Below are 57405 nucleotides of genomic sequence, written 5' to 3'. Positions count from 1 at the left end.
GCGCCCGCGGGAGAGGGCAGCACCTCCCAGCGGAAGCCCTTCGGCGCCTGCTGCACGATCTGCTGGCGGTAGGAGAAGCCCAGCGGGACCATCGCGTACCGGCCGCCGAAGAAGCCGGGCAGGGTGTCCGAGCCGCCGCTGCCCAGCGTCGAGGCGGGGGCGCTGTGGTCGACGGCGACCTGGTCGTGGACCGTGCTCGGTACGACCGCGTCGCCGGAGGCGAAGCGCACGGTCACCCTGCCGTCCGCGTCCCGGTGGAAGAGCCGGCCGCCCGTCGACAGGGAGAGGTTCAGCGTGGCGGAGACGGGTTCCTTCAGCGGCCAGGCCACGCCGTATGTGCCGGGCCCGCTGAGCTTTCTGGCCACCTCCCGGAACTCCGTCCAGCTCCAGGGGCGTTCGGGGGTCGGTATGCGCACCTTCGCCGAGCGCAGTCGGGCGGCGTTGGCGATCAGCACCCGGGGTTCCTGGAGGAAGGGCACGCCGTAGACGCCGTGTCCGAAGGTGGTCGTGCCCCAACTCGCCTTCGGGATGTCGGCCTTGAGGCGGGCCGGCAGCAGATCGGTCAGGTCGGCGAGGTAGCCGCCGTAGGCGAAGTCGGCCAGGTCGTCGGAGGAGTCGTGGATGATGTCCGGTGCCTCGCCGCCCTCGAAGGAGGTGAGCAGCTGGTCGTGGACGCTGTCCCAGCTTCCTTGAATGTATTCGACCTTGACGCCGGGATGTGTCGCGTTCCACTCCTTCACCAGGGCCCTGTTGGCGGTGACGGACTCCTGCTGCCAGGCGAGGGACTGGAAGCGCAGGGTGATCGGGCCGCCGTCGCGGTGGGCCGGTGACGAGCAGCCCGCGAGCAGCAGCAGGACGCCGAGGAGTGCGACGGTCACGCGGGTCATGCGGGTCCTCATCAGCTCTTCACCGCCCCGGTGAGCAGGCCGGCCGTGATCCGCCGCTGGACCAGGGCGAAGACGGCCAGCGAGGGAAGCGTGGCGAGGAAGGCGGCGGCGGCCAGCGGGCCCAGGTCGGCCACGCCCTCCGCTCCGATGAAATGGGTGAGGACGACGGGCAGGGTCTGCTTCCCGGGGCTCTTGAGCAGCACCAGCGCGAAGAAGAACTCGTTCCACGCGGTGACGAACGCGAACAGCCCCGTCGCCGCGATGCCGGGCGCGAGCAGCGGGGCCGTCACCGACACGAGGGTGCGCAGCCGCCCGGCGCCGTCGACGGCCGCCGCCTCCTCCAGTTCGGCGGGCACCGCCCGCACATGACCGACGAGCATCCACAGCGCGAACGGCAGCGCCCACACGACGTACACCACCACCAGCCCGGCCAGGGAGTCGACGAGGCGCAGGTTCCTCAGCACCAGGAAGAGCGGGATGATCACCAGCACGAAGGGGAACGCCTGACTGATCACCACCCATCCCGTGGCGGCCCGGGCGATCCGGGTGCCGCGGTGCCGGGCCATGACGTACGCCATCGGCGTCGCGAGCAGCACGGCGACGACGGCGGTCGCGAGCGCCACCAGCAGGGAGTTGAACGCGGCGTGCGCGAGGGGCTGTTCCCGGAAGGCCTGCCGGACGCCCGCGAGCGTGGGATGGCGCGGGATCCACGTCGGGTGCAGACTGCCCAGCTCGCGGGGGGACTTCAGGGCGGTGGACAGCAGCCACAGGAGCGGGAAGGCCAAAAAGAGCAGGTAGCAGAGCAGGGCGGTGTACTGACCGGCGCGTGCCGTGCGGCGGGTCCTCATGCCTGGGCACCTCCGCGCAGCCGGCCGGCCAGGAACACCGCGAGCAGGATCGACACGACGGCGACGAGCACGCAGCCCATGGCCGCCGCGTAGCCGAACTGGCCGTACCGGAAGGCCTCTTCGTAGGCGAACAACGAGGGCAGCCGGGTCTTGCCGCCGGGGCCGCCGCTGGTGAGGACGTAGACCAGGGCGAAGGAGTTGAGGTTCCAGATGAGGTTGAGCGCGGTGATGGCGAGGGCCACCGGTCTGAGGGCGGGCCAGGTGACCGCGCGGAAGCGGCGCCAGGCACCGGCGCCGTCGACGGCGGCGGCCTCGTGGAGTTCGCGCGGAACGTTCTGCAGTCCGGCGAGCAGGGCGACCGTGGTCTGCGGCAGACCGGCCCAGACGCCGACGACGATCACCGCGGGCAGGGCGGTGGCCAGGCCGCCGAGCCAGTCGTGGCCGTCGCCGAGGCCGAGGTCGCGCAGGGTCTCGTTGAGGATGCCGGCGTCCGGGTTGTAGACGAGCCGCCACATGATGCCGACGACGACCTCGGGCATCGCCCACGGCACGATGGCGAGCGCGCGGGCCAGCCACCGCAGCCGTAAGTCCTCCCTGAGCAGCAGGGCGAGGCCGAGCGCCAGCAGGAACTGGGGCACGGTGACGCCGGCCGCCCAGACCAGGCCGATGCGGAACGACTCCCAGAAGAGCGTGTCGTGCAGCAGGTCCTGGAAGTTGAGGGCGCCGATCCACCGGGTGGCCCGGGTGCGGCCGGACTGGGCGTCGGTGAACGCGAGCACGACGCCGTAGAGCAGCGGCGCCACGCTGAACAGGAGGATCGGGATCAGGGCGGGCAGGACGAGGAACCAGGTGCCCTGCCCTGCTGCACGGCGACCGCCCGGCCGTCGCACGTCGGCCACGGATGTCACGGAACCAGCCCCTTTGCCTGCTCCGGTTGGCGTGTTCATGGTCGTGAAGGCCCGATACCTCGTCAAGGGACCGTGCACACCGGTCGACCTGGACGAATGCGAGACTGGCCGGGTACTGCACACGCACCACGGCGGGACGGCACGGAGGCGGCACGATGGACGAGGCACGGGCACGGGACGTACTGGCCACGGCGGGAGTGCTGCCGGGGACGGCCCGGGACGCAGCTCTCCTCGCCCTCGGTGAGAATGCGGTGTTCGCCGCCGGTGACCTGGTGGTGAAGGTGGGCCGCGACGCCGGGCTGCTGCCGCGGGCCGGGCGGGAGCTGGACATCGCCCGCTGGCTGGCCGAGGCGGGCGTGCCTGCCGTGCGGGCGGCGGAGCCGGAGCCGCGGCTGGTCGAGGGTCATCCGGTGACCGTGTGGCACCGGCTCCCCGAGTCCGTGCGCCCTGCGGAGCCGGGGGATCTGGCGCGGCTGTTGCGGATCGTGCACGCACTTCCCTCTCCTCCTTTCGCGTTGCCGCCCCGCGAGCTGCTGGGCGGCGTGGAGCGGTGGCTGCGGCTGGCGGGCGAGGCGATCGACGCCGAGGACGCGGCGTACCTGCGTGCACGCCGGGACGGTTTCGCGGCGGCCGCGGCCGCGCTGACGCCCCGTCTGACGCCGGGGCCGATCCATGGCGACGCGCTGCCGCGCAATGTGCACGTCGGGCCGGACGGGCCGGTCCTGGTGGATCTGGAGACCTTCTCGTCGGATCTGCGCGAGCACGATCTGGTGGTCATGGCGCTCTCCCTCGACCGGTACGGGCTGCCCGCCGAGGCGTACGCGTCGTTCGTCGAGGGGTACGGGTGGGATGTGCGGGAGTGGGAGGGCTGTGCGGTGCTGCGCGGCGCCCGGGAGACCGCCAGCTGCGCCTGGGTGGCCCAGCATGCGCCGAGCAACCCGAAGGCGCGGGAGGAGTTCCGGCGGCGGGTGAGGTCGTTGCGGGACGGGGACGAGACGGTGCGGTGGTATCCGTTCTGAGGGTCCCGGTCCTCTCCGGCGCGACTACACCCGCTGGCTCTCGGTCAGCTCCCGCAACGGCCAGGCTCCGTCCACCACAGCGCCGGCGTCCCCCTTGCGGCGCAGGAACGCCTGGAAGTCCGCCGCCCACTCGGCGTACCACTCGATCTGCCGCCGGTGGAGTTCGGCCGGGCTCAGGGCGGCGATCTTCGGGTGGCGGTCGGCTATGGCGGACGCGAGCCGCGCTGCGGCGAGGGCGTCGGCCGGGGCCGTGTGGGCCGCGTCGAGGGATATGCCGTACTCGGCGCAGACCGCTTCCAGGTTCCGCTTGCCGCGGCGGTAACGGTCGACCCAGCGGTCGATGGTGTAGGGGTCGACGACCGGGGCGGGGGCGGGGCCGCCCAGGCGGTCGGAGAGGGACGGCAGGGCGTGGCGGCGCAGTTCCGCGGAGAGCAGGGTGAGGTCGAACGCGGCGTTGTAGGCGACGACCGGGACGCCCGTCTTCCAGTACCCCACCAGGACGTCGGCGATGGAGTCGGCCACCCGGTCGGCCGGGTGGCCCTCGGCCGCCGCCCGCTCGTTGCTGATGCCGTGCACCGCCACCGCGTCGGCCGGGATCTCCACGCCCGGGTCGGCCAGCCATTCCCGGCGCCCCATGGGCTCACCGGCCCTGACCTCGATCACCGCGCCGGTGACGATGCGCGCCTCACGCGGATCGGTCCCGGTCGTCTCCAGGTCGAAGCCGATCAGCAGCTCCTGGTGCCAGCCCATGGGCGGCCCCCCTTCTTGGTGGTGCTTTCCCCCAGTGGCCTCCACCATCGCACGCGGCACTGACAATCCGAGGATCGCGCGTTCCGCTTGCCGTCACCGACGCTTCAGGACACTGGACGCGAATCCGCCCAAGCCAGCTCGAACTCCTCGCGATATGTCGGGAAAAGACCGGCTTCGCCCACGTCGTCCGACTTGACCAGCTTGCTGCCGTTGCGGAGCACCAGTACCGGCGACTCCATCCCGCGTGCGCCGCGCAGATAGGACTGCACCACGGCGATGCCGTCGGCGCCGTCGCCGTCCACCAGGTAGGCGGTGAAGCGCGGTGTCTCGTCGTAGACCTGGATCTCGAAGGCGCCCGGGTCGCGCAGCCGGGAGCGGACCCGGCGCATGTGCAGGATGTTCATCTCGACGGACCGGCTCAGTTCGCCCCGTTTCATCCCGAGTTCGCGCTCGCGGCGCTTGACCGAGCTGGAGGCCGGGTTGAGGAAGAGCAGCCGTACCCGGCAGCCGGACTCGGCGAGCCGGAGCAGACGGCGGCCGGAGAAGTTCTGCACCAGCAGGTTGAGGCCGATGCCGATGGCGTCGAGGCGGCGGGCGCCGCCGAACAGGTCCTCGGCCGGGAACTGCCGCATCAGCCGCACCCGGTCCGCGTGGACGGCCACCACGTCCGCGTACCGGTCGCCGACCAGGTCCTCGACCGCGTCCACCGGCAGCCGGCGTGCGGAGGGCACGTCACCGCCGGCACCGAGCATCTCCAGCAGCCGGGCCGAGGCGCGCTCGGCCTGGTGCAGGACCGCCTCGGACAGCGCCCGGTTGCGGGAGACGACGTTGCGGGTGACCTCCAGCTCGTCCAGGGCGAGTTCGAGGTCGCGGCGCTCGTCGAAGTACGGCTCGAAGCACGGCCAGTGCTGCACCATCAGCTCGCGCAGCTGCGGCAGGGTGAGGAAGCTGAGCACGTTGTCGTCGGCCGGGTCGAGCAGGTAGCCCTTGCGGCGGCTGACCTCCCGCACGGCGACCGCGCGCTGCACCCACTCCTGTCCGGCCGGGCCGGCCGCGGCGACCACCCAGTCGTCCCCGTGCACGGGTTCGTAGATGGGCCGCAGCACGGCGGCGACGACCGCGCGCAGGCGTTGTTCGACGAGGTTCAGCCAGATGTAGGCCCGGCCGGCCCGCTGGGCGCGGGTGCGCACCTCGCGCCAGGCGTCGGCGTCCCAGTCCAGCTCCGGCCCGATGGATCCCGCGTCCATCGGGCGGGCCAGTGACACCGCGCCGGGCGGGACGTCTGTGGAGCTCCCCTCGTGACCCTCGTCACCAGGGGGCAGCTCCAGCCCTCCCGAGCCCACCCGTGCACCGCCTTCCGCTCCCCCGGGCCTTTCCCGTCTCAACGATCAAGGAAGGGTACTCCGCGAGGGGTCGGGGGTGCAGCCGGATGGACAGGTCGGTTTCTCTTCCGTCTGCGTCAACTAGGCTAGCCCCAATGGCCGTTCTGCCCCGCCAGATCACGCGGAGTGAGCGGATTCATAGCCGTGACGTCCCGCGGGGCGATGCTGAAGCCCTGCCAGTGCACCGGCATGGGTTGCTGGTCCTCGTCGCGCGCGATGTGGTGGAAGCCGACGTTCATCCAGATCACCGGGTGGGTCAGGGGCTGTCCGCCGATCCACTTGTCGACCGCTGCGGGGTGTCCGCGGCCGCAGACCGCCGGGTTGTCGCTGGCGAACAGTTCGCACGGGTTGTACTCGGTGACGTACAGGTCGTGCTTCGTGAAGCCGCGGCCGGGGTACTTGGTGGTGGGTCCGGGGACGATCTCGTACGAACGGGCGTGCCCGTCCTTGTTCCTGCCGGTCGCGCTGACCACCCGCCACCAGCGGTAGTCCTTCAGGTCTCCGGCGAGCTCCCCGGTGACCTCCGTACGGGTGGTCTTCGTGGTCGGGCCGTGCTCTGCGCCGGTGCGGGGGCTGACGGCCGAGTCGTACTGTTCGACCTTCGTCTTCGACGAGCCGTCGAGGCCGAAGTCCAGCCGCCAGAAGACGTTGTGGCTGTGGCTGGTGGCATAGGCCTTGGCGCCCTTGCCGATGGGCCAGCCGCGTCCGTCACCGGCGTCGTAGTCCTCCCAGGACAGACTGCCGGTCGCACCGACGTTCATGGCGATCGTGCCGTCGTCCTGGAAGCGCCATTCGGTGATGTACTCGTACCAGCCGACCTGGTTGACGGTGTAGACCAGGAAGTCCTTGCCCTGGGCCTGGTACACCCTGTCCGTGCCGGTGTCGTGCAGGCGGTAGGCGTGACCGCGGGAACGGGTGGTCGCGCACAGGCCCCTGACGTCCGGGTGGTCCGGGTCGATCGCGTCGGGGACCTTGACGGTCTTGAGGGTGCCGCCGGGGCACTCGGCGGGCGACAGGTTCATCAGCGCCTGGGCGAAGTCCTCGTCCGTCAGGTCGCTGTACTCGTGCTGTCCGTCGTCGTAGGGGACGTGGATCTGGCCGAGCCTGGCGCTGTTCAGGACCCTGATCGGCTTCGGCTCGCCCTTGGGCTGGTAGCTGATCTTCTCCAGGACGAGGCCGGCCTTGCTGTCGTAGTGCCAGCACATGCGCCAGGTCGTGCCGGTGGAGAGCCTCTGTTCGAGGCGGTAGGCGGTGCTGCAGTCCGCGGCGGGCGCGGCGGCGCTCGTCCCCGGCCGGGCCGCGGCCGGTCCGGCGGCGGTCGTGGCGCCGGCGGTCAGCGCGGTCGCGGCCAGTCCGGCGGCCGCGACCCTGCGCGCACGGCGGAATCGGTACTCGGGCATGCCGAAGGGCTCCCTTTCACGAGGTGGAGGCTCAGGCGGGTACAGGCCTGAGGAAACGTTTGGTCAGCCGTGGTCGAGCGCGGTGACCTTGCGCGCGCTCAGGTCGATCACCATGGCCCTGGTGTCGATCCAGGGTCCGTTCCTGACCTTGGTGAACAGCCGGACGCAGCGGTGTACGCCGCACTGGCCGAGGGCCGCGGGCCGGCCGCCCGGAACCGCCCGGTAGATGCCGCCGCTGAGCAGCAGCTGGTCCGGGGAGGTGAGTTGCCTGCCGGTGGCGTCCTGGTAGTCGGCCTTCAGGCCCGCGCCGAGCGGGGCGGCGATCAGCAGCCGGGCCGCCTCGGCGTTCTCGGCCCGGCTCGGCGGCGGCTGGACGCCGCGCTGGGTGCCGGTCCGCTCCACCGTGCCGGTGTCCAGGTCGACGGTCCTGGTGACGAGGGTGTCGTCGCGGTAGTCGTAGAAGGTGAGGTCGGCCCGGCGCGGCGCGCCGGGGTGGTCCGCCTCGCCGGCCTCGGGTTCGGCGAGGTCGGCGCTCAGACGCTGCGGTCCGCGGCCCCCCGCGGCGTTCTCGCCCGTGCGCTGCAGCTGCCCGGTCAGGGCGATCCGCTCGGCCCGCCGGATCTCGTCGTCGGTCAGCGGATCGCGGCCGGTGCCGCTGCCGCCCTCGGCCGGCGCCTGTTCCACGACGGCGGGCCGGATCCCGTCCGGGCCCTGACCGGCCCGCGTACCGCCGCCGCGCGCGCCTCCCGGCGCGTCCGCCCCCGCCGTGCCCGGCAGGCCGATCGCGACCGCCGCGGCGGTCCCCGCCGCCGCGAGGGCCACTCCTGCCACTAACGTCCCCAGATGGCGGTGCACTGTCTCACGCACATGGCCCCCTGCTCCCCGTCGTCCCACGGGGGTACGTGTTGCCCCACTGGTTCGGCACACGGCGGGTACGAGCGCCGTCGCGTGCGCTGGTCGGTGGGTAAGAGGGACGCAAGACGCGGGAGGTTCCGTCACTTTCGGCAGGACTCGGGGGCCAACGCGGCCCCAGGGCGGCGGCACACCTGGGAGAGTCGTATCCATGCAGGTCTGGCCTGGAGAGGCGTATCCGCTCGGCGCCACCTATGACGGCGCCGGAACCAACTTCGCGGTCTTCACGGAGGCCGCGGACCGAGTAGAGCTGTGTCTGCTGCACGACGACGGCTCGGAGACGGCGGTGGAACTGCGCGAGAGCGACGCGTTCGTGCGGCACGCGTACGTGCCGGGCGTGATGCCGGGACAGCGGTACGGGTTCCGCGTGCACGGCCCGTACGACCCCGGGCGCGGGCTGCGCTGCAACTCCGCGAAGCTGCTGCTCGACCCGTACGCGAAGGCGGTCAGCGGCACCATCCGCTGGGGCGAGGAGGTGTACGGCTACCACTTCGGCGCGCCCGAGCAGCGCAACGACCTGGACTCGGCGCCGCACACCATGGCCTCGGTGGTGATCAACCCGTACTTCGACTGGGGCGACGACCGGCCGCCGCGCACCGAGTACCACCACACGGTGATCTACGAGGCCCATGTGAAGGGCCTGACCATGCGTCACCCGGGGCTCCCGGAGGAACTGCGGGGCACGTACGCGGCGCTCGCGCACCCGGCGGTCATCGACCACCTGACCAAGCTGGGGGTGACGGCGCTCGAACTGATGCCCGTGCACCAGTTCGTGAACGACCACCGGCTGGTCGACCTGGGCCTGAGCAACTACTGGGGCTACAACACCATCGGCTTCTTCGCCCCGCACAACGCGTACGCCTCCTGGGGCGACCGCGGCCAGCAGGTCCTGGAGTTCAAGTCGGCGGTCCGGGCGCTGCACGAGGCCGGGATCGAGGTTATCCTCGACGTGGTCTACAACCACACCGCCGAGGGCAACCATCTGGGCCCGACGCTGTCCTTCAAGGGCCTCGACAACCCGTCGTACTACCGGCTGACGGACGACCGCCGCTACTACATGGACACCACGGGCACCGGGAACTCGCTGCTCATGCGCTCCCCGCACGTTCTCCAGCTGATCATGGACTCGCTGCGGTACTGGGTCACCGAGATGCGTGTCGACGGCTTCCGCTTCGATCTCGCGGCGACCCTGGCCCGGCAGTTCCACGAGGTGGACCGGCTGTCGTCGTTCTTCGACCTGGTGCAGCAGGACCCGGTGGTCTCCCAGGTGAAGCTGATCGCCGAGCCGTGGGACGTGGGCGAGGGGGGCTACCAGGTGGGCAACTTCCCGCCGCTGTGGACCGAGTGGAACGGCAAGTACCGGGACACGGTACGGGACCTGTGGCGGGGCGAGCCGAGGGCGCTCGCGGAGTTCGCCTCGCGGCTGACCGGCTCCTCGGACCTCTACCAGGACGACGGCCGCCGCCCGCTGGCCTCGATCAACTTCGTCACCTGCCACGACGGCTTCACGCTGCACGACCTCGTCGCGTACAACGACAAGCACAACGCGGCCAACGGCGAGGACAACCGGGACGGCGAGAGCCACAACCGCTCCTGGAACTGCGGGGTGGAGGGCGAGACGGACGACCCGGAGGTGCTCCGGCTGCGCGCCCGGCAGATGCGGAACTTCCTCGCGACGCTGATGCTGTCCCAGGGCGTGCCGATGATCAGCCACGGCGACGAGTTCGCCCGCACCCAGCGCGGCAACAACAACGCCTACTGCCAGGACAACGAGATCTCCTGGGTGCAGTGGCCGGAGTCCCCGGAGAGCGACCTGCTGGAGTTCGTCCGTGCCATGGTGTGGCTGCGCCGGGACCACCCGGTCCTGCGCCGGCGCCGCTTCTTCCACGGCCGTCCGGTGGAGGGCACCCATGACGAGCTGTCCGACATCGCCTGGTTCACCCCGGAGGGCTCCGAGATGACCCAGCGGGACTGGGACTCGGCGCGGGTGTCCGCGCTGACGGTCTTCCTGAACGGCAACGCGATCTCCGAGCCGGGTCCGCGCGGGGAGCGCATCACCGACGACTCGTTCCTGCTGATGTTCAACGCCTCTCCGGCGCCGCTCGACTTCCTGGTGCCGGTCGACCACGGCCGGCAGTGGCAGGTGGTCGTCGACACCGCCCAGCCGGACGGGGTGCCGCCGGGATCCGGTACGAAGGTCGGGGCGGGCGACCGGATCACGTTGCCCGACCGCAGCCTGACGGTGCTGCAGCGGCCGGCGTAGCCGATGACACGAAAGGCGGCGAGCTGGGTACGGAGGTTTCCATGACTTCTGCGCGCCCCGGACCGGAGGTGCCCACGGCCACCTACCGGCTGCAACTCCAGCCCGCGTTCCCGTTCGCCGCCGCTGCCGCGGCCGTACCGTACCTGGCGTCGCTCGGCGTCTCGCACCTGCACCTGTCCCCCGTCCTGGAGGCCGTGCCCGGCTCCCCGCACGGCTATGACGTGGTGGACCACGCGCGCGTGCGCGAGGAACTGGGCGGCGAGGAGGGCCTGCGGTCGCTGTCGCGGACCGCGCGGGAGCACGGACTCGGCCTGGTGGTGGACATCGTGCCGAACCACATGGCCATGGCCCCCCGCCACAACCACGCCCTGTGGGAGGTGCTGCGCGAGGGCCCCGGTTCGCCGTACGGGCGCTGGTTCGACATCGACTGGGAGGCGCAGGGCGGGCGGGTGCTGCTGCCGGTGCTCGGCGGTCCGGTCGGCTCCCAGCTGCAGCACCTCGTGGTCGACGGCGATGTGCTGCGCTACCACGAGCACGCCTTCCCGCTGCGGGCGGGCACCGCGGAGCTGCCGCTGCCGGAGCTGCTGGACGCCCAGTGGTACCGCCCGGTGTGGTGGCGGCTGGCCCGTACCGAGCTGAACTACCGGCGGTTCTTCAGCATCTCGGAGCTGATCGGGCTGCGGGTGGAGGATCCGGAGGTGTTCGACGCCACCCACGCCAAGATCCTGCAGCTGCTCGACGAGGGCGTGATCGACGGGCTGCGCGTCGACCATCCCGACGGGCTCGCCGACCCCGACGGCTATCTCGCGCGGCTGCACGAGGCGACCGGCGGGCGCTGGACGGTGGTGGAGAAGATCCTCGCCGACGGCGAGCGGCTGCCGTCCGCCTGGCCCGTCGCGGGCACCACCGGCTACGACGCCCTGCGCCAGGTCGACGGCCTGTTCACCGACCAGACGGGGGCGTACGAACTGCTGGGCCGCTACCGCGCGTTCGCGGCCCCGCAGACGGACCGGGGCGGCAACTGGGAGGCGACGGTACGGCGGGCCGCCTACAAGGTGCTCACGCACGAGCTGGCCGCCGAGACCGACCGGCTCACCCGGGTCGCCACCCGGCTGTGCGCCACCTCGCCGGACCTGGACCTGCGCGACCGGGCGCCCTGGGCGCTGCGCACGGCCGTGGAGGAGCTGCTCGTCCGCATGCGGGTGTACCGGCCGTACGCCTCCGAGGACGCCTCCGCCGTCGTCACCGAGGAGGCCGCGGAGGAGGCCCGGCTCGCGTTCGTGGTGCCCGAGGAGGCGGAGGCCGTCGGGATCGTGCGCCGGCTGCTGGTGGAGCCGCCCGGTGACCCGTTCGCGCCGGACCACGCCGACCGGGTGGAGTTCCGCACCCGGTTCGCGCAGACCGCCTCCGCTCTGCGCGCCAAGTCGGTCGAGGACACGGCGTTCTACCGCTATGTGCCGCTGCTGTCGGCGACCGAGGTGGGCGGCGATCCGGGCCGGCCGGGGGTGTCCCCGGAGGACTTCCACGCGTACTGCGCGCGCGTGCAGCGCGACTGGCCGGTCACCGGCACGGTGGTCTCCACGCACGACACCAAGCGCAGCGCCGACGTGCGGGCCGCGCTGGCCGTGCTCACCGAGTGCCCCGGCCGGTGGGCGGAGCTGCTGGCCGAGGTGAACCGTCTCCCGGAGGGCGTGGGCGTGCCGGACGGGCAGCTGGCCTGGGCGGCCTGGCAGACGGTGTTCGGGCTGGGGGCCGCCGAGGAGGAGCGGGTGCAGCGGGCACTGCTGAAGCACGTGCGCGAGGCGGGCATGTACACCAGCTGGACGGAGCAGGAGCCGCCGTACGAGGAGGCGGTGGCCGCGTTCGTCGCCGCCGGGCCGTGCGGGGCGCCCGGCGAGCGCGTGGCCGCGTTCCGCAAGGCGCTGGACCCGCACGTCCGGGCCAATGTGCTCGGCACCGCGCTGGTCCATCTGACGATGCCGGGGGTGCCGGACGTGTACCAGGGCACGGAGGGCGAGTACCGGGCGCTGGTGGACCCGGACAACCGGCGTCCGGTGCCGTTCCCGGCCGAGACGCCCGGTGAGAAGGACGCGCTGACGGCGGCGGCCCTGCGGCTGCGCGCGCGGCGTCCGGACGCCTTCGGCCGGGCCGCGTCGTACGAACCGCTGACCGCCGAGGGCCCGGCGGCCGAGCACTGTGTGGCGTTCGCACGCTCCGGCGAGGCGGTCACGGCGGTGACCCGGCTGTCGCTGCGGCTCGCGGAGACCGGCGGCTGGCGGGACACCCGGCTGACGCTGCCTCCGGGCCGGTGGGCCGACGTGCTGACCGAGGGACGGGAGTTCACGGGGCACGCGCGCGTGGCGGACCTCTTCGCCCGGCTGCCGGTGGTGCTGCTGGAGCGGGTCGCGGAGCAGTGAGACGGCTCAGCGGACCGGCACCGCGGCCGGCCGGCAGTCCTCGTACGACCGTGGCGGCAGGTCACCGAGAGCGGACCAGGTGGTGCACAGGAGGTCCACGAAGGCCTCGGCGGCCCCGGCGGGCGGCACGCGCGCGTAGACCGCCAGGGGGCGCTTCCAGGCCGGGTCGGGGCTGAGGACCGTGCAGTCCTCACCGACGGCACCGCGCACGATGTGGGCGGGTGCGACGCACACCCCGACGCCGGCCGCGGCCATGCGCACGGCTGTCGAGGTGTGCTCGGTCCACACGGCGGTCAGCGGCGTGAACCCGGCCCGCGCGCACGCCCAGTCGAGGAAGCGTGCGCCGTGCACGACGGGCTCCATGGCGCAGCGGATCCAGGCGCGGCCGGCGAGTTCCGGCAACGTCACCGTCGTACGGCCCGCGAGCCGGTCGTCGAACGGGACCACCAGGACGAGTTCCTCCTCGCCGACCGGTACGACGGTGCCGGGCGGGTCGGCGGGCTCCGGCCCGAACGCGAGGTCGGCGGTGCCCCGCTGCACGGCCTCTTCGAGCGCCTCGGTGGTGGCGTACTCGTGCAGGCGCAGCAGGACCCGGGGGCGGGCCGTGCGCCAGCGGGCGAAGACGTCGGGCAGGACACCCACGGCGAGGGAGTGCAAGGTGGCGATGTGCAGTTCGCCGCCCTCGGCGCCGGCGGTGGCACGCGCCGCCCGGCGGGCCTGTGCGGCGCTGCGGACGGCGAGTTCGGCGTGCGGCAGGAACGCGCGCCCCATGGGGGTGAGGCGCACGCCGCGGGCCATGCGCTCCAGCAGGGCGCCCCCGACCGATTTCTCCAGGGCCTTGATCTGGTGCGAGAGCGCGGGCTGCGTGACGTGCAGGGTCTCCGCCGCACGGGTGAAGGACGCCTCCTGGACGACCGTCACGAAGTACTCCATCTGCCGCAGGCTCAACTCCCCCGCCTCCCATGAACATCCTGCATGACATCCACAACAACATTGCCTTGGACTCATGACAAGGGGCGGACGGAGAGTGGATGCCATGACCATCAACACACCGGATGTCATCGTCATCGGCGGCGGCACGGGCGGCTACGGCACCGCCCTGCGCGCCGCCGCCCTCGGACTGGACGTCGTCCTCGTCGAACGCGACAAGGTCGGCGGGACCTGTCTGCACCGGGGCTGCATACCGAGCAAGGCGATGCTGCACGCCGCCGAACTGGTCGACGGCATCGCCGAGGCGCGCGAGCGGTGGGGTGTGAAGGCCACGCTGGACTCGGTCGACTGGGCGGCGCTGGTAGCCACACGGGACGACATCGTGGCGCGCAACCACAAGGGGGTCGAGGCGCATCTGGCACACGCCGGTGTGCGGGTGGTGCGGGGCAGCGCGCGGCTGACGGGGCCGCGCACGGTGCGCGTGGAGGGCGTGCACGACGGAGGCGCGCCCGGCGCGCAGCAGCAATCCGCGCCCGGCGTGCACGATGTCACCGCGCGCCGCGGGATCGTCCTCGCCACCGGCTCGCGCCCGCGCCTGCTCCCGGGGCTCGTGCCCGACGGGCGGCGCGTGGTGACCAGCGACGACGCGCTGTTCGCGCCGGGGCTGCCGGCGTCCGTCCTGGTGCTGGGCGGGGGCGCGATCGGTGTGGAGTACGCCTCCTTCCACCGGTCCATGGGCGCTCAGGTCACTCTGGTGGAGGCCGCGGAGCGGATCGTGCCGCTGGAGGACGCCGATGTGAGCCGGCATCTGACGCGCGGCCTGAAGAAGCGCGGGATCGATGTGCGGGCGGGCGCCCGGCTGCTGGACGCGGAGGTGCTGGACAACGGCGTACGCGCGCGGGTGCGCACCGCCCGCGGCGAGGTGCAGACGGTGGAGGCGGAGCGGCTGCTGGTGGCCGTCGGCCGGGCGCCGGTCACCGAGGGCCTGGGCCTGGACGCGGCCGGCCTGACGACGGACGAGCGGGGGTTCGTCGTACCGGCGGACTGGAACCGGCTGGAGACGGCCGTACCCGGCATCCATGTCGTCGGGGACCTGCTCCCGCCGCCCTCTCCGGGCCTCGCCCACGCCTCGTTCGCGGAGGCCCTGCTCGTCGCCGAGACGCTGGCGGGGCTGCCGTCGGCCCCGGTGGACTACGCGGCCGTGCCCCGGGTGACGTACTCCTCGCCGCAGACGGCCTCGGTGGGGCTGACCGAGACCGAGGCACACGCGCGTGGGCGCGAGGTGGAGGTCAACACCATGCCGCTGACGGCCGTCGCCAAGGGCATGGTGCACGGCCAGGGCGGCATGGTGAAGGTCGTCGCCGAGGCCGGCGGCGGGCAGGTGCTCGGGGTGCACCTGGTCGGCCCGAACGTCTCGGAGATGATCGCCGAGAGCCAGCTGATCGTCGGCTGGGACGCCGAGCCCTCGGACGTGGCCCGGCACGTGCACGCGCACCCGACGCTGTCGGAGGCGGTGGGCGAGGTGTTCCTGACCCTCGCGGGACGCGGCCTGCACCAGCAGTGAGCGCGCGGCACGCACCGCCCGCGCCGCGCCCCCGCGCCCGAGTCCGGGCGCCCCCGGTAGCCTCCCCCGCAGCATTCTTGACAGTTCACCCGTCACGTGCGGGACTTGGAGGGCGAAGCCGGGCGGAACAAGTCGGGGGTGAGTCTTCTGCCGGAGCTGCGCTATCCCAGCGTTCCCGAACTGACCGCCTCCGCACAGGCGTTGGCCGCTCGGGAACCCGGGCTGTGCTCGCTCAGGCAGGTGGGCGTCTCGCGCGCGGGAAGACCCCTGCACCTGCTGTCGGTGGGGCATGCCCGGCGGGCGGTGCTGGTGGTCGCCGGCGCCCATGCCAACGAGCCGACCGGGGGCTCCACCCTGCGGGTGCTTGCCGAACGAGTGCTGGCCGAGCGGGAGCTGCGGGCGGACACGTCCTGGCACTTCCTGCTGTGCGCGGATCCGGACGGTGCGAGCCTGCATGTGACACCGGCGCCGCGCAGCCTGCTCGACTACCACCTCGGCTTCTACCGGCCCACGGGCGCCGAGCAGCCGGAGTGGTCGCCGTCCGTGCTGCCGCCGGACCGGCTGCCGCCCGAGACCCGGGCGCTGACCGGGGTGATCGACGACCTGCGGCCCTACCTGCAGGTGACCCTGCACGGCACCGACCTGGGCGGCAGCTGGGTGCAGCTGACCAGGGACGTGCCGGGGCTCGCCGAGCCGTTCGCCAAGTCGGCGGCGCAACTGCACATCCCGGTGGAGACGGGCGCCTCGGACGCCGCCGGATGGCCGGCCTCCGGCCCCGGGGTGCACGTCATGCCCGGCCCGGACACGGGCGCCGCCTACCCGAGCATGCCGGACGACGCACGGCACAGCACCTGGTACCACGTGCACCGCTACGGCGGTCTGACGGCCGTGGTGGAGGTGCCGATGTGGGCCAGCGACCTGGTGGACGATCCGGCGCCGCACCCGGCTCCGGCGGCGGCGATGCGGCGCCTGGCGCGGCGGCTGCTGCGGGACTCGCTGGAAGTGGAGCGGATCCTCGTCGAGGCGCTGCCCCGCCTCGACGGCGCCGACGGTCCGCTGCTGCGGGCGGCGCGCTGGGCGCTGGAGCTGATCCCGGGCCTGGCCGAGGACTGGATCCACACCCCGCCGGCCGGTACGACGATGGCGTACGTCGGCAGCGTGGACGCCTTCGGGCGGCGGCTGCCGCTGCGCGCGGCGGCGATGCTGCTGAGGGTGCTGCGGGAGACGGACGACCGGGCGGCGCCGCGGCTGGAACAGCTCGTCACCGCCTGGTGCGATGCCTTCGCGGCGCGTTTCCGGGCCCGCTGGGTGCCGTTGGAGCACCAGGTGGAGCACCAGTCCCGGACGGTGCTCGTGGCGGCACAGCAGGCCCGTGAGCGGGTGCTGTGAGGCCGCCCGCACCGCCCCGCGCCGCCCGTGTCACGCCTCCCGCCGGCCCGGCTCAGTGCTCCACGGCGAACACCGCTCCCGTCCGTGCCTCCATGACGCACTTGCTGGAGTAGGTCTCCTGGTAGTCGACCGGACGTCCGTTCCACTCCCCGTGCGCGTGCACGGTCACGGGAGCGTAGATCATCGGGCAGACGACCTTCTTCTTCGGGATGCGGGCGATGTCCCCCTCGGCGGCAGCGAGTTCGGCACAGGCCTCGGCCGCGCGCGCGTACCCCAGGGGCAGCGGGTCGCACAGCAGCAGGGTGCCGTGCTTGTCGCCGGACTGGACGGTCTCACCGGGGGTGACGGTGAGATAGAGCCAGTTGTCGGTCAGGGGGAACGTGCCGCGGGGTGCCGCCTGGGCCGGGGCCGCGGCGAGCAGGCCGGCGGCCGCCAGCAGGGCGCCGGCAGCCGCTGTGACTCTGGTGATGTACGTCATGCCCCTTGCATCGGCACGCCGGCGCTCGTTCCGCAGCCCGGCTCACCCGATTGGGAGGGCACGCGCGCGTGAGCGTGCGCCGGTTCGCGCACGGCGGGCCGTCGCCGCTCAGCTCGTGGCGAGCCGGAACGCCGTCCGGCCGAAGGCGACCTGGTCGCCCGCGCGGACGACGACCGAGCCGATCAGCCGGCGGCCGTTGACGGTGGTGCCGTTGGTGGAGCCGAGGTCCCTGAGGACCCACAGGCCCGCCTGATGGCTGAGTTCGGCGTGCACACGGGAGACGGTCTCGTGGTTCAGGCGCAGGCCGCACGCGGGATCGCGGCCGATGCGCAGCGGGTGGGCGTGCGCGGGGTGCGGCAGCAGCAGCTTGGGCAGCCGCTCTGCCTGCCAGGCGCGGCGCAGCCGTACGGTGAACCCGGAGACGGCCTCGACGGTGCCGAGGACCGCGCGGGAGAAACGGTTCTCGCGGGGCAGATCGGCGACCAGGGCGGCCAGTTCGTCGGCATGGCGGGCGGCCAGCGCCAGCTCCATGCGGCGTACGAACGTGTCGTGCGAGAGCCGGCCCAGGGCGACGCCGTCACGCAGCACCCGCAGCGCCTTGTCGCGCTCCTCGTCGGAGGGCCGCGCGGGATAGGTGGAGAACTCGAAGGACGACGTCACGCAGGTGATTGTCGGGCAGTGGTCCCCGGGTGTCCAGGAAACGGGGAATCGGCGCCGGTCTGCGCGTACTTCCACGACACCCACCGGGAAGGGGCGAATTCGAGAGCGGATTGATCGTCCGGGCGGGCACGATGGGGACCCGGGACATCACGGTGAGCAGGCGAGACATCACAGACGAAGGGGAACCGTCCGTGCAGTTCGAGGTGTGGGCACCGCAGGCAGGCCGAGTGACGCTCCATTGCGAGGGGGGTACGCGCGCGTTGACGCGCGATCCCGGCCGCGCGGGCTGGTGGACGGGGGAGGCGGAGGCCGGTGACGGGACCCGGTACGGCTTCGCGCTGGACGACGGACCCGTGCGGCCCGATCCGCGCTCGCGCCGCCAGCCGGACGGCCCGGACGGGCTGAGCGCGGTCGTGGACCACGGGCGCCACGCGTGGCGTGCGCGGTGGGCGGGGCGCGGGCTTCCGGGTGCCGTGCTGTACGAGCTGCACGTGGGCACGTACACCCCCGAGGGCACGCTCGACGCGGCGGCTGCCCGGCTGGAGCATCTGGTGGAACTGGGCGTGACCCATGTCGAGTTGATGCCGTTGTGTCCGTTCCCCGGGCGCCACGGGTGGGGTTACGAGGGGGTGTCGCTGTGGGCGGTGCACGAGCCGTACGGCGGTCCCGAGGCGCTGAAACGCTTCGTTGACCGGGCGCACGAACTCGGACTCGGTGTCGTCCTGGACGTCGTGCACAACCACTTGGGCCCGTCGGGCAACCATCTGCCCGCTTTCGGGCCGTACTTCACGGACACGCACCACACGCCGTGGGGCTCGGCGGTGAACCTGGACGCGCCGGGTTCGGACGAGGTGCGCGCGTTCCTCGTCGGCAGCGCGCTGGCGTGGCTGCGGGACTACCGGATCGACGGGCTGCGGCTGGACGCGGTGCACGCGTTGTACGACACGCGCGCGTGCCACTTCCTGGAGGAGCTGTCGGCGGCCGTGGACGGCCTCGCCGAGGAGCTGGGCCGGCCGCTGTTCCTGATCGCCGAGTCGGACCTGAACGACCCGCGGTACATCACCCCGCGCGCGGAGCACGGCCTCGGGCTGCACGCACAGTGGAACGACGACTTCCACCACGCCCTGCACACCGCGCTGACCGGCGAGTCCCAGGGCTACTACGCCGACTTCGCCCGGGCCCCGTTCGCCGCGCTCGCCAAGACGCTCACCGGCGGCTACTTCCACGACGGCACGTACTCGTCGTTCCGGGGCCGGCACCACGGCCGCCCGCTGGACCGTGCGCGGGTGGCCGGGCACCGGCTGCTCGGCTACAGCCAGACCCACGACCAGGTCGGCAACCGCGCCCAGGGCGACCGCCTCTCCGCCCGCCTCTCCCCCGGGCTGCTGGCCTGCGCGGCGACGCTGACGCTGACCTCGCCGTTCACGCCGATGCTGTTCATGGGCGAGGAGTGGGCGGCGGGCACGCCCTGGCAGTTCTTCACCGACCACACCGATCCGGAGCTGGCCGAGGCGGTACGGCGGGGCCGGCGGCGGGAGTTCGCGGCACACGGCTGGGCCGAGGAGGACGTACCGGACCCGCAGGACCCGGCGACCCGGGAGCGGTCCTGCCTCGACTGGTCGGAGCCGGAGCGCGAGCCCCACGCGCGCGTGCTCGCCTGGTACCGGCAGCTGATCGCGCTGCGCCGCGACCAGCCCGACCTCACCGACCCCGACCTGGCCGACACGAAGGCGGCGTACGACGAGCAGGCCCGCTGGCTGGCCTTCCGGCGTGGTGACGTCCGCGTGGCGGTGAACCTCGGCGAGGAACCGGCGGCCATCCCCCTGGGCACCCGCCCGGCGGTGGTCCTGGCGGCCTGGGAGCCGGTGCGGCTGCCGGGACCGGACGGGCTGCTCCACCTCCCCGGGGAGTCGTGCGTGGTCCTGTCGCAGCCGTAGGGAGCCCGCCCACCGCACGGCCACGCGGCGGAGCCGCATGTCGATACGGTCCCGCGCCCCTTCGGGGCGCGCTACGGCTCCGGCTCGTCCTCCTTGAAGTCCGACAACCGCTCCAGGAGGATCGGCTCCCAGGCCCGCCGCAGCTGGGTGCGGAGCAGGGGGAGGGAGCCCACCGCACGGCCTTCCAGGTGGGCGGCGAGTCGCATGACCGTGTCGCAGCGGGCGAGCCACAGGCCGCGCAGACAGGGGCGGGCGCCGTAGCCGGCCAGGGTGGCGGCGCGGACGGCCGCCGGGGAGCCGACGGCGACGGCGAGCCCGGCGATGTCCTCGGCCGGGTCGCCCCAGGCCGCCTGGGTCCAGTCCAGGATGCCGCGGACCCGCCCGTCGGCGCTGACCACCACGTGCTCGCCGGTCAGACCGTGGTGGGTGAGGACGGCGGTGGCTGGCTGCGCGGCGAGCTGGGCCGCGCCGGGCGGGGTCAGCTGGTGCAGCCGGGCGGCGTCGAACTCGTCGGCCGCGGCGAGCCTCTCGGCGGCGTGTACGGCCATGCGGCGCAGCGCCTCCAGGGAGCGCGGGGCGCTGCGCGACACGCCGAGCGTCTCGGCCTGCCGTACGGGCACCGCGCGCAGCCCTGCGAGCAGCCCGGCGAGGTCGGCCTCGCCGACGGCGGAGACGTCGTGCTCGTCGGCCGTGCCACCGGGCACCTTGGTGTCCAGGGTGTAGGCGAGGCCGGGCGCCCAGTCGCCGTGCGCGACGCTGGTGGGGACGGCGACGGGCACGTGCGGGCGGACCAGGTCGCGCAGGCGCAGTTCCCGGCGGCGGGCGGCCGAGGACTCGCGGTCGGGCGCGAGCCGCAGCACATGGCGGGTGCCGACCCACCACGTGTACGCGCGGCCCTCCGTCACGGGCCGCACATCGGGTCCCCCGGTGCCGTCGCCGCCCTCCTTGAGCAGCGAACGGACCAGTCTGCGGACGGTGTCCGCGGTGGGTGTCGGTGCCTGGGTCATGGGTCGCGCGTCGCCGTTCCTGGATGTCGTCGAGGGTGAGTCTCCTGGGTCGCTCCGTGGTCCCTCAGTCCACTATGACCATGTCACGCGTGGTGTTGTTGAGGCGGCGCCCGCCGTCCTCGGTCACCGTGACGATGTCCTCGATGCGCACCCCGAAACGGCCGGGGAGGTAGATGCCGGGCTCCACGGAGAAGCACATGCCGGGCACGAGGGGCTGTTCCTCACCCTCGATCATGTACGGCGGTTCGTGCGTGGTCACGCCGATGCCGTGTCCGGTGCGGTGGACGAAGTACGCGCCGTACCCGGCGTCGGTGATCACCGCGCGGGCGGCCCGGTCGACCTCCTGGCAGGCCACACCGGGCCGTACGGCCTGGTAGCCCGCCTCCTGGGCCTCGCGCACGATGTCGTGCACCCGGCGCTCCTCCTCGGTGGGCTCGCCGACGTGGACCGTGCGGGTGGTGTCGGAGCCGTAGCCGTCCTTCAGGCCGCCGAAGTCCAGCACGACCATGTCGCCGTGCCGGACGACGCGGTCGCCGACCTCGTGGTGCGGGTTGGCGCCGTTGGGGCCCGAGCCGACGATGGTGAAGTCGACCTGTTCGTGCCCGAAGCGGCGCAGCAGGCCGGCGAGGTCGCGGCCGACCTCGGACTCTCGGCGGCCGGCGAAGGGAACTTTGCGGATCTCCTCGAACGTTGCGTCGGCAGCCGCTCCGGCGGCGGCGAGGAGGTCCAGTTCCGCGGCGTCCTTGACGGCGCGCAGCATGGGGAGGGCGTCGGTGAGAGAGGCGTAGGAGGTGTCGGGCAGGGCCCGCTGCAGGCCCAGCAGGTGCATGGCCCAGGTGTTGTCGCTGATGCCGAACCGGCCGTGGCCGTCGAGGAGCGCCGCGGTGACGGCGTAGGGATCCTTGCCGTCGGTCCAGTCGCGCAGGGTGAGCGCGGACGCGCCGACCGCGTGCTCGGCGTCCGGGGCCTCCAGGGTCGGCACGACGAGCACGGGATCCCGGCCGGGGGCGAGGACCAGCACGGTGAGCCGTTCGGTGACGGCGGTGGGTGTGTAGCCGGTGAGCCAGACCATGTCCGGCCCCGGTGCGACGAGCAGCCCCGCGAGGCCGGCGTCGGCCGCGGAGCGCGCGGCGCGCTCCATGCGGGCCCCGTAGTCGGCGGCGGTGAAGGGCGCGGGCGTACTACCGGTCATCCGGGCCTCCGGGCGCGGGTGGGAAAACGGGCGAGGGCGTCTCGGGCAGCATCCTGCCCGGCCGGACAGGGTCACGCGAGCCGATCGCCGGTGTTCCACGCGGGCCACGCTGGGAGTGGCAGGGACTCGGCATGGGGCCATCATGGCGCGGGGTGCGGATGGTGACCAGCGAGATTCCCGGGGTGAGCGAGAGGGCGTGAGGTGGGGGCCGACGTCGGCCCCGCTCAGATCGCCAGCCCCGGCAGGACCGTCAACTGCTGGTAGCCCCCTCCGGCGTGACGCACGGTGAGGAGCACCGGTTTGCCGGGCCGGGCACGGGCGACGGCCCGGGCGAGGTCGGCGGCGGTGTCCACGCGGGCGGAGCCGAACTGCAGCAGGACGTCCCCGCGGATCAGGCCGGCCGCATAGCCGGGGCCGGGCACGTGCACACCCACGACCAGGGCGCCCGCCTTCTCCGCGTCGACGGCCTCGACGCCCAGGGTCGCCCTGGGTGCGGCGGCCGGAGCGGGGGTCGGGGTGGTGGCGGGGGTGGGCCGGGCCGACGGCTTGGCCGGCGGGGTCTGGCGCTGCAGCTCCGCGAGCCTGCTCAGGCCGATCACGGTGGCCCCGACCGTGCCGATGCCGACGCCGGACAGCACCAGCAGGGTGCCGGTGCACAGGCCGAACAGCACGGTCCGCAGCCGCCGTCCGCGCCGGCGGGCGGCGTGCGGGCGGTGGGCCGGGGCGGGGGTGCCGCCCCGCCGCGGATCCTGACCGGGCATCGGCTTGGGACGCAACGCAGTGTGTTCCATGATTCGCTCGCCTCCGGCTGGTGCTCTACCCGGGGCGGCGGGCCGCGACGAGACACGAACGAGTGAGACTGGCCGGAGGGTGGCGGAGGGTAGCCATTACCCCTGGGACCCCGCAGTCCTCACACCGCGCCCACCGGCTTCCGCACCACCACCCCGCCGCCGCTCCCCGGGGACTTCCGCCGTGGACGGCCCCGGACCGCCGGACGACGACCCCGTGGACCCCGCGCCGCAGCCACTCGGCTCGTCGCGCCCCCGGGCCGCCCCGACGGCCACCGGATCCTTGTCCCAGGGGCCGTCGGCGACCGTGGCCGCCGGTGCCGGGGCGCCGTGGATCAGCCCGGGTGGCCCTCGCCGTGGCCGCCGTGGGCGCCGCCGTGGTCGAACGTCATCGCCTCGGGCGGCATCACGACGAAGGGCCGCATCATGCCCATGTCCTCGTGCTCCAGCAGATGGCAGTGGTACATGAACCGGCCGTACGCCCCGTCGAAGCGGCCCATGACCCGCAGCATCTGGCTCCCGGGCACCCGGAAGACGTCCTTGTGGCCCCGTTCGTTGGGTGCGAGCGGGATCGACCGGCCGGTGTCGTACCGCAGCGGGGTGCGGGTGCCGCCGACGGCCGGGTCGAAGCCCGAGACGTCGTACGCGTCGCGGCCGAGCAGCTGGAAGTCGGCCAGATGGATGTGCATCGGGTGGACGATGGGCGCGAGGTTGAGGAAGCTCCACTGCTCGTAGCCGCCCTCGGCGATGGTGAAGCCGAGGGCGTCGTTGAACGTCCGGGAGGTGCGCCGGTACGTCTTCGTGGTGCCGTCGGGCCCGGTGACCTGGACGATGCCGTCGGCCGGGAGCGTGAGGCCGCTCGGGTCCTCGGCCTCGGTCATCTCCCAGATCTCCGGGTGGCCGCCGGCGCCCTTGGTGGCGGGCGGGGTGAGCAGGACCAGCCGGTGGCCGTGCGGGAGGTCGTGGGTGAGGCGGCGGAAGGAGCCGGAGAGCACCTCGGGCAGTTCGAAGGTGTCCTCCTCGCACGTCTCGCGGACGCGGAACTCCAGCACCGCCGGGTAGCGCACGTCACCGGCCGGGTCGGGCACGCCCGCCGGCTGGTTGCGGCCCTTGTTCACCAGCCGCAGGGTCCGGCCCGCCAGCGCGCGGAAGTCGACCAGCAGGTCGAAGCGCTCGGCCGGCGCGGCGGTCAGCGTGGGCAGGTCCCCGTCGAAGTCGATCGGCACGGGGCGCGGCAGCAGTCCGCCGTCGCTGCCTGTCTGGTGCACGACCCCCGGCACCGGATCGCCGTCCTCGTCGGTCAGGACGAGTTCGAAGATGCGCGCGTTCGACGCGTTGACCAGCCGGAAGCGGTACCACGCCGCGTCCACCTCGGTGTACGGCCAGATGCGGCCGTTGACCGTGGTGTACGGGCCGGTGAAGGGTATGGAGACGGGCTTCCCGGTCTCCGGGTTGCTCTGCTGGACGACCACCGTCTTGTGCAGCAGCCGGCCGTTGAGGCGGCCGTCCTCGTCGGTGTCGAGATTGCGGTCGGCGATCAGCAGCGGGATCTCCCGCTCCCCGGACGGCAGGTGAAGGGCGTCCTCCTCGTCGTCACGGACGAGGTAGGTGCCGTACAGGCCCGTCATCACGTTCCACCGGGTGATGTTCATGGCGTGGTCGTGGTACCACCACTGCACCGCCTGGTGGTCGTTCGGATACTCGGACAGCTGGGCGTCGCCGTATCCGACGGCGTTGTCCGCCCAGCCGTCGTTGCCGCCGCCGGTCCGGGCGCCGTGCAGATGGGTCACCGTCCAGGCGGGCAGGGCGGCGACGTCCTTGTTCGGCTCGACGCCCTCGCGGCCCGGCTCGGTGGAGGCGGGCGGGGTGCCGGGCGCGCGGGCGGGCACCTCGACGGAGGTGACCGGATACTCGCCGTCCTTCGGGACCCGGTTGGTCCAGGCGATGCGGACGCGCTGTCCGCGCCGCACCTCGATGGTCGGGCCGGGCACCTGTCCGCCGTACCCCCACATCAGGGTCGGCGGCAGTTGCGGGTGGAGGCGCACCCAGGTCGGGCGCACCGCGATCTCGGTCTCGCGCAGGACGTCGCCCGTGGCGGGCCGCAGGACGGGCGGGACGGTCAACGGCGCCAGGTAGGGCACCAGTTCGTCCGCCGCCGGCGCCTGCTTCCCCGCCGTCTCCTCGGTGAGCCTGTCGACGGTCTCGGTCAAGGTCGAACACCCCCGTGTGTTCGTGGTCTGTTGTTCCCCTTACTTCACAAGACTCCCGAGGTCTCACCGAAGTTCCCAGAATGCCCGCTTCCGTACGCGAAGATTCCGCGACCGTCAGCGGAGCGCCAGGGCCGGACCGGGCGACAGGGCGGGTACGGCGGGTGCGCGGTCGGGCAGGAAGCCGTGCGACCGGCGGCCCAGCCACTCGGCCTTGTAGCGGTCGGCCTCGCGGTGCCAGTTGAGGATCCCGGCCAGCCAGTTCTGCAGATCGAGCACATAGCCGTCCATGGCGGCACGCGCCTGCTCAGGCAGTGCGAAGTCGTCGTACAGCACGGGCAGTTCGTGCGCGATGACATGTTCGAACTGCTGCATGCGCTGGGTCGTCAGGTCGTGTACGACACCGAGCGCCGTCGGATAGTCGACACCGAAGAAGTTCTGCACCACCAGGACGGCGTTGTGGATCTCGCCCTCGTACTCGATCTCCTTCTGGTACGAGAAGATGTCGTTGAGCAGACAGGCGTAGTCGGTGGCGGCGTTCTCCAGCGCGCGCACCGGACCACTGCGGTACACCTCCGGCGGGACGGCGGGGCCGTGGCCCATCCGGCACAGGCTCAGGGTGAGGTCGGAGCCGAAGGTGGCGCGCCGCATCTCCAGGTAGTCGACCGGGTCGGGGATGCGGTTCTGGAGCTGGTTGGACAGCTCCCACACCCAGCTCTCGGTCATCATGTCCACGGAGGCCTTCAGGGTGCGCCGCTCGTCGGCGGTCATACCGGCCGTCGTACGCGCCCACAGGTCGGTGAGCCCCCGCTCCATCGCGTCGGCCGGGACGAGGGCCGGCTCGCCCTCGACGGGCATGCACTGCGACAGCCGGGCCGTGGCCAGGCGGGCACCGGCCAGGTCCCGGCGGCGGCCGTACACCAGTGGGTAGTAGTCGTCGCCGTACGTCCCCCAGGCGAGCCACTGGGCGCTGAGGTCGAGGGCCTCGGGGGTGGCGTCCGGGTCGAGGCCGGCGGAGCACAGCGCGAGGTCCGAGGCGGCGAGTCTGTCCTCGTCCCAGACGCCTTCCTCCAGGATGCCCATGCGGTGCGACCAGGCGACGAGATGGCGGCGGGCGGCGTCGAGGTGGGGGCTCAGCTCCAGCCGGTAGGGCATGTGGAACTCGGGCAGCAGGGAGGGGCCGACCTTCTGGTAGGGCACGTGGGTGTAGGCGCGCAGGCGTTCCCGGGCGGCCGTGGCGAGGAGCGCGCCGACGTCGGCGGCCGAGGTGCCCGGGCCGCTCGGGAGCTGCCAGGGCGAGCCGGGGCGCGCGCCCTTGTTCATGTAGCGGCTGGAGCGCATGTGCCATTCGTGCCCGCCGGACTGCCAGTCCTGGAGTCCCTTGGTGTAGGCGGCGATCGCGGCGGCCTCCGCGGGCGTGAGGCCCTTCTCCAGGGCGACGGCGGGGACTTCGGTGAGCGCGGTGTGCTCGAACTGGTGCAGGCGCGAGGTGAGGATGTCGTTGACGGTCTCGGCGGCCTGCTGGGTCGTACAGCCGAAGAAGGTCTCCAGGACCAGCACGCCGTTGCTGTTCTCGCCCTCGTCCTCGACCTCGCGCTGGTAGGAGAAGAGGTCGTTGCGCAGGTGGACGGCGTCGGCGAACGTCTCCATGAGGACCCGCAGCGGCCGGGTCCCGGCGACGGCGGCCGGCACCTCCGCGGTCGCGTACTCCACGAGCCCGGCCGACCAGGGGGCGCCGCCCACCTTGCGGCGCATCTCGATGTACTCGACGGGGTTGGCGATCCGCCCCTCGTTGATGTTCGACAGCTCCCACATCGACTCGTTGAGCAGGTGCTCGGTGGCCGTGGAGAAGCGGCGGCGCCAGTCCACGGACATGGTCGGCACCGTGCGTGCCCACAGGTCCTTCAGGCCCGCCTCGACGGGATTCCCCGGCTCGGGCACGGGAGTCGACAGGTCGAGCGGCATGAACAGCGGCAGGCGGTCCAGATGGGCCTTCCCGGCGGCGCGGTCCTGGGTGCGCTTGTACATGTCGAGGAAGTGGTCGTCGAAGAAGAACACCCACACGTACCAGTCGGTGATCAGCGAGAGGGCCGGTCCGTCGCAGTCCGGGTGGGTGTAGGCGCACAGGAGTCCGTAGTCGTGCGCCTCCAGGTCGGCCTGCTCCCAGATCCCGGAGCCTTCCAGCATGCCCATCTCGCGCGCCCACCCGGTGCAGTGGGCGCGCGCCTCGTCGAGGTGCGGGTTGAGCCGCGCGGGATACGGCATGTAGAAGTGCGGGAGTTCGAACGGCTGCGTCATGGCCGGGGCCCTACCCGTGGCCCCCCACACGCATCCGGCGCACGGCACATGATCACACCATCGCGTGAACCGCCCGCGAAACGCCCCCTGTCCGGCCCCCTTGCCGTGTTCCCGCGCTCGGGCCACGGTGGGCGCATGACCTCCTTCGTGTTGCCCCACGAGGTGCACGGCGACGGCGCCCACAAGGTGTTCGCCGTGCACGGCTGGTTCGCCGACCGGTCCGCCTACGCGGCCGTCCTGCCGGACCTGGACCGCACGGCCTTCACCTATGTGCCGGTCGACCTGCGCGGCTACGGCGAGGCCCGGGACGCCGGGGGTTCGTACACGACAGCCGAGGCGGCAGCCGACCTGGTGGCGCTGGGCGACCGGCTGGGCTGGGAACGGTTCTCGGTGGTCGGGCACTCCATGGGCGGGGCGGTGGCCCAGCGGATGCTCGGGCTGGCCCCGCACCGGCTGCGCCGGATCGTCGGCGTCTCCCCGGTGCCCGCCTCGGGCCTGCCGCTGGCCGGCGAGCAGGCCGCGCTGTTCACGGACGCCGCGCACCGGCCGGAGAACCGGCGCGCGATCATCGACGTCACCACCGGGGGCCGGCGCCCCGCCGCCTGGCTGGACCGGATGGTCGCCCGTTCGCTGGAGCGCAGCGACGCGCAGGCGTTCCGGGCCTGGCTGGACTCGTGGGCGGGCGACGACTTCCACACCGACGTCCGGGGCAGCGAGGTCCCCGCCCTGGCCGTCGTCGGCGCACTCGACCCGGCCCTGTCGCCCGAGGTCATGCGGCAGACCTGGATGACCTGGTATCCACGCGCCGAACTCGTGACACTGCCGTCCGCCGGGCACTACGCGATGGACGAGTGCCCACTGGAACTCGTCCGCACAGTGGAGGACTTCCTGCGCGCGGACGGCGACGGGGCGGTGGGGGGCGAGGGCCGCGCGGACGGCGAGGGACGGGGGATCGGCGAGGGGGGCCAGGTTGGGGAAGGGCACGGGGTCGGGGAGGGTCGCGCGGTCAGCAAGGGCCGTGCGGTCGGCTGGGGCCGTGCGGTCGGCGAAGGACACGCGGACACCGAAGATCAGCGGACCGGGGCAAGCCGCGCCGTCGGCACAGGGCGCGCGGATGGCCAAGGGCGTCAGGCCCCCGATGCGCGCGCGGGTGCCGGAGGTCACCGGGGTGGTGAGGGCCGGGTCGTCGGTGAAGGGACGGTGGGGGTCGAGCAAGGCGGCAGTCGGGGGCGGGCGGCCGGGGGCGCGGTTGCGGGTAGTGAGGGCGGGGCGGCGTGAGGGAGAGTGAGGTGCCGCCGGTGCCCGATGTGTTCGATCCGCGCCGGTACGCCGCCGGTGTGCCCCATGACGACTACCGCGTGCTGCGCGACCACCATCCGGTCGCCTGGCAGCAGGAGCCGCAGGTGCTGGGCTGGCCGGCCGGGCCGGGGTTCTGGGCGGTGACCCGGCACACGGACGTCGTCCGGGTGCTGAGGGACGCCACGACGTACTCCTCCCACCTCGGCGCGACCCAGATCCGCGACCCGGACCCGGAGGACCTGCCGTTCATCCGTCACATGATGCTCAATCAGGATCCGCCGGAGCACGGACGGTTGCGTCGACTGGTGAGCCGGGCGTTCACACCGGGCCGGGTCGAGCGGTTCGCGGCGCTGGCCCGGGAGCGGGCGCGGATCCTGCTCGCCGGGGCGGTACAGCAGGCGCGGGACGGCGACGGCACAGTCGATCTGGTGGCCTCCGTCACCGACGAGTACGCCCTCCTCAACCTGGCGGACCTGCTGGGCGTCCCGGAGAGCGACCGGCGGCTGCTGCTGCACTGGACGCAGCGGGTCATCGGCTACCAGGACCCGGGCGAGGCCGGTCCCCCCGTACTGGACGAGAGGGGCGAGCCGGTCAACCCCCGCTCCCCGGCCATGCTGAAGGACATGTTCGGCTATGCGCGTCACCTGGCCGCACACAAGCGGCGCCACCCGGCGGACGACGTCATGACCACCCTCGCGGCCGACGCCGAACTCACCGACCCCGAACTGGAGATGTTCTTCTTCCTGCTCACCGTCGCCGGCAACGACACGGTGCGCAGCGCGGCCCCCGGCGGACTGCTGGCACTGGCGGAACACCCCGAGGCGTACCGGGCTCTGCGCAGGGGGAAGGTCCCACTTCCCACCGCCGTCGAGGAGTTGTTGCGCTGGCACCCGCCCGTACTGACCTTCCGCCGGACCGCCGTCCGGGACACCGAGCTGGCGGGGCGACGGATCCGGGCCGGTGACAAGGTCGTGGTCTTCCACGCCTCGGCCAACCGGGACGAGCGGGTCTTCACCGATCCCGCCCGGCTCGACCTGACCCGCTCACCCAACCCGCACGTGTCCTTCGGCGACGGCCCGCATGTGTGCCTGGGCGCCCATTTCGCACGGCTCCAGCTACGGCTGCTCTACGACGAGGTGCTGGGCGCACTTCCCGAGCCGCGGCTCGCCGGACCGGCCGAGCGGCTCGTGTCCAACTTCATCAACGGCGTCAAGTCACTCCGGGTCCACGCCGCTTGACCGTCGGGAACGCCCGTCACCCGGCGTCGGTCTGGATCAGCGCATGCGTACCGCTGGTGCGCCAGCGCCGGCCCTCGGTCGCCACCAGCGCGGCCTCGGTCGCCGCGGACAGGCCGGTGATCACATCGGACTTCAGGGTGCGCAGCGCGGCGACCGGGCCGGGGAAGTAGGCGGTGGTCTCCCGGAAGGGCGTGGTCGGCGGCCACAGTCGGTCGCCCACCAGACGCCGGTAGTTGAGGTCGCCCTTGAAGACGGTCAGCGTGGCCGCGGCGAACTCGGCGCGCAGGTCGTCCGGCATCTCCGCATACGGCAGCGGAGCGCACGAGAACGGGTGGGCGCGCACGGTGAGGCGGCCGTCGGCCATCGCCGACCAGAGCACGCGCGCGTACTCGACGGCCGCGCCGGAGGCGGTGCGCAGCCGGTGCAGCGCGTCGACGACGTCGGCGGTCGTGGCGTCGGAGACGTAGTACGGGTACGGCTTGACGTGCAGCACCGCCCGCGCCGCCCGGCCCTCGGCCAGGAGGTGGGCGATCAGCAGCAGGTCCGGGACGAGTTCGCGGCCCGCGTTGTCGGCGACCAGGACGAGCGTGGCCGCGCCTCCGGGTGGCAGCAGCGACCACAGGGCGGCGCTGTCGTCGGCGACCAGTGCGGGGACCGAATCCCTGATCACGGTGCCCTCGGCACCCTGGCCACCCTCGGCCCCCTCGTCGCCCTCGACGGAGAGCCGGAAGCCGAGGTCGGCGCGGTTGCCCCACAGCGAGCCGTGCAGCAGGGCGCGCGCCCGCTCCTCCTCGGGCAGACCGGGCAGGACGTCCAGCGCGGCCAGTTCCTCGTCGGTCTCCGGTGCGTCGAGTTCGGCGCGTTTGAACGGGCGGAAGGGGTCGATGCCCTGCCAGGCGCCGGGGCCGACCCAGCCGACGGCGTCGAGCAGCCGGCGGTAGAAGTAGCTCTCGGACCACAGCCACGGCACGTCGTACCAGGAGCGTCCGGCGCACCCGGACAGGCCCCACTCCTGCCACCGGTCCAGGTCCGGGGCATCGGCGGGCAGCGGCTCGACCGTGCCCTGTGTGCAGCTCTTCAGCAGCTCGTCCAGCGCCCGCTGCTGCCGGGGGCCGTACGGAAAGGCGTCCCGTACCCGGCGGATGATCGCGGGGTGGCGTTCGGCCAGCACGCTGTGCGGGAACGAGCCGGGTTCATTGCCGAGGATCACGGGTGCGAACGGGGTGTCGGGCATGTCCGTCACCGTAGCGCGGGCGTCAGGCGGTTCTGGTCTCCCGCTCCAGCTGCGTGGCGAGGGTGACGTAGCGGGGGCGGCGGTGCACCGGGACCAGGCCCCGGATCAGGAGGTGCCACATCTCTGCGACCCGGCGCGGAAGCCGTCCGGCCGGTTCGAGCGAGCGGCCGGCCACCCGGGTGCCGACGAAGAAGGAGACGAGGGAGTGCGCGACGACGCCGATGTCGAGGTCGCTGTGCACATCGGCCTCTCTGACGGCCGCGGTGAACTTCCGGGTCGCGAAGTCCAGCCACTCGGTGAACGGGTGCCGCAGCGGCGGCCGTACGGCGACGCCGGCGGTGGCGAGGCGCAGCGCGGCGCGCGGCACCGGGTCCTCCACAGCGAGCCGGGCGACCCCGAAGGTGATGCGCATCAGGGCCTCCAGCGAGGAGTAGCCGCGGCTTTCGACCTCGGCGACGAGCTTCCGGGCGGCCCGGGCGTTGAGTTCGAGTATGGCGTGGGCGAGGTCCTCCTTGGCGGCGAAGTGGAAGTACAGGGCGCCCTTGGTGACCTTCGCGTGTGCGACGATGTCGCTCAGGCTGGTGGCCTCGTAGCCCTGCCGGTCGAACAGATCGGCGGCGGCCGTGATGATCGTGGCCCGGGTCTGCTCGGCGCGTAACTGCCTCGCCATCCTGGAACCCCTCCTCGCGACTCGAACGAACGGGACATGCGGTTTGTTTTTAACCCCTTGCACACGATAACTCACCCATGAGCAGCGAGAGTCCGGGCCGGCAGGGCCGAGGGCGCGACACGTGTCACCGACGCGTCCGGCTGCGGGCGGTTCCCCGGCGGTCCGTGAACGGACGAGACCAGAACGGCGCCCCCCTTCGTTGCCCGACCGCCCTCGGCGGCCGTGGGGCGGCGAGTGCCGGATCCCATGATCGCCACGATACGAGGCCGACGGCCGGCTCCTCAACGGGGTCTGGAAGCAGGCGTGAAACATCCCAACCGGTCGGTGCTTTCGCGCCCCTGACTGCCCGATGCGCCGGTCCGGCGCGCCGGTTCACGTGATGTCGGATCCTGTACACCGTCCGGGGCAGAACACAACACCGCGCCGGACACCTCCTGCTCGTGTCCGGCGCGGTGTTCACAGAGAAGGGGACCGCGGGTGCGGGCGCGAAGGGCTGAGACGCCGCCGCACTACCCGCTGTTGTGGCTCAGTTGACGTAGACCCGGGCACCGCCGTCCGTCACGGGGGCGTACTCGGCGGTGAAGTAACCGTTTGCGAAACACAGCGACGAACCGGAGGACTTGGTGAACTTCTGGTTGGTGAAGCTGATGCTGCTGTCGGTGTTGCCGGTCTTCCCGGTCAGGCTGGGCGCCTGGTAGACGCATGTGATGGTGCCCAGCAGGGTGCGCAGCTTGACCGTGGTCTGGATGGTGGACCCGCTCGCGGGCGACACGGTGAGGGTGCCGTCGGAGGCGACGGTCGCCGTGTAGGGCAGGTGGTCGACGGTGATGCCGCTGACGCCGGTGACGCCGGTGACGTTGCTGGTGCAGGAGGCGGGGTCGAAGGTGTGCCCGGTGACGGACTCGGTGGCCGTGCCGGGGGCGGTCGGGTTGCCGGTGACCGTGGCGGTGAACTGGGAGGACGTGCATGTGACGCCGCTGGTGCCGGTCGCGCTGGAGTAGAGCGTCGCGGAAGTGCCGGAGGCCAGGGGGGCGGTGAGGGTGTCGCCGGTCGCCACGGCGGAGCCGCCCGCACCGCCGGTGGTGAGAACGGCGCTGCCGTCGGCGGAGGCGGGGGCGGCCACCGCGAGGGCGAGTGCGGTGGCGGTGCCGGCGAGGGCGAGGAGGGGTCGGGTACGCATGCGGGTGCCTCTTTCCTGGGTGGGGTCCGGGTGAGGTGGGTTGGGGGGTGGCGGGTGACGCCGCTTTCACGGGCGCGGTGAAGGGGGCGCGGGTGGTGTGCGCGGTGCCGCCGGCGCAGGGCCGTAGCGCCTTCTCCGTACGCGACGGACCGGCGACGGCGGCAGCCCGGGCACCGGCCGCGGGCCCCGGACACCGGCCGAAGGCCCGGGGGAAGGCCTTCGGCCGGTCCGGCGCCGACCAGCCGGCGACAGCCGGGAACGGGCGGGCACGACCAGGGGGGTTGACCGTGCGCCGCCGCACCGATGTAAACGGTTTCCCCGGACTGAGGTGAGCGGCCGGCTGAGACGGCCGGGGACGCGGCCGGTGCCGCCCGGCGGATCCGGCGCCACGGATCCGTGAAACAGGGGAAGTTGTAGACCTGATGAGCTGTCAACGTCAAGGCGTCCAGGGGTAGTTGTGATGTGCGGTCGCGCCTCGCGCACATCCGACACCCTTTTTTCACAACTCCCTTGACCCTTCAAAGTAACCGGCGGTAACTTCCTCGCAGGCTACTGCCGCGTAACGAGAAAGCCCTTGCCCCGTCGGGATGCGAGGAGGCGTACGCGGCAGTCGCTGTCCGCGCCAGGACACCGCGCCGCTGAAGCCCAACCCGCATTGATCCATGCCCATGGGAGCAGACATGGCCTCGTCCCCGGACGTCCCGTCCGCCGGAAACACCCCCGAGAACCCGGGAAGCGGTTCACCGTCCGCAGAGCAGCAGGCCACGGCCGCCGGGGTCACCGAGAGACGGGGGCGGGTCCGGGCCCGCCGGGCCGCTGTGATGGCGGTGCCCGCCACGCTCGTCGCCGCCGGTCTGGCGGTGCTCACCGCACAGGGGGCGCTGGGCGTGCAGTTCGCGATCTCCGGCATGCCGTTCACGGTCACCGCGACGGAACTCAACGGAACCGGTTTCGAGCAGTTCGGCGGCCTGGACACCATGGCGGACGGCAGCCCGAACGCCGGGGACAGCGGCGGTCAGGTACTGGTGGTGACCTCCGCGATCAAGAAGGCCACGCTCACCAAACTGTGCCAGAGCGTCGACCTCGGCGGCACCAATCTGCTGATCACGGCGGGAAGCGGTGCGCACAAGGTGACCGCGAGCGACCTCACCACCGATTCCACGAAGCTGTCCGGCAACGCGGCATTCAAGAACATCGAGATCGGCAACGACGCCAGCACATTGAACAAGGCGAACGCGAAGGGGCCGATCGGCGTCTTCAGCCAGCAGGCCGACACCGTGCACATCGGCAATCTGCGGCAGACCAACTACGCGACGACCGCTGGCGTGTTCAGGCTTCCCGGCCTCAAGCTGCGTTTCAGCAGCTCGGGTTGCTGACCGCGGTGACCGGCCGTCCACGTCGGGGCGCGCGAGCCGCCTTCCGTGGCTGGCGGGCCCGTCGGCCGTTCTGGGGCGGGCTGCTGCTCGCCCTGGCCGGCGGGGAGATCCTGCTCACCGAGAAGGCCTCGCTGAAGGTCGTGACGCACATCGGCATGCAGGGGCTGGCCGGCTACCTGCTGCCGACACTGCTGGGGCTGCTGGGCCTGCTGGTCCTCTTCAACCCCGCGCAGCGGCTGTTCTACTCCCTCACCGGCGTCCTGGTCTCGCTCGGCACCTGGGTCACCTCCAACCTCGGCGGCTTCTTCGTCGGCCTCCTGCTGGGCATCACCGGCAGCTGCCTCACCTTCGGCTGGCTCCCCGACCAGGAGCCGCGCGCCGGCCGCCGCACCCGCCGGAAGCAGTCGAGGGAGGCAACGGGCGGAGGGGTGGAGGGCACGGCCGCCTGACAGTGCGGCGGCGTACGGTGCACGCAGTGTCCGGCCGACACGGCGAGAGGCACACCGAGGGCTACCCGCGCCGGCCGCCCCGCGCACACGCCGCAGGCCCCACCAGGGCTGGTGGATCCTCGCCGCGGCGAGAGCCGGAGCGTACCGGGAACTTCCCGGCCGTCCCATGAGTTTCTACGGTGTTGTAGAAGTTTCCGCCGGTGTGCCCCGGGAGCACCCGGCTGATGACATGAGGAGTGCGCATGGCCCTGTGGGACCGCGTCAAGGAGTCCGCGTCGCAGATGCAGACGCAGTTGGTGGCGAAGAAGAACGACCTGAAGAGCGGCGCGTTCCGCGACGCGAGCATGGCGATGTGCGCGCTCGTGGCCGCCGCCGACGGGACCGTGGACCCCTCGGAGCGGCAGCGGGTGGCCCAGCTCATCGCGACGAACGAGGTGCTGCAGAACTTCCCGGCGGACGACCTCAGGCGCCGCTTCGAGGAGAACCTGAACAAACTGACGACCGACTTCGACTTCGGCAAGGTGAGCGTGCTGCAGGAGATCGCCAAGGCGAAGAAGAAGCCGGCCGAGGCGCGGGCCGTGGTCCAGATCGGCATCGTGATCGGCGGCGCGGACGGCGACTTCGACAAGACGGAGCAGGCCGTGGTGCGCGAGGCGTGCTACACGCTGGACCTGCCGCCGCACGAGTTCGACCTCTGAACCGTACGGGCGTTGTTGCGGGCAGGATGGGGGCATGCTCGACGATCTCGACCGTGCCCTCATCCACGCCCTGCACCTGGACGGCCGGGCGCCGTTCAGCAGGATCGCCGAGGTGCTCGGTGTCTCGGCGCAGACCGTGGCCCGCCGCTACCGCCGGCTGCGCACGGAGGCCGGGCTGCGCGTGGTCGGCCTCGCCGATCCGGGCCGTGCGGGCCGCACCCAGTGGCTGGTCCGGCTGACGGCGACGGCACGCTCGGCGCAGGACATCGCCGGGGCGCTGGTGCGGCGGCCGGACACCTCCTGGGTGAAGCTGACGTCGGGGGGCACGGAGATCACGGCGGTGATCCACGCCCCGGCCGAGGACGCCTCCCCCGGCTCCCTCCTGCTCCACGACGTCCCGCGCACCGGGGGCATCACCGCCGTCTCGGCGCACTGTCTGCTGCACACCTACGTGGGCGGCCCCGCCAACTGGCGGCGCAGCGCCCAGGCCCTGGACGAGCAGCAGCGGGCCGCACTGGAGTACCGGGAGAACGCGGAGGGCGTACGGCAACCGCGCCCGGAGGACGGCGAGTTGCTGGCCGCGCTGGAGCGGGACGGGCGGGCCGGACAGGGGGAGCTGGCCCGGGTGACCGGCTGGTCGCCCGCGACGGTGTCCCGGCGGCTGGCCGAACTGCGCGCGGCGGGCGCGCTGTTCTTCGACGTGGAGGTGGATGCCGGGCTCTTCGGCGTCCGGACCCGGGCCCTGCTGTGGCTGTCGGTGCGGCCGGCGGACCAGGAGAAGGTCGCGTTCGCCCTGGCCGGCCATGACGAGCTGGCCTTCGTCGCCGCGACCACCGGCCGCACCAACCTGGTCGCCCAGGCCCTGTGCCGCGACCCGGCCGACCTGCACCGATATCTCACGGGGCGGCTCGGTGCACTGCGGGAGATCGACGCGCTGGAGACCAGCCCGGTGCTGCGTACGCTCAAGGCGGCGAGTCCGGTACTGACGGATTCGGCTCGCCCGCGACTCCGGGGGACGGTGCCTACCCACCGGGCCGGTTGAGACCGTATGCGGCCGCGGGTGCGTGGGCGGCTGGTCGCGCGGTTCCCCGCGCCCCCTCAGGGAGCTGCGGTCAGCCGCGTCCGCGTCGCGCCGCAGCTGCGGGCCCCTCCCCCGCACCGACCCTTCCGCTCGCCGCCCAGGCCACGGCCAGCAGCACCACCGCCGCCCAGCAAGCCGCCTGCGCCGCACCAAGGCCCTTCCCCGCCAGGTACACACTCCCCAGCACCGCCACCCCCAGTGTCGCCCCGAGTTGCTGCACCGCGTTGAGCAGCCCGGCCGCCGAGCCGACCTCGTGCGGGCGCAGGGGACGCAGGGCGAGGGTGAAGAAGGCGGGCGTGAACAGGCCGGCGCCGAGGCCGACGAGGGCGAGGGCGGGCAGCAGCGCGGCCGGGTAGTGCCCCGGCGTGGTCGTCCGGTACGCGGCCACGGCGGCGAGCAGTCCGGCCAGCAGCGCCCCGAGCCCGTACGGCATGACCCGGCGGCCGTACCGCCGTACCAGCCGCGAGCCGGCCCACCAGGAGGCGAGGGCGAGCCCCGCGGACCACGGCAGCAGGCTCAGTCCGGACGCCAGAACGCCTGTGCCCGCGTCCAGTTGGAGCTGGAGGACGACCACGACGGTCAGCCCGTTGGTCACCGCGAAGAAGGCGGTGGAGGTGACGAGAGCGGCCGGGAAGCCGCGGTGGGTGAACAGGCTGGGCTCCACCAGGGGCCGGGCCGTGCGCCGCTGGTGGCGGGCGAAGCCGGTGAGCACGAGCACTCCGCCGCCGAGCAAAAGCCAGTCGACGACGGCGAGTTGACGGAGGTCGCCGCCGATCAGCGGGTACACCAGGAGTCCGGTGCCGAGCGCCGCCAGGGCGGTGCCGGGCCAGTCGAGGGCCGGGCGGTGCGGGGCGCGGTTCTCCGGCAGGTTCCGGGCGAGGGCGAGGACCACGGCGGCCACCGGCACGTTCACCAGGAACGCGGACCGCCAGGACGAGCCGAACAGATCGGCATGCGTCAGCACACCGCCGACGACGGGTCCGCAGACGGCGGCGAGGCCCATCACCGGTCCGATGCTGCCCAGCGCCTTCGCCGTCTCCTCCCCCGAGAACATCGCCTTGATCAGCCCGATGGTCTGCGGGATGATCAGCGCCGCCGCGGCACCCTGTACGGCCCGGAAGGCGATGAGCAGCCCCGGTGACGGCGCCAGGGCGCAGGCGACGGACGCCGCCGTGAACACCGTGACGCCGAGGACGAACATCCGGCGCCGGCCCGCGATGTCCCCGAGCCGCCCGCCGGTGATCAGCAGCACGGCGAACGGCAGGGTGTAGGCGGCGCCGAACCACTGCACGTCCGAGACCGGCCCGCCCAGGTCGGCGTGGACGGCCGGTGCGGCCACCTGTACGACGGTCGCGTCCAGCAGGTTCATCGCCTCGCCGAGCAGCAGGGCGGCCAGGCCGGGCCAGCGCCCGCGCCGGGGAGTGGCGGCAGCCACGCGTTCCGTGATCATGGGATTCCTCTCACGCTTGCCGAGGGGACCGGCGACCGGCCCCGGGCCAGCGTGAGAGATCAGGGGAGGCGGGCTCCAGCAGGAGCGGTGTGCTTGCGGATTTCTTCCATCAGCACCACCGCTCCTGAAGGAATCCCACAGGCGGACACAGTCCGGGCGTCAGGCGAGGCCGGCGGACCGCAGCCAGGCCTTGGCCACGTCCAACGCGTCCTTGTGCTGGGCCTGGACCTGGGTGTCGAGCTCCAGCAGAGTCGCCGTGTCGAGCTTGGCCGAGACCGCGTTGAGCGCGTCGACGCCCTTCTTCGGCAGGGCGCCCCGGCGGACGAGCGGCTGCACGTTCTCGAAGCCGAAGAGGTTCTTCGGGTCCTGCAGGACGACGAACTTCTCCTTGGAGATGGTCGGGTCGGTGGTGAAGATGTCCGCGGCCTGCACGGCGTCCTTCTTCAGCGCCGCCTGGGTGAGCGGGCCGCCCGCGTCCAGCGCCCGGAACGACTTGAAGTCCAGTCCGTAGACGGACTTCAGGCCCACGAGGCCCTGGTGCCGGGCCTGGAACTCCGGTGAGGCGCCCATGACCAGGTCCTTGGCGATGTCCTTCAGGTCGGCGATGGACGACTTGCCGGTGAGGTGGTACTTCTTCGCGGTGGCCGCGTTGACCGTGACCGAGTCCTTGGACTGCGCCGCCGAGGGCTTCAGCAGGGTCAGCCCGGAACCCAGCTTGGCCTCGATGGCCGCGGTGGTGGCCTCGGCCGTCTTCGGCGCCGCCTTCGCGTCGAGGTAGGCCAGCAGGGCGCCGTTGTACTCGGGCAGTACCGAGAGGGAGCCGTTCTTGATCAGCCCGTAGGTGGTCTCGCGGCTGCCGATGTTCGGCTTGTAGGCCACCTTGATGCCCTTGGCCTTGAGGGCCTCGCCGTAGATGTCGGCGAGCAGGGTGCTCTCGGGGAAGTTGTTGGAGCCGACGACGACGGTGCCGTCGCTCGGCTTGCCGTCGTCGGTCAGGGGGTTGGAGTCGTGGCCCTTGGAGGAACAGCCCGCCAGCAGAGCCGTCGCCGCCGCGAGGGCGACCACCGCCGCGCCTCGGTTCCTCCGGATGGACCTGCTGATGCGGTTGGTGGAAGTCACTCACCGATCCAATCCAGCCGCGTCTCGATCAGTCAAGCGTCGCAGATCACCGATCGGCTTCGATCTGCGGCCAGTTGTGCGCGCGGACCAGCCGGCTGCCGTCAGCCGCTCCGGCGCACCCCCGGTGACACGGTGAGCCGCGCTGCCGCCCAGAACACCACCAGGGTGGCCAGGGCGAGTCCGGCGACCAGCGTGGCGCCGCCGACGACCTTCTCGTAGTTCCTCTGGTAGAGGCCGTCGATGATGTACCGGCCGAGGCCGCCGAGGCTGACGTAGGCGGCGATGGTGGCGGTGGAGACGATCTGGATGGCCGCCGTGCGCAGGCCGCTGAGGATCAGCGGCAGCGCGACCGGCACCTCCACCTGGAACAGCACTCGCGCCTCGGACATGCCCATGCCCCGGGCGGCGTCCACCGGCGAGGGGTCGACGGAACGCATCGCCTCGTAGGTGGTGACCAGGATCGGCGGTACGGCGAGCACGACCAGCGGGATCATCACCGGCAGCAGACCGAAGCCGATCCAGAGGAACATCAGGACCAGCAGACCGAAGCTGGGCAGGGCCCGGCCCGCCGTGGCGATCAGGGCGAGGGCGTTGCCGCCCCGTCCGTAGTGTCCGGTGAGCAGCCCGACGGGCAGTCCGATCGCGGCGGCGATCAGCAGGGCTTCCAGGGAGAACCTGAGGTGTTCGGCGAACCGGGTGGGGATGCCGTCGTAGCCGTGCCAGTGGGCGCTGTCGGTGAAGAAGGCGCGGGCGAAGTCGAGGACGTTCACCGGGCGGCTCCCTTCCGCGGCATCCAGGGGGTGAGCAGGATGCGGACCAGGACCAGCACGGCGTCGGCGAGGATGCCGAGCACGGCGATGGTCAGGACGGAGTTCACGGCCAGGGCGGGCCGGTGGTAGGTCTGGGCGTCGTAGAGCATGTTGCCGAGGGCACCCTGGTTTCCGATGAGCATGCCGACGCTGACGAGGGAGATGCTCGACACGGTCGCCACCCTGAGGCCCGCGATGATCGCGGGAACGGCGATGGGCAACTGCACCTGGAAGTAGCGGCGTACCGGTCCGAGCCCCATGGCCTCGGCGGCGGCCAGGGTCTCCTGCGGCACCGAGCGGACGCCGTCCACGATCGCGGGGACGAGCACCACCAGGCTGTAGAGCGCCAGCGGGACCATCACCGTCGTCTCGCTCTGCCCGAAGTAGTCGATGAGCACGACGAAGAAGGCCAGGGACGGGATGGCGTAGAGGACGGTGGTGATGCCGAGGACGGGCGGGTAGACCCAGCGGAAGCGCACGCACAGCTGGGCGACGGGCAGCGAGATGACCAGGCCGGCCAGCACCGGGATCAGCGCCTCGCGCAGGTGCAGGCCGACGAGGCCGAGGTAGCTGTGCTGGAGGTCGCTCGGCAGGTCGAAGAAGCCGTTCATCGTGTGGCCTTCACCTCTGCCCCGTCCGCCACCCGGCTGTGCGCGGCGCGGATGGCCTCGCCGATGACCTGCTGGGACACGACGCCGACCGCGCGTCCCTCGCCGTCCACCGCGACGGCCCAGCCCGTCGGGGAGAGCACCGCCCCGTCGAGCGCGGTGCGCAGCGAGTCGGTGCCGGGTACGAACGGCCGCCCGTGGTCGATGAGGTGCTCCCGGTCGATGGTGCCGGAGGTGAGCCGGTCCGGCTCGCTCCAGCCGAGCGGCCTGCCGTCGGGGTCGGTGACGAGGAGATAGGGGGCGTCGGCGCGGGAGACGAGGGAGGCGAGGGACGCGGCGTCGGCGTCGACGGCCACCACGGGCGCGGTCTGCAACTCCAGTCCGGCGGACGGGAAGAAGGACAGCCGGCGGATGCCGCGGTCGGCACCGAGGAAGTCCTCCACGAAGGCGTCGGCGGGCGCGCTGAGCAGTTCGGCGGGCGGCGCGAACTGGGCGAGCCGGCCGCCGGTGCGCAGCACGGCGACCATCGTGCCGAGCTTGATCGCCTCGTCGATGTCATGCGTGACGAAGACGATGGTCTTGCCCAACTCCTCCTGGATGCGGAGCAGTTCGTCCTGAAGTCCCTTGCGTACCACGGGGTCGACGGCGGAGAACGGCTCGTCCATCAGCAGCACCGGCGGATCGGCGGCGAGTGCCCGGGCGACGCCGACGCGCTGCTGCTGGCCGCCGGAGAGCTGGTAGGGGTACCGCTTGGCGAGTGCGGCGTCGAGCCCCACGCGCTCCATCAGCTCGGCCGCCCGTTGCCGGGCCTGCTGTCTGGACTGGCCGAGGAGGCGGGGCACGGTGGCGATGTTGTCGACGATGGTGCGGTGCTGGAAGAGGCCGGCGTTCTGGATGACGTAACCCATCGAGCGGCGGAGGGTGTTGACCGGTTGCTGCCGGATGTCCGTGCCGTCGAGGAGGATGCTGCCCTCGGTGGGCTCCACCATGCGGTTGATCATCCGCAGGGTGGTCGTCTTGCCGCAGCCGGAGGGCCCGACGAGGACGGTGATCGCGCGGTCCGGTATCTCCAGCGACAGCCGGTCGACCGCGACGGTGCCGTCCGGATACCGCTTCGTGACTGAGTCTATCCGTATCAAAACGCCGAGCGCCCTTCCGGTTTGGCGGATTTCCGCCCGCTTCCGGCCACGGTCGTCGATGCGCAGGCCGTTGCGGGAAGAGTCTAGACGGCGAGTGTTTCAGTGTTCTGGCGGCGAGTGACGGGCCGGGCGGCCAGCGCGGCGACGTCGTCCTCCGCGTGCCGCGCGTCCAGTTGGCCGAGGATGGTGTCCAGGACGTCGTCGAGCGGGCCCCCGACAGGGAAGCGGACGGCGGACAGCCGGGCGAGTGAGCGGTCGATGTCCTCGCCGCGGCGTTCCACGAGCCCGTCGGTGAACAGAACGAGCGTCTGGCCGGGTTCCAGCCGCTGGGTGGTGGACTCGTATCCGCCCAGTCCGGTCCCCAGCGGTGGTCCGACCGGGACGGGCACGATCGAGGCCTCGCCGTCGCAGGTGATGAGCGCGGGCGGCAGATGCCCGGCGCTGGCCAGCGTGACCTGCCGGCGCCCCGGGTCGACCCGGGCGAGCAGACATGTGGCGGGCCGCAGCTCCGCCTCCCGGGAGGCGATGTCGTCCATCTGCCGCAGCACCCGGTGCGGAGGCAGATCGGCGGAGGCGATGTAGCGCAGGGAGGAGCGGTAGACGTTCATGTCGACGGCGGCCTCCAGGCCGTGTCCCATGACGTCGCCGACGACCAGCAGGGTCCGCCCGAAGTGCAGCCGTACGGTCTCGCACCAGTCGCCGCCGACCAGGACGCCGCCGCCGGCCGGCAGATAGCGCAGGGCGATGTCGAGGTTGGGGTGCGGGCGGCCGGGCTCGGAGAGCAGGGCGCGCTGCAGGTCGCCGGCGGTGCGGTTGACGCTCGCGTAGTCGCGCGCGTGCCGGATGTGGGAGGCGGCGCGCTCGGCGAGCAGGCTGAGCAGCTCGGCCTCCGCGCGGTGCGGGGGCGGCGGCCCGGAGCGCGCCCATACCAGGACGCCGTACGCGTCGTCTCCGCTGATCAGCGGCGCGCACAGGGCGGTCGCGGTGCCCGCGCCGCCCGTGTGCTCCCGCCATGGCTCCGGCTGCGCGCCGAGCGCCGGTACGGCCGCCTCGCGGGCCACCGCGGCGGCCCACCCGGCGTCGGGCAGCGCATCGGCGTCCCCGGTGACCGCCTCGTACCCGGAGACGGCCTGGCCGGTCAGGCGCATCACGGCTGCCGTTCCGCCGGCCAGCCGTACGGCGACCCTGGTCAGCTCGGCGCAGGTGGTGGCCTCGTCGAGGGTCGTACCGATCCCGGCGAGCGCCTCGCGCAACACGCCGAGCCGCGCGCCGGTCACCACGACGTCACCGGCCGGCACACCCTCCGCCCTCTCCGCGCCCTGCGCCGACTTTCCCGATGCCACTGAGCCGGCGGGCTGAGGAGGCCTGCGACGGGACTGGATCCAGCGCGCCACACCCAACACCCTCACAGAATCTCAAACCGGAGCGAACGGGGCACGAGCCTCGTCCGGACCGGGCCGGCGCCGTCGACCGGCGGCGGCCGGTCAGCCTTCGGCGGGCGTCAGCCGCAGGGAGATCGAGTTGATGCAGTACCGCTGGTCGGTCGGGGTCGGATACCCCTCGCCCTCGAAGACGTGCCCGAGGTGGGAGCCGCAGCGGGCGCAGCGGACCTCGGTGCGGACCATTCCGTGGGAGCGGTCCTCGACCAGTTCCACCGCGTCGGTGTCCTTCGGGTCGTAGAAGGACGGCCAGCCGCAGTGCGAGGCGAACTTGGTGTCCGAGGTGAACAGTTCCGCGCCGCAGGCACGACAGGAGTAGACCCCCTTGGCCGTGGTGTCCGTGTACTCACCGGTGAAGGCCGGCTCGGTGGCGGCCTGGCGCAGCACGGCGTACTCGGCCGGGTTCAGCTCCGCGCGCCACTGCTCGTCCGGCTTCTCGACGTCGTACGACATGAGCTTCAGCCCCTTTACTGCGACAGGCGGTCCAGGATCAGCGGGCCCAGGTCGGTCACGTCGCCCGCGCCCATGGTGAGAACCAGATCGCCGGGCTTCGCCATTCCCGCGATCACGGCGGGGATCTCCGCCTTGTCGTGGACGGCGGTCACGTCGGCGCCCGCCGCGCGCGCGGCCTCGATGATCAGCTCGCTGGTCACGCCGGGGATCGGGTCCTCGCGGGCCGGGTAGATGTCCAGCACGACCGAGGCGTCGGCGAGGGCGAGGGCCTGTCCCATCTCCTTGCCCAGCTCCTGGGTGCGGGAGAACAGGTGCGGCTGGAAGACGACGAGGATGCGGGAGTCGCCGGCGGCGGCGCGCATGGCCTCCAGGTCGGCGGTCATCTCGGTGGGGTGGTGGGCGTAGGAGTCGATCACCTGGACGCCGGCGGCCTCGCCCTTGAGCTGGAGACGGCGCTTGACCCCGGTGTAGGCGGCGAGCGCGGGCGCCAGTCCGTCGGCCGGGATGCCGAGTGCGGCGCCGGCGGTGAGCGCGGCGACGGCGTTGAGGGCGTAGTGGCGGCCGGGCACGGAGACGGTGAAGGTCAGCTCCTGGCCGTCCAGCACCGCGGTGACCCGGCTCTTCAGCCCCTGTGGTACGACGGCGGTCACCCGCACGTCGGCGTCCTCGGCCTCGCCGTACGTCACCGTCCGCACCGTCCCGGCCAGCCGCCGGCTCAGCTCCCGCGCGCCCTCGTGGTCGGCGGAGATCACCAGCGTGCCGCCGGGGACGATCTTCGCGGCGAAGGTCTCGAAGGACTCGTAGATCTCGTCCATCGAGGCGTAGTTGGCGTGGTGGTCCAGCTCGACGTTGAGGACGATGGCGACCTCGGGCGCGTACTTGTGGAAGCTGCGGTCGCTTTCGTCGGCCTCGGCGACGAAGACGTCGCCCTCGCCGTGGAGCGCGTTGGAGCCCGGTGCGTCGAGGTCGCCGCCGATGGCGTACGACGGTTTCAGGCCCAGCTCGGTGAGGGAGACGGCCAGCATCGAGGTGGTCGTCGTCTTGCCGTGGGTACCGGCCACGGCGATCGGGCGCAGCCCCTCCATCAGCGCGGCGAGGGCGTCGGAGCGGTGCACCACGGGGATGCCCAGCTCGGCCGCGCGAGCCAGCTCGGGGTTGTCCTGGCGGATCGCCGAGGAGACCACGACACAGCTCGCGTCGTCGGCGAGGTGCTCCGCGGCGTGCCCGATGTGCACGGTGGCCCCGAGCGCCCGCAGCGCCTCGGCGGTCGCCGACTCCTTGGCGTCGCTGCCGGCGACCTTCGCCCCGCGCTGCGCGAGGATCTTGGCGATACCCGACATCCCGGCGCCGCCGATGCCGATGAAGTGCGGTCGGTCCATGGCGGTAGGAAGGCCGGGTGCCATGTGTTCTCCCCAGGATTACGGTGCGGGCTGAAGCAGGCCTAGCCTATGCCGAGCCGCGTGCCTTCTCGGACAGCCGTGGTCACGGCGCCTTGCTGTGCGAGAACAGCTTCAGTACCGGCACGCCCACCTTGTGCCGGGCCCGCGAGGCCCAGTCCCGGTGGAAGAACTCCTCCACGTAGTGGGGGTCGGTCAGTACGATCACCTCGTCGGCGTCCACCTCGGCGACGAGGGACTTCAGCGCGTCCAGCGGATGATCCTCGACCAGCCGCCCCTCCGCCTGGCTCCCGGCGCCCCGCAGGGCCTGCACCGACACGTCCAGGGCCTGCCGGCCGACGCTCCGGGCGTCCTCACCCTCGGGGGTCTCCCGCTCGCGCACCGCCTCGTCCAGTTCGCCGAGCGCGATGTCGTCGATGGCCCGCAGCAGGCGGTCCGCCTGGTCGCCGCGCGGCTGAAGGAGCACGTGGAACGCGACCGGCTCGTCGCCGTGCAAGGTGGTGACGAACTCCACGTCGGCGGACGTCAAGGCCTTCTCGATCATCAGAACGCTTGTGAACACCGAACGCCTCTTCTCCTCCGTGGGCCACGGCAAGGCCCCTGCGGAAACCATCCTGCCCCGCGATCGCACGGGTTGTGCCGGACTAAGTCTGCCTGCCGGAAGCTAACCGGAACGGTACATTCCGCCGATTCAGGACCGACGGTAACGACCGAACAGGAATCCGGCCTCCTCCAGGAGGGACGCGAGTTCGAACCGGTGCGGCACCGCGACCGGCGGCCCCCCGGCGATGCGCTGCGCGTCGCCCGCGGTGAGCATGGGCGAGAGGGTCAGGCACAGCTCGTCCAGCACCTCGTCGGCGATCAGCTGGCCGAGGAGCCGGGGTCCGCCCTCGGTGAGCAGCCGGGTGTGGCCGAGGCCGGCCAGGGCGGCGACGGCGCGCGCGGGCTCGACGCCCCTGCCCGCACCGGCGATCAGCACCCTGGCGCCGGCCTTCTCGGCGGCGGCGACCCGGTCGGGGGCGGCCGAGGCCCCGGTCAGGACCAGCGTGGGCACCAGCGGCGAGGTGAACAGCGGGAGCGAGAAGTCCAGCTCCAGGCTCGCGCTGACGACCGCGATCACCGGCGCCGGGGCCTGTCCGGCGGCCTTCCGGGCGTCGGCGAACTCGGCACGCGCGCGTGCGGGGCGGTACCCCTCCTGGCGTACCGTTTCCGCGCCCACCACGATCACGTCCGCGAGCGCCCGCAGCGTGCCGAAGATGCGCATGTCGGCGGCGCTGGAGATGGGCTGGGAGCGCCCTTCGTGCTGAGCTGCGCCGTCGAGCGAGGAGACCATGTTGGCCCGCAGCCACGGCTTCGGAGCGCCCGGCACGGGCTCCGGATAGGCATAGGCGGCGGCCAGCTCGGCGAGGCTCCACTCCCGGTCGACGAGCGCGCTGCCGGCGTGCACTCCGGGCATCCCGGCCGCACCGGCCCCGCTCACCCCCTCGCCCTCGGTGGCCCCGCCGAAGGCCCGGGCTGCTGTTTCGTCGGTCACAGGGAACAGGCGTCGCATGTCGTGCAGTGTGACACGGCGCTTAGCATGGATAACCGTGTCGTCCTCCACCACCGCCCCCGGATCCAGCCCTCTGACCGACGCGGGCCCCCTCTCCCTGTGCGCCCGCGAGCCGCACGTCCCCGCGGACCGGCTGGTCGCCGAGATGGTGCCGCCGCCGCGGTTCGACTCGGTCCGCTTCTCGACGTACATACCGGACCCGAACCAGCCCAGCCAGACCGAGGCCGTGCAGGTGCTCGACGGCTTCGCGGCCGGGCTCGGCGGGGCGCACGCCTCCGGCGCCGGCCGGCGCGGCTTCTTCGGCTTCGGCAGGTCCAGGGCGCCCAAGGTGCCGGCCGGCCCGCGCGGGGTCTATCTGGACGGCGGCTACGGCGTCGGCAAGACGCATCTGCTGGCCTCCCTGTGGCACGCCACCCCCGCCGAGCCCGCGCTCAAGGCCTTCGGCACCTTCGTGGAGGTGACCAACCTGGTCGGCGCCCTCGGCTTCCAGCAGACCGTGCGGACGCTCTCCGGCCACCGCCTGCTGTGCATCGACGAGTTCGAACTGGACGACCCGGGCGACACGGTCCTCGTGTCGACGCTGCTCGGCAAGCTGGTCGAGGCCGGCGTGGCGCTGGCCGCCACCTCCAACACACTGCCGGGCAAGCTCGGCGAGGGCCGGTTCGCCGCCGCCGACTTCCTGCGCGAGATACAGGGCCTGTCCGCCCACTTCCGCACCCTGCGCATCGACGGCGAGGACTACCGCCACCGCGGTCTGCCCGAGGCGCCGAAGCCGTTCACCGACGAAGAGGTGACGAAGGCGGCCTACGCCACCGCGGGCGCCTCGCTCGACGACTTCCCGCATCTGCTGGAGCACCTGGCCAAGGTCCACCCGAGCCGGTACGGCGCGCTGACCGACGGGGTGCGCGCGGTGTGCCTGACCGATGTCCGGCCGGTGCCGGACCAGTCGACCGCGCTGCGGCTCGTGGTGCTGGCGGACCGGCTCTACGACCGCGAGGTCCCCGTGCTGGCCTCCGGACTGCCGTTCGACAGGCTGTTCAGCGAGGAGATGCTGAACGGCGGCTACCGCAAGAAGTACTTCCGCGCGATCTCCCGGCTCACCGCGCTGGCCCGCGACGCGAAGGGTCTCGTCAACTCCTAGTCAAGAGCTGGATCAGGCCACGCGACCGGCACTTTTCACGCTCTCTCGCGTTCGTAACGCGCCGTTAACCCTGCAAAGGCCTTTGCAGGGTTAAAGTGCTTCTTGACCATTCGTTGACCAAGGCTTGGTCTGTACTAGAAGCGCGAGATGGCGGAAGGGGGGCGCATGTTCCGAGGCACGACCCACCGGACCCGCTTGACCCTCCTCGCCGTACTCCTGCTCGCGCTGCAGTTCTTCGCTCCGGCGGGAGTCTTCGCACCCGCGCATACGGCCAGTCAGGCACTGGCCAAGGCCGAGTCCGGAATTCCGTCCTCCGTACCGCCGGTGTCCGAGGAGAAGGACTCGGTCCGCGCCCCGAACCGCTCGGGCGCCCCCATGGGCACCCCGCACCTCCGCGACCGGCACCGCGGCCCGGCCTCCGGCGGGGCCCAGCGGACTCCGCTGATACCCGGCCGTGCGTCCGGTGCCGGAGCAGGGGACACGCCCGGCACGCCGTACCACCGCGCCGCGAGAACCCCCGGAGCCCACACCCCGGCAGCGCTTCAGGTCTTCCGCTGCTGACCGGCGCTCACTCTCTGCGATTCCCCCACACACAAAGCCGTTCAAGTCCGACGCGCCCGTGCAGGCGCGCCAGGAGGAACTCACAGCCATGCAGCCCCTCATCGACAACGCCCGTACGTTCGGACAGCGCCCTGAGGAGTTCGCCAAACTCGCCGAAGGCCAGTCCCCGCAGGTGCTGTTCATCACCTGCTCCGATTCCCGGGTCGTCCCGGCCCTGATCACGGGCGCCCGCCCCGGCGAGCTGTTCGAGCTGCGCACCGCGGGCAACATCGTGCCGCCCCACACCTCGCAGCACCCCACCAGCGAGGCGGCCACCATCGAGTACGCCGTGGAGGTGCTCGGCGTCCGCGACATCGTGGTCTGCGGGCACTCGCACTGCGGCGCCGTCGGCGCGCTGGTGCGCGGCGACGACCTGACCGCCGTACCCGCCGTGCGCGACTGGCTCGCGCACGCCACCCCGCGCCCGGCGGGCGCGGCCGAGGATCCGGAGGTCGCCGAGGGCGTGCAGGCCCACGTCCTGACCCAGCTGCTGCGGCTGCGCTCCTACCCGTGCGTCGAGCGCCGGGTCGCAGCGGGTCAACTGGCGCTGCACGCTTGGTACTACGAGGTGCACACCGGGACCGTACGGACGCACCGCCCGCAGACCGACACCTTCGAGTCCCTGTGAGCGCGCCGATGAACAGCAAGAGCCCGATATCCCGATTCCCTTATCTGCGGCAGGACTTCGCCGCCTCCCTCGTCGTCTTCCTGGTCGCGCTGCCGCTGTGCGTGGGCGTGGCCGTCGCCTCCGGGGTCCCGGCCGAACTCGGCCTGGTCACCGGCATCGTGGGCGGTCTCGTCACCGGGCTGATGCGTGGCAGCAGCCTGCAGGTGTCGGGTCCGGCGGCCGGCATGACCGTGCTCGTCTTCGAGGCGGTCAAGGAGTTCGGGCTCCCGGCGCTCGGCGTGATCGTGCTCGCCACCGGACTCCTCCAGGTGGCGATGGGCCTGCTGAAGCTGGGCCGCTACTTCCGCGCCATCTCGGTCTCCGTCGTCGAGGGCATGCTGGCCGGCATCGGACTCGTGCTCATCGCCGGGCAGTTGTACCCGGCGCTGGCGGCCAAGGCCCCCGGCTCCGGCCTCGGCAAGATCGCCGGGCTGCCCGGGGCGTTCCTGGACGCCCTCGGCGACGGCACGGCGGTGGCCTCGCTCGCGGTGTGCGCGGGCACGATCGCGGTGCTGCTGCTGTGGAAGCACGTCCCGGCGAAGGTCCGCACGCTGCCCGGCCCGCTGGCCGCGGTGGGCCTCGCCACGGTGGCCGCCTTCGCGCTGGACCTGCCGGTGGCCACGGTGGAGGTGCGGGGCCTGCTGGGCTCGGTCCAGCCGCCGCCGCTCAGCGCGTTCGGCGAGCTGGCGGGCGTCGGGATGCTCGGCACGGTCGTCGCCTTCACCCTGATCGCGTCCGCCGAGTCGCTGTTCAGCGCGGCGGCCGTGGACCGGCTGCACTCCGGGCCGCGCACCGAGTACGACAGGGAACTGGTCGCCCAGGGCGCCGGCAACACGGTGTGCGGGCTGCTGGGCGCGCTGCCGATGACCGCGGTGATCGTGCGCAGCGCGGCCAACGTCCAGGCGGGCGCCCGTACGAAGGCCTCCCGTGTCCTGCACGGCGTGTGGCTGCTGCTGTTCGCCGCGCTGCTGCCCGGCGTGCTCGCCTACATCCCGATCCCGGCGCTCGCGGGCATCCTGGTCTACTCCGGCGCCAAGCTGGTCCCGGTCCGGGCGCTGGCCGTGCTGTGGCGCGAGCACCGGGGCGAGGCGCTGATCCTGTCCGTCACGGCGGTCTCGATCGTGGCGGTCAGCATGTTCGAGGGCGTGCTGATCGGTCTCGCGCTGGCCGTGGTCAAGACCGCCTGGGAGGCCTCGCACATCAAGCTGGAGGTCATCGACAAGGGCGCGGGTCCGGTCGACGCGCGGCTGTCCGGCAACGCGACCTTCCTGCGGCTGCCGAAGATCCTGGACAGCCTGGAGTCGCTGCCCCAGGACCGCCCGGTCCGCCTCGACCTGTCCGGCCTGCACCACCTGGACCACGCCTGCCGTACGGCCCTGAAGAACTGGGCGGAACGGCACAGCGCAGCGGGGACGGAGCCGGTGAAACTGATGGCGCCGGTGGGCTGAGACGGCCTGGGGCGGCCCGAGGCGGCCGTACCGGGGGGCTCTGCTCCCTGGTACGGCATAACTGGCATATCGTTACAGCAGCGGGCAGAACAGGCCTCTCGATCTGGAGGTCATCATGGTCCAGGAACTGCTGGGAACGATCGCCGCGGCGGGCAGCGCCGGTCTGGTGTACCTGGCGATGGCGGCCCGGGTCGTCAAGCAGTACGAACGGGGTGTGCTGTTCCGGCTCGGGCGCGTCGCGGGTGACGTACGGCCGCCGGGCCTGACCCTGATCATCCCGTTCGTGGACCGGCTGCAGAAGGTCAACATGCAGATCGTGACGCTGCCGATCCCCGCGCAGGAGGGCATCACCCGGGACAACGTCACCGTCCGCGTGGACGCGGTCGTCTACTTCCGGGTGGTCGACGCGGAGAGCGCTGTGGTGAAGGTGGAGGACTACAAGTTCGCGGTGTCGCAGATGGCCCAGACGTCCCTCAGGTCGATCATCGGCAAGAGCGACCTGGACGATCTGCTCTCCAACCGCGAGAAGCTGAACCAGGGCCTGGAGCTGATGATCGACAGCCCGGCCGTCGGCTGGGGCGTCCAGGTCGACCGGGTGGAGATCAAGGACGTGTCGCTGCCGGACACGATGAAGCGGTCCATGGCGCGTCAGGCCGAGGCGGACCGGGAGCGCCGGGCCCGGATCATCAACGCGGACGCCGAGTACCAGGCCTCCAAGAAACTGGCCGAGGCCGCCCAGCAGATGGCCGACACACCCGCCGCGCTCCAGCTGCGGCTGCTGCAGACGGTGATGGCGGTGTCGGCCGAGAAGAACTCCACGCTGGTCCTGCCCATCCCGGTGGAGCTGCTGCACTTCCTGGAGCGGGGCAACCAGCAACAGCCCGCGTCGATCGGTGACGGCGAGCCCCGCTCCGGATAGCCTGCCGCCCATGCGCGGGAGCTGGGTGATCGCCGTGGCCGCGGCGGCCCTCGTGACGGGCTGCGGGCACGGCGGCCGCCCGGCCGCCGTGCCCTCCGCCGACGCCTCCCCCCGGCTGACGGTGACCAGTGCGGCCTACCCCGACGACGGCACCGTCCCCCGCCGGCACACCTGCGACGGCGCGGACGTCTCCCCTCCGCTGGCCTTCACCGCCGTCCCCGCGGGCACGGCCTCGCTGGCCCTGCTCCTGCGGGACTTCGACGCCCCGCGGGGTCCGTTCACGCACTGGCTGGTGTGGAACATCGACCCGCACACCCGGCAGCTGTCCGCCGGGGAGCGGCCGCGGGGGGCGGCCGAAGGCCGCAACGACTTCGGCGGGACCGGGTACGGCGGCCCCTGCCCGCCGCGCGGGAACCGCCCGCACCACTACGTCCTGACGGTCTACGCCCTCGATCGCCGCCTCTCCCTGGCCCCGGACGCATCCGCCGCCGGCCTGCTGCGCGCCCTGTCCGGCCACACGCTGGCGACGGGGACGCTGACGGGGCGCTACTCCCGTTGATCACTGCGCGGGGCGCCGCGGCTGGCGCGATCGGCGGGCCCGGGCGCACCATGCCGTGGTGGAGGAAAGCGCGAAGGATCTCAGCGCACTGTTGCGCCTTCCGCCCGGTGAGCCGGTTGCGCTCGCCGGGTACGACGCGCGGGCCACTCCCGGCGCCCCGGGCGGGAAGCGGGCCGGGCTCGCCGACAGTGCCCGCATGGGCAAGCGCCTGGCGAGGCTTCAGGAGCGGCTGTGGGCGGCGGGCACGGCGGGGGACCCGCGGCGGGTGCTGCTGGTGCTCCAGGGCATGGACACCAGCGGCAAGGGCGGCACGGTCAAGCACGTCATCGGCCATCTCAACCCGTCCGGCTGCCGGATCCAGGCGTTCAAGGCACCCACCGAGGAGGAACGGCGGCACGACTTCCTGTGGCGGGTGCGCCGCGCCCTGCCCGGGCCGGGCGAGATCGGCATCTTCGACCGCTCGCACTACGAGGACGTCCTCATCGCCCGCGTACGGCACCTGGTCCGGCCCGCCGAGATCGGCAGCCGCTACGGCCTCATCAACGACTTCGAGCGTTCCCTCGCCGAGGACGGCGTGACGGTGATCAAATGCTTCCTGCACGTGTCCTACGACGAGCAGCGGCGCCGGCTGCTGCGCCGCCTGGACCGCCCGGACAAGCACTGGAAGTTCGATCCCGGCGACATCGACGAGCGCACCCTGTGGCCCGCCTACCAGGAGGCGTACGAGCTGGCCCTGGAGCGCTGCGCGGCGCCGTACGCGCCCTGGCACCTGGTGCCGGCGGACCGCAAGTGGTACCGGAACTGGGCGATCAGCCGTCTGCTGCTGGAGCACCTGCTGGCACTCGACCCGCACTATCCGAAGGCCGACTTCGACGTGGCGGAATGCCGGGAGCGGCTGTTGCAGGGCTAGCGCCCCGGTACTGGGCAGGGCTGGCGCCCCGGTACTGGATCGAAAACACCGGCGCGTCGCTGTCCATTTTTGGGCTATTTTCACATAATCTCCGTGACTGTAAGAGGTCGCCTCGTTGCAGACCGCATCCACACACTCACGTCATGGAGATGACATGCACAGACTTCGCAGGGCTGCCGTGCTCGTCGCGGCCCTCAGCACCGTCGGGCTCGTCACCGCCGGCACGGCCTTCGCCGACGAGCACGAACACGGCGATGACCACGACAAGGGGGGGTGGCACGTCATGCAGAGCTCCAACTGCAAGGACCACGACTTGAACCTCGACGTGCTCGGCGAGGTCGGCATCCTCAACGGCCTGCTGGGCAACGCGCTCAACGGCGAGGGCGACCCGGGTGCGCAGGCGACCCACATCGGCTCGACCATGGGCTGCAGCAACAAGGCCCTCTGACCCAGGGCGGCTCAGGACTCCCTGACGGCGGGAAGCGGCGGCGGGCCGGACATCCGGTGGGCCGGCCCGCCGCCCACCGCCGGCAGGGACGGGCGTGGTGGCCTCATGCGCGGGTGCGTGTGAGGCCACCACGCCCTCACTCGGTTCGGGAGCGATCGCCGAAGGCGCGGATGGGTACCCGGCGGCCATGCAGGAGCAGCCGCACCTCACCGACTCGTACTGGCTCCGGACCGCACCGGCGCCACCCCGTCCCGCCCTGGCCGAGGACCTCGACGTCGACGTGGCCGTCGTCGGCGCGGGCATCGCCGGGCTGAGCACCGCGTACGAGCTGACCCGGGCCGGGCTGCGGGTGGCGGTGCTGGAGGCCGCGCGGGCGGCGGCCGGGGTCACCGGCTGCACCACCGCCAAGCTGACGGCCCAGCACACCCTCGTCTACGACCGGCTGCGGCGCACCCGCGGCCCCGAGGGGGCCCGGCTGTACGCCCGCTCCCAGTCGGAGGCGATCGAGCACGCGGCGGCGCTGGTGGCCGAGCTGGGCATCGCCTGCGAGTGGGAGACCCGGGACGCGTACACGTACGTGCGGGACCCGGCGCGCGTGGACGAGCTGCGGGCGGAGGCGCGGGCGGCGCGGGAAGCGGGCCTGCCGGCCGCGTTCACCACGGAGACCGGGCTGCCGTTCCCGGTGGCGGGCGCGGTCCGGGTGACCGGGCAGGCGCAGTTCCACCCGGTCCGGTACCTGCGGGCGATCATCGACGACCTGGTCGCGCGCGGTGGCCGGCTGTACGAGGGGACACGGGTCGTCGGCCTGCAGGAGGGCGGCGAGCCCTGCCGGGTGACGACCGAGTCGGGCCACACGGTCACCGCCCGGGACGTCGTGATCGCCACCCACTACCCGGTGTTCGACCGGGCGCTGCTGTTCGCCCGGCTCTCCCCGCGCCGCGAGCTGGTCGTGGCGGGCCCGCTGGGCGAGGGCCCGGATCCGGAGGGCATGTACATCACGCCGGAGGAGAACACCCGCTCGGTGCGCACCGCGCCGTACGGCACGGACGGGCAGCGGCTGCTCGTCGTCACCGGGGAGCACTTCACACCCGGCACCGGCGATGCGCGGGCCGGCTTCGAGGGGCTCGCCGCCTGGGCCGGGCGGCACTTCCCCGGGGTGACCCTGGACCACGCCTGGGCGACCCAGGACAACGACTCCACCGACACCGTGCCGCTGGTCGGCCCCTTCCATCCGGGCGCCCGGCACACCTGGGTCGCCACCGGCTTCGGCGGCTGGGGGCTCAGCGGCGGGATCATGGCCGGGCTGCTGCTGACCGCGCTGATCACCGGCCGGGACTGCGCCTGGCGCGAGCTGTACGACCCGCGGCGGCTGAAGCCGGTGGTGCGCGAGGCGCCGTCGCTGCTGAAGACACAGGCGGAGGTGGCCCGGCACTTCGTCGGCGACCGCCTGAAGCCGCCGGCCTCGGTGGACGACCTGGCACCCGGCGACGGGGCGGTGGTCCGGGGAGACGGCGGCCGGCTCGCGGTGCACCGGGACGAGGAGGGCGCGCTGCACGCGGTCTCGGCCCGCTGCACCCACCTCGGCTGTCTTGTCTCCTTCAACCGGGCCGAACGCACCTGGGAATGCCCCTGCCACGGTTCCCGCTTCGCCGTCGACGGCACGGTGCTGCAGGGCCCGGCGGTCCGGCCGCTGGAGCAGCGGGACCTCTGAGGTGACGCCGGGTCACCTGCCGCGCCCGGGTCTCCGGCCGCGAGGGGGCCGCATCACCCCACCGCAGGACAAATAATCACATAAGTCGTCAGTTAGTCATATTTTCATACCGTGATCCCACAGCTACGCAGTATCACCGCCGTCTGTGCCCTGGGCGCGGCTCTCGCCGCCTGCGGTACCGCGGACCCGGGCGGCGCCCGCCGGGTCCCGGCCGACTCCCCCGTCCCCGCCTCCCCGTCCGCCTCGCACCCGCCCGTCCTGACCCCGGGCCCCGGTGGGCTGACCCCGGTCTTCGAACACGGCCCCCGCACCCTGGGCAAGACCGTCGCGCTGACCTTCGACGCCGACATGACCGCCGACCAGGGGCCGCGCGCGGCGGCCGGCGAGCACTTCGACAACCCGGATCTCATCGGCACCCTGCGCACGCTGAAGGTGCCGGCGACGATCTTCATGACCGGGCGGTGGGCCGACGAGTACCCGACCGAGGCCCGCAGCCTCGGCCACGACCCGCAGTTCGAGGTCGCCAACCACTCCTACAGCCACTACGCGTTCACCAGCGACTGCTACGGCCTGCCCACCGTCGACGCCGGAAAGATGCGCTCGGACGTGGAACGGGCGTACGCCTCCCTGCACAATGCGGGCGTGGAGCACGCGCTGCCGTACTTCCGCTTCCCCGGCGGCTGTTACGACCAGCGGGCGCTGCGCGCGCTGAGCGGGCTCGGGGTGACCGCGGTGCAGTGGGACGTGGTGAGCGGAGACGCGTTCGCCACCGACGCCGACGCCGTCACCCGGCAGGTGCTGGACGGGGTGAAACCCGGCTCGGTGGTCGTCATGCACTGCACCCGCAGCGCCGCCCCGACGACCGAGCGGGTCGTCCGCGCGGTCGTACCGGAACTGCGCAAGCGCGGCTACCGGTTCGTGAAGGTCTCCGAGCTGATCGGCGAGACGTCCGGCCACCGCTGACCGGGCCTGGGCCGGAGGCATGAGCGCATGCCGAACGCGTGCCGTGCCGGGAGCCGGCGGGGTACCCGGAGTCGTGCAAGGGCATCACGTTGCCAGGTGCGCCCACGGCGAGACGAAGCGAACGCCCGAACCGGCGGATCAGCCGTCCGGACCGGCGCGCTCGTTCCGCTGGGCCGGCCCGGCCGGGTCGAGGCGGGCCGGCACTTGCCCGCCGGCCTCGACCCGGCCGTCCGCGACGTCAACGCCGCCGGCGGGACCGCCGGAAGACCACTGGAGCCGGTGGTCCGGGACACCGCGGCCGATCCGCAGAGGGCCGCGGCGGCCGCACACCGGGCATGAGCGTGGGGCAATGGGCGGAGACGCCGGTCCGAGTCGTCGACCGGGATCCGGCGGACCCCGATCGGTTCCCGGTCCTGCACGCGGTCTCGGGCTAGGTCGTCTCGGGTCTGGTGTAGAGGATCTCGCGGGCCTGCTCCGCGGCGCGGGTGACGCTCTCGTTGATGAAGTCGAGGAAGCGGGCGACGTTTTCGAGGCGGGTGGCCGCGGGAGTGTGGGGGCCGAGGACGGTGACGCCCTGCCGTGCGGTCTCCACGAGCTGGTCGTTGGAACGGGCGCTGCGGATCATCGACTGGTACCAGAGGTCGTCGTCGACGATGTAGCGCTCGCGGCGGCGTTCGTCGCGTTCCCGGCGGACGAGGTCCAGGTTCTCCAGGAACATGACCGCTTTGGAGACGGACGCCGGGCTGACCTTGAGGCGCTGGGCGAGTTCGGAGGCGGTGAGGCTGCCCTCGTCCGTCATGTAGAGGCAGCCCAGCACTCGGGCCGTCATCTTGGGCAGGCCCGACACCATGAGAACGGTGGTGAGTTTCTCCTGGTACTCGGCCACGGCCTCGGCGTCGCGTCCGTGGGGCTGGGGGACCGGCTCCGGCCCCCGGGACGAGACGGGCCTGCGTCGGTGAGCGCGGCGTTCGGTGGCGCGGTGGGCCAGGTCGGCGCGGTAGGCGGTGGGGCCGCCGTTGCGCATCACCTCACGCGTGACCGTCGAGGTCGGACGTTCCAGGCGCCGGGCGATCTCCGCGTAGGCGAGGCCGTCGGCCAGCCCCAGCGCGATCTGCTGCCGTTCCTGCTGGGTGAGCCTGCCTCCCGGCATCGGTATCTCCTTGGTGGTTCTTCGGGGTTCTTCGAGCCCTCACTATAGCGTTCACTTTCATTCCATTGCAACGAACACGTAGTCTCGTTGCGTTACTCGCCAGGACAGTTGCAACACTTTCACTGCCATGGCCTGCGGAAATATCAATTCTACGCAACGAGCTTGTTGTGCGGGCCTGGAAAGCAACGTAGCGTTTCCGGTGTCAGAAACAACGAAGCGAACGCACCGGGAGAGCACGATGCAGAAGTTCGACACCCCCGCCCCGATCTCCGCCGTCCTGCATGTCCCCGCCGGCCGCATCCAGTTCTTCGCCGCCGACCGCCCCGACACCACCGTCGAGATCCAGCCCGCCAACCCCGCCAAGCGACGCGACGTCCAGACCGCCGAGCGCACCGACGTCACCTACGCCGACGGCGTCCTGCGGATCAGCACCGCCGAGCCCAAGAACCAGCTCCTCGGCCC

The 57405-nt window shown here is 72.5% G+C and carries 50 protein-coding genes and 3 pseudogenes (1 of these 53 only partly in view); 24 read left to right on the top strand and 29 right to left on the bottom strand.

Features of this window, described 5'->3' with window-relative positions:
- The 3 genes in view from ABT171_RS36030 to ABT171_RS36020 are tightly spaced (at most 11 nt apart) and all read right to left on the bottom strand, a layout consistent with a single transcriptional unit that may run on beyond the window.
- Window positions 1-887, bottom strand: the 5' portion of a protein-coding gene (locus ABT171_RS36030; RefSeq protein WP_351250626.1) for an ABC transporter substrate-binding protein. The gene continues 391 nt to the left of window position 1, outside the view; 887 of the gene's 1278 nt are visible here — the first part of the coding sequence; it begins with the start codon at window positions 885-887; its stop codon lies beyond the left edge, outside the window.
- An 11-nt stretch (window positions 888-898) separates the two neighbouring features.
- On the bottom strand, window positions 899-1735 hold the full coding sequence (locus ABT171_RS36025) for a carbohydrate ABC transporter permease (protein ID WP_351250625.1): 837 nt from the start codon (window positions 1733-1735) through the stop codon (window positions 899-901).
- A complete protein-coding gene (locus tag ABT171_RS36020) occupies window positions 1732-2682 on the bottom strand; it encodes a carbohydrate ABC transporter permease (RefSeq protein WP_503077940.1) in 951 nt (316 codons plus the stop codon). The genes ABT171_RS36025 and ABT171_RS36020 overlap by 4 nt, the downstream gene beginning before the upstream one ends.
- 116 nt (window positions 2683-2798) lie before the next feature.
- Here ABT171_RS36020 and ABT171_RS36015 point away from each other — a divergent pair, with 116 nt between their 5' ends.
- Entirely contained in the window at window positions 2799-3662 is an 864-nt protein-coding gene (locus ABT171_RS36015) for a phosphotransferase enzyme family protein (RefSeq protein WP_351250623.1), read from the top strand.
- 24 nt (window positions 3663-3686) lie between these two features.
- On the opposite strand, the gene ABT171_RS36010 is transcribed toward ABT171_RS36015, so the two are convergent.
- The 4 genes from ABT171_RS36010 to ABT171_RS35995 all read right to left on the bottom strand — a co-directional run bounded on the left by ABT171_RS36010 (window position 3687) and on the right by ABT171_RS35995 (window position 8061).
- Window positions 3687-4412 (bottom strand): 3'-5' exonuclease, encoded by a 726-nt coding sequence (locus tag ABT171_RS36010; protein WP_351250622.1) that lies wholly within the window; start codon window positions 4410-4412, stop codon window positions 3687-3689.
- Between the two features lie 104 nt (window positions 4413-4516).
- Window positions 4517-5755: a DUF5919 domain-containing protein gene (locus ABT171_RS36005; protein ID WP_351250621.1), complete on the bottom strand. Its 1239-nt coding sequence runs from the start codon at window positions 5753-5755 to the stop codon at window positions 4517-4519.
- A gap of 125 nt (window positions 5756-5880) precedes the next feature.
- Entirely contained in the window at window positions 5881-7194 is a 1314-nt protein-coding gene (locus tag ABT171_RS36000) for a copper amine oxidase (protein WP_351250620.1), read from the bottom strand.
- 63 nt (window positions 7195-7257) lie between these two features.
- On the bottom strand, window positions 7258-8061 hold the full coding sequence (locus ABT171_RS35995) for a Tat pathway signal sequence domain protein (RefSeq protein WP_351250619.1): 804 nt from the start codon (window positions 8059-8061) through the stop codon (window positions 7258-7260).
- 196 nt (window positions 8062-8257) lie between these two features.
- On the opposite strand from ABT171_RS35995, the gene glgX reads away from it, so the two are divergent.
- Both glgX and treY read left to right on the top strand, forming a co-directional pair.
- Complete coding sequence (glgX, locus tag ABT171_RS35990; RefSeq protein ID WP_351250618.1) at window positions 8258-10369, top strand: glycogen debranching protein GlgX; 2112 nt, start codon at window positions 8258-8260, stop codon at window positions 10367-10369.
- Between the two features lie 41 nt (window positions 10370-10410).
- The gene (treY, locus tag ABT171_RS35985; protein WP_351250617.1) at window positions 10411-12786 is read left to right on the top strand and encodes a malto-oligosyltrehalose synthase; all 2376 of its coding nucleotides are present in this window, start codon (window positions 10411-10413) and stop codon (window positions 12784-12786) included.
- A 6-nt stretch (window positions 12787-12792) separates the two neighbouring features.
- Here the strand turns inward: treY and ABT171_RS35980 are convergent, their stop codons facing one another.
- Window positions 12793-13734, bottom strand: coding sequence for a LysR family transcriptional regulator (locus ABT171_RS35980; protein ID WP_351250616.1), 942 nt, complete (start codon window positions 13732-13734; stop codon window positions 12793-12795).
- Between the two features lie 88 nt (window positions 13735-13822).
- On the opposite strand from ABT171_RS35980, the gene lpdA reads away from it, so the two are divergent.
- Together lpdA and ABT171_RS35970 are read left to right on the top strand one after the other, a co-directional pair.
- Entirely contained in the window at window positions 13823-15280 is a 1458-nt protein-coding gene (gene lpdA / locus ABT171_RS35975) for a dihydrolipoyl dehydrogenase (RefSeq protein WP_351250615.1), read from the top strand.
- Between the two features lie 138 nt (window positions 15281-15418).
- Window positions 15419-16669 carry a M14 family zinc carboxypeptidase gene (locus ABT171_RS35970; protein WP_351250614.1) on the top strand — a complete coding sequence of 417 codons (1251 nt, stop codon included), beginning with the start codon at window positions 15419-15421 and terminating at the stop codon, window positions 16667-16669.
- 52 nt (window positions 16670-16721) lie between these two features.
- Here ABT171_RS35970 and ABT171_RS35965 read toward each other — a convergent pair whose 3' ends face one another.
- A complete protein-coding gene (locus ABT171_RS35965; RefSeq protein WP_351250613.1) occupies window positions 16722-17147 on the bottom strand; it encodes an SSI family serine proteinase inhibitor in 426 nt (141 codons plus the stop codon).
- Window positions 17148-17255: 108 nt separating this feature from the next.
- Window positions 17256-17807, bottom strand: a complete 552-nt coding sequence (locus ABT171_RS35960) for an FHA domain-containing protein (RefSeq protein WP_351250612.1) — start codon at window positions 17805-17807, stop codon at window positions 17256-17258.
- A gap of 191 nt (window positions 17808-17998) precedes the next feature.
- Here ABT171_RS35960 and treZ point away from each other — a divergent pair, with 191 nt between their 5' ends.
- Window positions 17999-19744 carry a malto-oligosyltrehalose trehalohydrolase gene (gene treZ, locus ABT171_RS35955; protein ID WP_351250611.1) on the top strand — a complete coding sequence of 582 codons (1746 nt, stop codon included), beginning with the start codon at window positions 17999-18001 and terminating at the stop codon, window positions 19742-19744.
- A 71-nt stretch (window positions 19745-19815) separates the two neighbouring features.
- Here treZ and ABT171_RS35950 read toward each other — a convergent pair whose 3' ends face one another.
- From ABT171_RS35950 to cyc2, 5 genes are all read right to left on the bottom strand, one after another.
- Entirely contained in the window at window positions 19816-20751 is a 936-nt protein-coding gene (locus ABT171_RS35950; RefSeq protein ID WP_351250610.1) for a phosphotransferase family protein, read from the bottom strand.
- Window positions 20752-20815: 64 nt separating this feature from the next.
- On the bottom strand, window positions 20816-21943 hold the full coding sequence (locus tag ABT171_RS35945) for an aminopeptidase P family protein (RefSeq protein ID WP_351250609.1): 1128 nt from the start codon (window positions 21941-21943) through the stop codon (window positions 20816-20818).
- A gap of 224 nt (window positions 21944-22167) precedes the next feature.
- Window positions 22168-22734 (bottom strand): PDZ domain-containing protein, encoded by a 567-nt coding sequence (locus ABT171_RS35940; RefSeq protein ID WP_351250608.1) that lies wholly within the window; start codon window positions 22732-22734, stop codon window positions 22168-22170.
- A gap of 332 nt (window positions 22735-23066) precedes the next feature.
- The gene (phsA, locus tag ABT171_RS35935; protein ID WP_351250607.1) at window positions 23067-24941 is read right to left on the bottom strand and encodes an O-aminophenol oxidase PhsA; all 1875 of its coding nucleotides are present in this window, start codon (window positions 24939-24941) and stop codon (window positions 23067-23069) included.
- A gap of 114 nt (window positions 24942-25055) precedes the next feature.
- The gene (cyc2, locus tag ABT171_RS35930) at window positions 25056-27236 is read right to left on the bottom strand and encodes a germacradienol/geosmin synthase Cyc2 (RefSeq protein ID WP_351250606.1); all 2181 of its coding nucleotides are present in this window, start codon (window positions 27234-27236) and stop codon (window positions 25056-25058) included.
- A 135-nt stretch (window positions 27237-27371) separates the two neighbouring features.
- Between cyc2 and ABT171_RS35925 the strand changes: the two are divergent.
- Both ABT171_RS35925 and ABT171_RS35920 read left to right on the top strand, forming a co-directional pair.
- Window positions 27372-28145: pseudogene (locus ABT171_RS35925) on the top strand (alpha/beta fold hydrolase); the annotation flags it as partial.
- A 380-nt stretch (window positions 28146-28525) separates the two neighbouring features.
- Window positions 28526-29773 carry a cytochrome P450 gene (locus ABT171_RS35920; RefSeq protein ID WP_351250665.1) on the top strand — a complete coding sequence of 416 codons (1248 nt, stop codon included), beginning with the start codon at window positions 28526-28528 and terminating at the stop codon, window positions 29771-29773.
- A gap of 16 nt (window positions 29774-29789) precedes the next feature.
- Here ABT171_RS35920 and ABT171_RS35915 read toward each other — a convergent pair whose 3' ends face one another.
- The 3 genes from ABT171_RS35915 to ABT171_RS35905 form a co-directional block, all read right to left on the bottom strand.
- Complete coding sequence (locus ABT171_RS35915) at window positions 29790-31007, bottom strand: damage-control phosphatase ARMT1 family protein (RefSeq protein WP_351250605.1); 1218 nt, start codon at window positions 31005-31007, stop codon at window positions 29790-29792.
- Window positions 31008-31029: 22 nt separating this feature from the next.
- On the bottom strand, window positions 31030-31677 hold the full coding sequence (locus ABT171_RS35910) for a ScbR family autoregulator-binding transcription factor (RefSeq protein WP_351250604.1): 648 nt from the start codon (window positions 31675-31677) through the stop codon (window positions 31030-31032).
- Between the two features lie 526 nt (window positions 31678-32203).
- A complete protein-coding gene (locus tag ABT171_RS35905; protein WP_351250603.1) occupies window positions 32204-32857 on the bottom strand; it encodes a Tat pathway signal sequence domain protein in 654 nt (217 codons plus the stop codon).
- Window positions 32858-33537: 680 nt separating this feature from the next.
- On the opposite strand from ABT171_RS35905, the gene ABT171_RS35900 reads away from it, so the two are divergent.
- The 4 genes from ABT171_RS35900 to ABT171_RS35885 all read left to right on the top strand — a co-directional run bounded on the left by ABT171_RS35900 (window position 33538) and on the right by ABT171_RS35885 (window position 36422).
- Window positions 33538-34233, top strand: coding sequence for a DUF6230 family protein (locus ABT171_RS35900; RefSeq protein WP_351250602.1), 696 nt, complete (start codon window positions 33538-33540; stop codon window positions 34231-34233).
- A gap of 5 nt (window positions 34234-34238) precedes the next feature.
- On the top strand, window positions 34239-34682 hold the full coding sequence (locus ABT171_RS35895; RefSeq protein WP_351250601.1) for a DUF6114 domain-containing protein: 444 nt from the start codon (window positions 34239-34241) through the stop codon (window positions 34680-34682).
- A 242-nt stretch (window positions 34683-34924) separates the two neighbouring features.
- Complete coding sequence (locus ABT171_RS35890; RefSeq protein ID WP_351250600.1) at window positions 34925-35380, top strand: tellurite resistance TerB family protein; 456 nt, start codon at window positions 34925-34927, stop codon at window positions 35378-35380.
- Between the two features lie 34 nt (window positions 35381-35414).
- On the top strand, window positions 35415-36422 hold the full coding sequence (locus ABT171_RS35885) for an Lrp/AsnC family transcriptional regulator (protein ID WP_351250599.1): 1008 nt from the start codon (window positions 35415-35417) through the stop codon (window positions 36420-36422).
- 70 nt (window positions 36423-36492) lie between these two features.
- Here ABT171_RS35885 and ABT171_RS35880 read toward each other — a convergent pair whose 3' ends face one another.
- The 10 genes from ABT171_RS35880 to ABT171_RS35835 all read right to left on the bottom strand — a co-directional run bounded on the left by ABT171_RS35880 (window position 36493) and on the right by ABT171_RS35835 (window position 46427).
- Entirely contained in the window at window positions 36493-37911 is a 1419-nt protein-coding gene (locus tag ABT171_RS35880) for an MFS transporter (RefSeq protein ID WP_351250598.1), read from the bottom strand.
- Between the two features lie 159 nt (window positions 37912-38070).
- On the bottom strand, window positions 38071-39030 hold the full coding sequence (locus ABT171_RS35875; protein ID WP_351250597.1) for an ABC transporter substrate-binding protein: 960 nt from the start codon (window positions 39028-39030) through the stop codon (window positions 38071-38073).
- Window positions 39031-39131: 101 nt separating this feature from the next.
- Window positions 39132-39800: an ABC transporter permease gene (locus ABT171_RS35870; RefSeq protein WP_351250596.1), complete on the bottom strand. Its 669-nt coding sequence runs from the start codon at window positions 39798-39800 to the stop codon at window positions 39132-39134.
- Window positions 39797-40450: an ABC transporter permease gene (locus ABT171_RS35865; protein ID WP_351250595.1), complete on the bottom strand. Its 654-nt coding sequence runs from the start codon at window positions 40448-40450 to the stop codon at window positions 39797-39799. The genes ABT171_RS35870 and ABT171_RS35865 overlap by 4 nt, the downstream gene beginning before the upstream one ends.
- Window positions 40447-41586 carry an ABC transporter ATP-binding protein gene (locus tag ABT171_RS35860; RefSeq protein WP_351250594.1) on the bottom strand — a complete coding sequence of 380 codons (1140 nt, stop codon included), beginning with the start codon at window positions 41584-41586 and terminating at the stop codon, window positions 40447-40449. Before ABT171_RS35860 ends, ABT171_RS35865 begins: the two co-directional genes overlap by 4 nt.
- An 83-nt stretch (window positions 41587-41669) precedes the next feature.
- Window positions 41670-42929 (bottom strand): PP2C family protein-serine/threonine phosphatase, encoded by a 1260-nt coding sequence (locus ABT171_RS35855; protein ID WP_351250593.1) that lies wholly within the window; start codon window positions 42927-42929, stop codon window positions 41670-41672.
- A gap of 141 nt (window positions 42930-43070) precedes the next feature.
- Complete coding sequence (gene msrB, locus ABT171_RS35850) at window positions 43071-43478, bottom strand: peptide-methionine (R)-S-oxide reductase MsrB (protein WP_351250592.1); 408 nt, start codon at window positions 43476-43478, stop codon at window positions 43071-43073.
- 14 nt (window positions 43479-43492) lie between these two features.
- Window positions 43493-44881, bottom strand: a complete 1389-nt coding sequence (gene murC / locus ABT171_RS35845; protein ID WP_351250591.1) for a UDP-N-acetylmuramate--L-alanine ligase — start codon at window positions 44879-44881, stop codon at window positions 43493-43495.
- Between the two features lie 79 nt (window positions 44882-44960).
- The gene (locus ABT171_RS35840) at window positions 44961-45419 is read right to left on the bottom strand and encodes an indole-3-glycerol phosphate synthase (protein WP_351250590.1); all 459 of its coding nucleotides are present in this window, start codon (window positions 45417-45419) and stop codon (window positions 44961-44963) included.
- 147 nt (window positions 45420-45566) lie between these two features.
- On the bottom strand, window positions 45567-46427 hold the full coding sequence (locus ABT171_RS35835; protein ID WP_351250589.1) for a pyrimidine reductase family protein: 861 nt from the start codon (window positions 46425-46427) through the stop codon (window positions 45567-45569).
- A gap of 37 nt (window positions 46428-46464) precedes the next feature.
- On the opposite strand from ABT171_RS35835, the gene zapE reads away from it, so the two are divergent.
- From zapE to ABT171_RS35780, 11 genes and pseudogenes are all read left to right on the top strand, one after another.
- Window positions 46465-47568 (top strand): cell division protein ZapE, encoded by a 1104-nt coding sequence (zapE, locus tag ABT171_RS35830; RefSeq protein WP_351250588.1) that lies wholly within the window; start codon window positions 46465-46467, stop codon window positions 47566-47568.
- Between the two features lie 165 nt (window positions 47569-47733).
- Complete coding sequence (locus ABT171_RS35825) at window positions 47734-48129, top strand: hypothetical protein (protein WP_351250587.1); 396 nt, start codon at window positions 47734-47736, stop codon at window positions 48127-48129.
- 88 nt (window positions 48130-48217) lie between these two features.
- Window positions 48218-48796: a carbonic anhydrase gene (locus ABT171_RS35820; RefSeq protein ID WP_351250586.1), complete on the top strand. Its 579-nt coding sequence runs from the start codon at window positions 48218-48220 to the stop codon at window positions 48794-48796.
- 8 nt (window positions 48797-48804) lie between these two features.
- Window positions 48805-50283 (top strand): SulP family inorganic anion transporter, encoded by a 1479-nt coding sequence (locus ABT171_RS35815; RefSeq protein ID WP_351250585.1) that lies wholly within the window; start codon window positions 48805-48807, stop codon window positions 50281-50283.
- Window positions 50284-50398: 115 nt separating this feature from the next.
- Window positions 50399-51202, top strand: coding sequence for a slipin family protein (locus ABT171_RS35810; RefSeq protein ID WP_351250584.1), 804 nt, complete (start codon window positions 50399-50401; stop codon window positions 51200-51202).
- 10 nt (window positions 51203-51212) lie between these two features.
- On the top strand, window positions 51213-51761 hold the full coding sequence (locus tag ABT171_RS35805) for a YbhB/YbcL family Raf kinase inhibitor-like protein (protein WP_351250583.1): 549 nt from the start codon (window positions 51213-51215) through the stop codon (window positions 51759-51761).
- 58 nt (window positions 51762-51819) lie between these two features.
- Window positions 51820-52671 carry a PPK2 family polyphosphate kinase gene (locus tag ABT171_RS35800; RefSeq protein ID WP_503077889.1) on the top strand — a complete coding sequence of 284 codons (852 nt, stop codon included), beginning with the start codon at window positions 51820-51822 and terminating at the stop codon, window positions 52669-52671.
- A gap of 154 nt (window positions 52672-52825) precedes the next feature.
- Window positions 52826-53119, top strand: coding sequence for a hypothetical protein (locus ABT171_RS35795; RefSeq protein WP_351250581.1), 294 nt, complete (start codon window positions 52826-52828; stop codon window positions 53117-53119).
- Window positions 53120-53306: 187 nt separating this feature from the next.
- Window positions 53307-54830: an FAD-dependent oxidoreductase gene (locus tag ABT171_RS35790; RefSeq protein WP_351250580.1), complete on the top strand. Its 1524-nt coding sequence runs from the start codon at window positions 53307-53309 to the stop codon at window positions 54828-54830.
- Window positions 54831-54941: 111 nt separating this feature from the next.
- A complete protein-coding gene (locus ABT171_RS35785; RefSeq protein ID WP_351250579.1) occupies window positions 54942-55793 on the top strand; it encodes a polysaccharide deacetylase family protein in 852 nt (283 codons plus the stop codon).
- 96 nt (window positions 55794-55889) lie between these two features.
- Window positions 55890-56117, top strand: a pseudogene (locus ABT171_RS35780) (ABC transporter substrate-binding protein); the annotation flags it as partial.
- A 106-nt stretch (window positions 56118-56223) separates the two neighbouring features.
- Here the strand turns inward: ABT171_RS35780 and ABT171_RS35775 are convergent.
- Window positions 56224-56943, bottom strand: a complete 720-nt coding sequence (locus tag ABT171_RS35775; protein WP_351250578.1) for a helix-turn-helix domain-containing protein — start codon at window positions 56941-56943, stop codon at window positions 56224-56226.
- Between the two features lie 238 nt (window positions 56944-57181).
- On the opposite strand from ABT171_RS35775, the pseudogene ABT171_RS35770 reads away from it, so the two are divergent.
- Window positions 57182-57405, top strand: a pseudogene (locus ABT171_RS35770) (DUF4097 family beta strand repeat-containing protein); the annotation flags it as partial.

This window comes from Streptomyces sp. NPDC001851, from assembly GCF_040297165.1.
GTDB lineage: Bacteria > Actinomycetota > Actinomycetes > Streptomycetales > Streptomycetaceae > Streptomyces.
This window is presented reverse-complemented; position numbering and strand designations above follow the sequence as displayed.

Coding starts and splice junctions, on each gene's coding strand:
- ABT171_RS36025 (WP_351250625.1), bottom strand. CDS start 1,735: ATGAGGACCCGCCGCACGGCACGCGCCGGTCAGTACACCGCCCTGCTC.
- ABT171_RS36020 (WP_503077940.1), bottom strand. CDS start 2,682: ATGAACACGCCAACCGGAGCAGGCAAAGGGGCTGGTTCCGTGACATCC.
- ABT171_RS36015 (WP_351250623.1), top strand. CDS start 2,799: ATGGACGAGGCACGGGCACGGGACGTACTGGCCACGGCGGGAGTGCTG.
- ABT171_RS36010 (WP_351250622.1), bottom strand. CDS start 4,412: ATGGGCTGGCACCAGGAGCTGCTGATCGGCTTCGACCTGGAGACGACC.
- ABT171_RS36000 (WP_351250620.1), bottom strand. CDS start 7,194: ATGCCCGAGTACCGATTCCGCCGTGCGCGCAGGGTCGCGGCCGCCGGA.
- glgX (WP_351250618.1), top strand. CDS start 8,258: ATGCAGGTCTGGCCTGGAGAGGCGTATCCGCTCGGCGCCACCTATGAC.
- treY (WP_351250617.1), top strand. CDS start 10,411: ATGACTTCTGCGCGCCCCGGACCGGAGGTGCCCACGGCCACCTACCGG.
- lpdA (WP_351250615.1), top strand. CDS start 13,823: ATGACCATCAACACACCGGATGTCATCGTCATCGGCGGCGGCACGGGC.
- ABT171_RS35965 (WP_351250613.1), bottom strand. CDS start 17,147: ATGACGTACATCACCAGAGTCACAGCGGCTGCCGGCGCCCTGCTGGCG.
- ABT171_RS35950 (WP_351250610.1), bottom strand. CDS start 20,751: ATGACCCAGGCACCGACACCCACCGCGGACACCGTCCGCAGACTGGTC.
- ABT171_RS35945 (WP_351250609.1), bottom strand. CDS start 21,943: ATGACCGGTAGTACGCCCGCGCCCTTCACCGCCGCCGACTACGGGGCC.
- ABT171_RS35940 (WP_351250608.1), bottom strand. CDS start 22,734: ATGGAACACACTGCGTTGCGTCCCAAGCCGATGCCCGGTCAGGATCCG.
- cyc2 (WP_351250606.1), bottom strand. CDS start 27,236: ATGACGCAGCCGTTCGAACTCCCGCACTTCTACATGCCGTATCCCGCG.
- ABT171_RS35915 (WP_351250605.1), bottom strand. CDS start 31,007: ATGCCCGACACCCCGTTCGCACCCGTGATCCTCGGCAATGAACCCGGC.
- ABT171_RS35910 (WP_351250604.1), bottom strand. CDS start 31,677: ATGGCGAGGCAGTTACGCGCCGAGCAGACCCGGGCCACGATCATCACG.
- ABT171_RS35905 (WP_351250603.1), bottom strand. CDS start 32,857: ATGCGTACCCGACCCCTCCTCGCCCTCGCCGGCACCGCCACCGCACTC.
- ABT171_RS35900 (WP_351250602.1), top strand. CDS start 33,538: ATGGCCTCGTCCCCGGACGTCCCGTCCGCCGGAAACACCCCCGAGAAC.
- ABT171_RS35890 (WP_351250600.1), top strand. CDS start 34,925: ATGGCCCTGTGGGACCGCGTCAAGGAGTCCGCGTCGCAGATGCAGACG.
- ABT171_RS35885 (WP_351250599.1), top strand. CDS start 35,415: ATGCTCGACGATCTCGACCGTGCCCTCATCCACGCCCTGCACCTGGAC.
- ABT171_RS35880 (WP_351250598.1), bottom strand. CDS start 37,911: ATGATCACGGAACGCGTGGCTGCCGCCACTCCCCGGCGCGGGCGCTGG.
- ABT171_RS35865 (WP_351250595.1), bottom strand. CDS start 40,450: ATGAACGGCTTCTTCGACCTGCCGAGCGACCTCCAGCACAGCTACCTC.
- msrB (WP_351250592.1), bottom strand. CDS start 43,478: ATGTCGTACGACGTCGAGAAGCCGGACGAGCAGTGGCGCGCGGAGCTG.
- murC (WP_351250591.1), bottom strand. CDS start 44,881: ATGGCACCCGGCCTTCCTACCGCCATGGACCGACCGCACTTCATCGGC.
- ABT171_RS35840 (WP_351250590.1), bottom strand. CDS start 45,419: ATGATCGAGAAGGCCTTGACGTCCGCCGACGTGGAGTTCGTCACCACC.
- ABT171_RS35835 (WP_351250589.1), bottom strand. CDS start 46,427: ATGCGACGCCTGTTCCCTGTGACCGACGAAACAGCAGCCCGGGCCTTC.
- ABT171_RS35825 (WP_351250587.1), top strand. CDS start 47,734: ATGTTCCGAGGCACGACCCACCGGACCCGCTTGACCCTCCTCGCCGTA.
- ABT171_RS35820 (WP_351250586.1), top strand. CDS start 48,218: ATGCAGCCCCTCATCGACAACGCCCGTACGTTCGGACAGCGCCCTGAG.
- ABT171_RS35815 (WP_351250585.1), top strand. CDS start 48,805: ATGAACAGCAAGAGCCCGATATCCCGATTCCCTTATCTGCGGCAGGAC.
- ABT171_RS35810 (WP_351250584.1), top strand. CDS start 50,399: ATGGTCCAGGAACTGCTGGGAACGATCGCCGCGGCGGGCAGCGCCGGT.
- ABT171_RS35805 (WP_351250583.1), top strand. CDS start 51,213: ATGCGCGGGAGCTGGGTGATCGCCGTGGCCGCGGCGGCCCTCGTGACG.
- ABT171_RS35795 (WP_351250581.1), top strand. CDS start 52,826: ATGCACAGACTTCGCAGGGCTGCCGTGCTCGTCGCGGCCCTCAGCACC.
- ABT171_RS35790 (WP_351250580.1), top strand. CDS start 53,307: ATGCAGGAGCAGCCGCACCTCACCGACTCGTACTGGCTCCGGACCGCA.
- ABT171_RS35775 (WP_351250578.1), bottom strand. CDS start 56,943: ATGCCGGGAGGCAGGCTCACCCAGCAGGAACGGCAGCAGATCGCGCTG.